The sequence below is a fragment of the Enterococcus sp. PF1-24 genome (assembly GCF_029893325.1).
Classification (GTDB): domain Bacteria; phylum Bacillota; class Bacilli; order Lactobacillales; family Enterococcaceae; genus HY326.
In genome coordinates this window covers 1-57,671 of record NZ_JARXWL010000014.1, presented here as the reverse complement: position 1 = coordinate 57,671, position 57,671 = coordinate 1, and the positions used below count along the sequence as shown (strand labels likewise).

Annotated in this window: 54 protein-coding genes (1 of these 54 running past the window's edge); 29 read left to right on the top strand and 25 right to left on the bottom strand. The window is 36.3% G+C overall.

Annotated elements, in window-relative coordinates; genetic code table 11:
• From ilvB to ilvA, 4 genes are all read left to right on the top strand, one after another.
• A protein-coding gene (gene ilvB / locus M2139_RS07870) for a biosynthetic-type acetolactate synthase large subunit (protein ID WP_280738279.1) crosses the window boundary here: on the top strand, positions 1 to 369 show its 3' portion. The gene continues 1,323 nt to the left of window position 1, outside the view; 369 of the gene's 1,692 nt are visible here — the last part of the coding sequence; the start codon falls outside the window, past its left edge; the stop codon is at positions 367 to 369.
• 4 nt (positions 370 to 373) lie between these two features.
• Positions 374 to 856 (top strand): acetolactate synthase small subunit, encoded by a 483-nt coding sequence (ilvN, locus tag M2139_RS07865; protein WP_280738291.1) that lies wholly within the window; start codon positions 374 to 376, stop codon positions 854 to 856.
• Positions 857 to 935: 79 nt separating this feature from the next.
• A complete protein-coding gene (ilvC, locus tag M2139_RS07860) occupies positions 936 to 1,931 on the top strand; it encodes a ketol-acid reductoisomerase (protein ID WP_280738278.1) in 996 nt (331 codons plus the stop codon).
• Positions 1,932 to 2,043: 112 nt separating this feature from the next.
• Complete coding sequence (ilvA, locus tag M2139_RS07855) at positions 2,044 to 3,300, top strand: threonine ammonia-lyase IlvA (protein WP_280738277.1); 1,257 nt, start codon at positions 2,044 to 2,046, stop codon at positions 3,298 to 3,300.
• 62 nt (positions 3,301 to 3,362) lie between these two features.
• Here the strand turns inward: ilvA and M2139_RS07850 are convergent, their stop codons facing one another.
• From M2139_RS07850 to M2139_RS07835, 4 genes are read right to left on the bottom strand one after another with little or no spacing between them, the layout of a single operon-like run.
• Positions 3,363 to 3,806 (bottom strand): hypothetical protein, encoded by a 444-nt coding sequence (locus M2139_RS07850; protein ID WP_280738276.1) that lies wholly within the window; start codon positions 3,804 to 3,806, stop codon positions 3,363 to 3,365.
• Between the two features lie 32 nt (positions 3,807 to 3,838).
• The gene (locus M2139_RS07845) at positions 3,839 to 4,012 is read right to left on the bottom strand and encodes a hypothetical protein (protein WP_280738275.1); all 174 of its coding nucleotides are present in this window, start codon (positions 4,010 to 4,012) and stop codon (positions 3,839 to 3,841) included.
• Positions 3,951 to 5,348, bottom strand: coding sequence for an N-acetylmuramoyl-L-alanine amidase (locus M2139_RS07840; RefSeq protein WP_280738274.1), 1,398 nt, complete (start codon positions 5,346 to 5,348; stop codon positions 3,951 to 3,953). The genes M2139_RS07845 and M2139_RS07840 overlap by 62 nt, the downstream gene beginning before the upstream one ends.
• A 39-nt stretch (positions 5,349 to 5,387) precedes the next feature.
• Complete coding sequence (locus M2139_RS07835; RefSeq protein ID WP_280738273.1) at positions 5,388 to 5,843, bottom strand: methylated-DNA--[protein]-cysteine S-methyltransferase; 456 nt, start codon at positions 5,841 to 5,843, stop codon at positions 5,388 to 5,390.
• Positions 5,844 to 5,984: 141 nt separating this feature from the next.
• Here M2139_RS07835 and M2139_RS07830 point away from each other — a divergent pair, with 141 nt between their 5' ends.
• On the top strand, positions 5,985 to 6,824 hold the full coding sequence (locus M2139_RS07830; RefSeq protein WP_280738272.1) for a J domain-containing protein: 840 nt from the start codon (positions 5,985 to 5,987) through the stop codon (positions 6,822 to 6,824).
• Positions 6,824 to 7,222 (top strand): HIRAN domain-containing protein, encoded by a 399-nt coding sequence (locus tag M2139_RS07825; protein WP_280738271.1) that lies wholly within the window; start codon positions 6,824 to 6,826, stop codon positions 7,220 to 7,222. Before M2139_RS07830 ends, M2139_RS07825 begins: the two co-directional genes overlap by 1 nt.
• An 83-nt stretch (positions 7,223 to 7,305) precedes the next feature.
• Here the strand turns inward: M2139_RS07825 and M2139_RS07820 are convergent, their stop codons facing one another.
• Genes M2139_RS07820 through M2139_RS07810 form a run of 3 tightly spaced genes read right to left on the bottom strand, consistent with a single transcriptional unit; the run spans position 7,306 to position 10,940 of the window.
• Positions 7,306 to 8,148, bottom strand: a complete 843-nt coding sequence (locus M2139_RS07820; RefSeq protein WP_280738270.1) for a M55 family metallopeptidase — start codon at positions 8,146 to 8,148, stop codon at positions 7,306 to 7,308.
• Positions 8,149 to 8,151: 3 nt separating this feature from the next.
• A complete protein-coding gene (locus M2139_RS07815; protein ID WP_280738269.1) occupies positions 8,152 to 9,249 on the bottom strand; it encodes a M20/M25/M40 family metallo-hydrolase in 1,098 nt (365 codons plus the stop codon).
• A 56-nt stretch (positions 9,250 to 9,305) separates the two neighbouring features.
• A complete protein-coding gene (locus tag M2139_RS07810; protein ID WP_348522605.1) occupies positions 9,306 to 10,940 on the bottom strand; it encodes a peptide ABC transporter substrate-binding protein in 1,635 nt (544 codons plus the stop codon).
• A gap of 109 nt (positions 10,941 to 11,049) precedes the next feature.
• Here M2139_RS07810 and M2139_RS07805 point away from each other — a divergent pair, with 109 nt between their 5' ends.
• Both M2139_RS07805 and M2139_RS07800 read left to right on the top strand, forming a co-directional pair.
• On the top strand, positions 11,050 to 11,745 hold the full coding sequence (locus M2139_RS07805; RefSeq protein WP_280738267.1) for an SIS domain-containing protein: 696 nt from the start codon (positions 11,050 to 11,052) through the stop codon (positions 11,743 to 11,745).
• A gap of 238 nt (positions 11,746 to 11,983) precedes the next feature.
• Entirely contained in the window at positions 11,984 to 12,334 is a 351-nt protein-coding gene (locus tag M2139_RS07800; protein WP_280738266.1) for an antibiotic biosynthesis monooxygenase, read from the top strand.
• Here M2139_RS07800 and fosX read toward each other — a convergent pair.
• On the bottom strand, positions 12,284 to 12,697 hold the full coding sequence (gene fosX, locus M2139_RS07795) for a FosX/FosE/FosI family fosfomycin resistance hydrolase (RefSeq protein WP_280738265.1): 414 nt from the start codon (positions 12,695 to 12,697) through the stop codon (positions 12,284 to 12,286). The two genes, M2139_RS07800 and fosX, sit on opposite strands and share 51 nt — an antisense overlap.
• 26 nt (positions 12,698 to 12,723) lie before the next feature.
• Positions 12,724 to 13,800, bottom strand: coding sequence for a DUF4947 domain-containing protein (locus tag M2139_RS07790; protein ID WP_280738264.1), 1,077 nt, complete (start codon positions 13,798 to 13,800; stop codon positions 12,724 to 12,726).
• A 251-nt stretch (positions 13,801 to 14,051) separates the two neighbouring features.
• On the opposite strand from M2139_RS07790, the gene M2139_RS07785 reads away from it, so the two are divergent.
• The gene (locus M2139_RS07785) at positions 14,052 to 14,762 is read left to right on the top strand and encodes a glucosamine-6-phosphate deaminase (RefSeq protein WP_280738263.1); all 711 of its coding nucleotides are present in this window, start codon (positions 14,052 to 14,054) and stop codon (positions 14,760 to 14,762) included.
• A gap of 72 nt (positions 14,763 to 14,834) precedes the next feature.
• Here the strand turns inward: M2139_RS07785 and nrdG are convergent, their stop codons facing one another.
• A complete protein-coding gene (nrdG, locus tag M2139_RS07780; protein ID WP_280738262.1) occupies positions 14,835 to 15,416 on the bottom strand; it encodes an anaerobic ribonucleoside-triphosphate reductase activating protein in 582 nt (193 codons plus the stop codon).
• A 118-nt stretch (positions 15,417 to 15,534) separates the two neighbouring features.
• Positions 15,535 to 17,727 carry an anaerobic ribonucleoside-triphosphate reductase gene (gene nrdD / locus M2139_RS07775; protein WP_280738261.1) on the bottom strand — a complete coding sequence of 731 codons (2,193 nt, stop codon included), beginning with the start codon at positions 17,725 to 17,727 and terminating at the stop codon, positions 15,535 to 15,537.
• A gap of 361 nt (positions 17,728 to 18,088) precedes the next feature.
• Between nrdD and M2139_RS07770 the strand changes: the two genes are divergently transcribed.
• The 4 genes from M2139_RS07770 to M2139_RS07755 all read left to right on the top strand — a co-directional run bounded on the left by M2139_RS07770 (position 18,089) and on the right by M2139_RS07755 (position 21,951).
• Complete coding sequence (locus tag M2139_RS07770; RefSeq protein ID WP_280738260.1) at positions 18,089 to 19,171, top strand: M42 family metallopeptidase; 1,083 nt, start codon at positions 18,089 to 18,091, stop codon at positions 19,169 to 19,171.
• Between the two features lie 158 nt (positions 19,172 to 19,329).
• On the top strand, positions 19,330 to 20,070 hold the full coding sequence (locus M2139_RS07765) for an MBL fold metallo-hydrolase (RefSeq protein ID WP_280738259.1): 741 nt from the start codon (positions 19,330 to 19,332) through the stop codon (positions 20,068 to 20,070).
• A 30-nt stretch (positions 20,071 to 20,100) separates the two neighbouring features.
• Entirely contained in the window at positions 20,101 to 21,105 is a 1,005-nt protein-coding gene (locus M2139_RS07760; RefSeq protein WP_280738258.1) for a lipoate--protein ligase, read from the top strand.
• A 162-nt stretch (positions 21,106 to 21,267) separates the two neighbouring features.
• Positions 21,268 to 21,951, top strand: a complete 684-nt coding sequence (locus tag M2139_RS07755; RefSeq protein WP_280738257.1) for an O-methyltransferase — start codon at positions 21,268 to 21,270, stop codon at positions 21,949 to 21,951.
• A gap of 35 nt (positions 21,952 to 21,986) precedes the next feature.
• Here the strand turns inward: M2139_RS07755 and M2139_RS07750 are convergent, their stop codons facing one another.
• Both M2139_RS07750 and M2139_RS07745 read right to left on the bottom strand, forming a co-directional pair.
• Complete coding sequence (locus tag M2139_RS07750; RefSeq protein WP_280738256.1) at positions 21,987 to 22,913, bottom strand: GIY-YIG nuclease family protein; 927 nt, start codon at positions 22,911 to 22,913, stop codon at positions 21,987 to 21,989.
• 81 nt (positions 22,914 to 22,994) lie between these two features.
• Complete coding sequence (locus M2139_RS07745) at positions 22,995 to 23,906, bottom strand: hypothetical protein (protein WP_280738255.1); 912 nt, start codon at positions 23,904 to 23,906, stop codon at positions 22,995 to 22,997.
• A 187-nt stretch (positions 23,907 to 24,093) separates the two neighbouring features.
• Between M2139_RS07745 and M2139_RS07740 the strand changes: the two genes are divergently transcribed.
• From M2139_RS07740 to M2139_RS07725, 4 genes are all read left to right on the top strand, one after another.
• Positions 24,094 to 24,387 carry a nucleotide pyrophosphohydrolase gene (locus M2139_RS07740; protein ID WP_280738290.1) on the top strand — a complete coding sequence of 98 codons (294 nt, stop codon included), beginning with the start codon at positions 24,094 to 24,096 and terminating at the stop codon, positions 24,385 to 24,387.
• Positions 24,388 to 24,412: 25 nt separating this feature from the next.
• Complete coding sequence (locus M2139_RS07735; protein ID WP_280738254.1) at positions 24,413 to 25,375, top strand: D-2-hydroxyacid dehydrogenase; 963 nt, start codon at positions 24,413 to 24,415, stop codon at positions 25,373 to 25,375.
• A 150-nt stretch (positions 25,376 to 25,525) separates the two neighbouring features.
• Positions 25,526 to 26,341, top strand: a complete 816-nt coding sequence (locus M2139_RS07730) for a VOC family protein (RefSeq protein WP_280738253.1) — start codon at positions 25,526 to 25,528, stop codon at positions 26,339 to 26,341.
• 34 nt (positions 26,342 to 26,375) lie between these two features.
• A complete protein-coding gene (locus M2139_RS07725) occupies positions 26,376 to 26,636 on the top strand; it encodes a TfoX/Sxy family DNA transformation protein (RefSeq protein ID WP_280738252.1) in 261 nt (86 codons plus the stop codon).
• 52 nt (positions 26,637 to 26,688) lie between these two features.
• Here M2139_RS07725 and rnhC read toward each other — a convergent pair whose 3' ends face one another.
• The gene (gene rnhC / locus M2139_RS07720) at positions 26,689 to 27,612 is read right to left on the bottom strand and encodes a ribonuclease HIII (RefSeq protein WP_280738251.1); all 924 of its coding nucleotides are present in this window, start codon (positions 27,610 to 27,612) and stop codon (positions 26,689 to 26,691) included.
• Between the two features lie 255 nt (positions 27,613 to 27,867).
• Here rnhC and zapA point away from each other — a divergent pair, with 255 nt between their 5' ends.
• The 5 genes from zapA to M2139_RS07695 all read left to right on the top strand — a co-directional run bounded on the left by zapA (position 27,868) and on the right by M2139_RS07695 (position 34,043).
• Complete coding sequence (zapA, locus tag M2139_RS07715) at positions 27,868 to 28,308, top strand: cell division protein ZapA (RefSeq protein ID WP_280738250.1); 441 nt, start codon at positions 27,868 to 27,870, stop codon at positions 28,306 to 28,308.
• A 68-nt stretch (positions 28,309 to 28,376) separates the two neighbouring features.
• A complete protein-coding gene (locus M2139_RS07710) occupies positions 28,377 to 28,922 on the top strand; it encodes a CvpA family protein (protein WP_280738249.1) in 546 nt (181 codons plus the stop codon).
• A gap of 230 nt (positions 28,923 to 29,152) precedes the next feature.
• A complete protein-coding gene (locus M2139_RS07705; protein ID WP_280738248.1) occupies positions 29,153 to 31,516 on the top strand; it encodes an endonuclease MutS2 in 2,364 nt (787 codons plus the stop codon).
• 25 nt (positions 31,517 to 31,541) lie between these two features.
• Complete coding sequence (locus M2139_RS07700; RefSeq protein ID WP_280738247.1) at positions 31,542 to 32,915, top strand: DUF6056 family protein; 1,374 nt, start codon at positions 31,542 to 31,544, stop codon at positions 32,913 to 32,915.
• A 105-nt stretch (positions 32,916 to 33,020) separates the two neighbouring features.
• Positions 33,021 to 34,043 (top strand): NlpC/P60 family protein, encoded by a 1,023-nt coding sequence (locus tag M2139_RS07695; RefSeq protein ID WP_280738246.1) that lies wholly within the window; start codon positions 33,021 to 33,023, stop codon positions 34,041 to 34,043.
• Between the two features lie 53 nt (positions 34,044 to 34,096).
• Here the strand turns inward: M2139_RS07695 and M2139_RS07690 are convergent, their stop codons facing one another.
• From M2139_RS07690 to M2139_RS07680, 3 genes are all read right to left on the bottom strand, one after another.
• Entirely contained in the window at positions 34,097 to 34,876 is a 780-nt protein-coding gene (locus M2139_RS07690) for a hypothetical protein (RefSeq protein ID WP_280738245.1), read from the bottom strand.
• Between the two features lie 198 nt (positions 34,877 to 35,074).
• Positions 35,075 to 35,515 carry a flavodoxin gene (locus tag M2139_RS07685; protein ID WP_280738244.1) on the bottom strand — a complete coding sequence of 147 codons (441 nt, stop codon included), beginning with the start codon at positions 35,513 to 35,515 and terminating at the stop codon, positions 35,075 to 35,077.
• A gap of 161 nt (positions 35,516 to 35,676) precedes the next feature.
• Complete coding sequence (locus M2139_RS07680; RefSeq protein WP_280738243.1) at positions 35,677 to 37,920, bottom strand: LTA synthase family protein; 2,244 nt, start codon at positions 37,918 to 37,920, stop codon at positions 35,677 to 35,679.
• Positions 37,921 to 38,072: 152 nt separating this feature from the next.
• On the opposite strand from M2139_RS07680, the gene map reads away from it, so the two are divergent.
• Both map and M2139_RS07670 read left to right on the top strand, forming a co-directional pair.
• On the top strand, positions 38,073 to 38,837 hold the full coding sequence (map, locus tag M2139_RS07675; protein ID WP_280738242.1) for a type I methionyl aminopeptidase: 765 nt from the start codon (positions 38,073 to 38,075) through the stop codon (positions 38,835 to 38,837).
• Positions 38,838 to 38,903: 66 nt separating this feature from the next.
• Positions 38,904 to 39,803, top strand: coding sequence for a YihY/virulence factor BrkB family protein (locus M2139_RS07670; protein WP_280738241.1), 900 nt, complete (start codon positions 38,904 to 38,906; stop codon positions 39,801 to 39,803).
• Between the two features lie 2 nt (positions 39,804 to 39,805).
• Here M2139_RS07670 and M2139_RS07665 read toward each other — a convergent pair whose 3' ends face one another.
• The 8 genes from M2139_RS07665 to M2139_RS07630 all read right to left on the bottom strand — a co-directional run bounded on the left by M2139_RS07665 (position 39,806) and on the right by M2139_RS07630 (position 52,114).
• Positions 39,806 to 41,692: an LTA synthase family protein gene (locus M2139_RS07665; RefSeq protein ID WP_280738240.1), complete on the bottom strand. Its 1,887-nt coding sequence runs from the start codon at positions 41,690 to 41,692 to the stop codon at positions 39,806 to 39,808.
• Between the two features lie 206 nt (positions 41,693 to 41,898).
• Entirely contained in the window at positions 41,899 to 44,034 is a 2,136-nt protein-coding gene (locus M2139_RS07660; RefSeq protein ID WP_280738239.1) for a glycosyltransferase family 2 protein, read from the bottom strand.
• 128 nt (positions 44,035 to 44,162) lie between these two features.
• On the bottom strand, positions 44,163 to 47,432 hold the full coding sequence (locus M2139_RS07655) for a glycosyltransferase (RefSeq protein ID WP_280738238.1): 3,270 nt from the start codon (positions 47,430 to 47,432) through the stop codon (positions 44,163 to 44,165).
• A gap of 2 nt (positions 47,433 to 47,434) precedes the next feature.
• Complete coding sequence (locus tag M2139_RS07650) at positions 47,435 to 48,643, bottom strand: ABC transporter ATP-binding protein (protein ID WP_280738237.1); 1,209 nt, start codon at positions 48,641 to 48,643, stop codon at positions 47,435 to 47,437.
• An 83-nt stretch (positions 48,644 to 48,726) separates the two neighbouring features.
• Entirely contained in the window at positions 48,727 to 49,533 is an 807-nt protein-coding gene (locus M2139_RS07645; RefSeq protein WP_280738236.1) for an ABC transporter permease, read from the bottom strand.
• A gap of 212 nt (positions 49,534 to 49,745) precedes the next feature.
• Positions 49,746 to 50,483, bottom strand: a complete 738-nt coding sequence (locus M2139_RS07640; protein ID WP_280738235.1) for a glycosyltransferase family 2 protein — start codon at positions 50,481 to 50,483, stop codon at positions 49,746 to 49,748.
• 13 nt (positions 50,484 to 50,496) lie between these two features.
• Positions 50,497 to 51,315, bottom strand: coding sequence for a glycosyltransferase (locus M2139_RS07635; protein ID WP_280738234.1), 819 nt, complete (start codon positions 51,313 to 51,315; stop codon positions 50,497 to 50,499).
• Between the two features lie 34 nt (positions 51,316 to 51,349).
• Entirely contained in the window at positions 51,350 to 52,114 is a 765-nt protein-coding gene (locus M2139_RS07630) for a glycosyltransferase (RefSeq protein WP_280738289.1), read from the bottom strand.
• A gap of 464 nt (positions 52,115 to 52,578) precedes the next feature.
• On the opposite strand from M2139_RS07630, the gene M2139_RS07625 reads away from it, so the two are divergent.
• The 5 genes from M2139_RS07625 (at position 52,579) to rfbD (ending at position 57,556) form a co-directional block, all read left to right on the top strand.
• The gene (locus M2139_RS07625) at positions 52,579 to 53,703 is read left to right on the top strand and encodes an MraY family glycosyltransferase (RefSeq protein WP_280738233.1); all 1,125 of its coding nucleotides are present in this window, start codon (positions 52,579 to 52,581) and stop codon (positions 53,701 to 53,703) included.
• A 280-nt stretch (positions 53,704 to 53,983) separates the two neighbouring features.
• On the top strand, positions 53,984 to 54,853 hold the full coding sequence (gene rfbA, locus M2139_RS07620) for a glucose-1-phosphate thymidylyltransferase RfbA (RefSeq protein ID WP_280738232.1): 870 nt from the start codon (positions 53,984 to 53,986) through the stop codon (positions 54,851 to 54,853).
• An 11-nt stretch (positions 54,854 to 54,864) separates the two neighbouring features.
• Positions 54,865 to 55,437 (top strand): dTDP-4-dehydrorhamnose 3,5-epimerase, encoded by a 573-nt coding sequence (gene rfbC / locus M2139_RS07615; RefSeq protein ID WP_280738288.1) that lies wholly within the window; start codon positions 54,865 to 54,867, stop codon positions 55,435 to 55,437.
• A gap of 40 nt (positions 55,438 to 55,477) precedes the next feature.
• Positions 55,478 to 56,506, top strand: coding sequence for a dTDP-glucose 4,6-dehydratase (gene rfbB, locus M2139_RS07610; RefSeq protein ID WP_280738231.1), 1,029 nt, complete (start codon positions 55,478 to 55,480; stop codon positions 56,504 to 56,506).
• A 216-nt stretch (positions 56,507 to 56,722) separates the two neighbouring features.
• Positions 56,723 to 57,556 (top strand): dTDP-4-dehydrorhamnose reductase, encoded by an 834-nt coding sequence (gene rfbD / locus M2139_RS07605; protein ID WP_280738230.1) that lies wholly within the window; start codon positions 56,723 to 56,725, stop codon positions 57,554 to 57,556.
• Positions 57,557 to 57,671 lie beyond the last annotated feature (115 nt).

Here is a 57,671-nt window from a genome sequence, read left to right as displayed (position 1 = left end):
GTCGGCGATGGTGGTTTCCAAATGACCAATCAAGAATTAGCGATTTTAAATGACTATAACATTGATTTAAAAGTAATCTTAATGAATAACCGTTCGCTAGGCATGGTGCGCCAATGGCAAGAAAGCTTCTTTGGTGGTCGTCGTTCCGAGTCAGTTTTTGAAAATCAACCAGATTTTATCAAGCTGGCAGAAGCTTATCATATTAATGGTTTTAAAGTGGATAAACCAGCAACTTTTGAAGCAGATTTTACTAAAGCCTTTAAGAGTCAAGGCCCTGCAGTAATTGAAGTGTTAGTTTCCACAACAGAACATGTTTTACCAATGGTGCCAGCTGGCAAGCCAAATGACCAAATGTTGGGGGTGGACTAAGATGATGAGAAGAATTATTACCGCAACAGTGAACAACACTTCTGGGGTACTGAATCGCTTTAGTGGCGTGCTTAGTCGCCGGCAAGTAAATATTGATAGCATTTCGGTAGGGGCAACAGAAACCGCTGGCATTTCGCGAATTACCATCGTGATTCAAGTTGAAGATTTAGCGGAAAGTGAACAAGTTACCAAGCAAATTAATAAGCAAATTGATGTGATTAAAGTTTCGGACATTACCGATGATTCACCGTTAGAGCGGGAATTGGTCCTTGTTAAAATCAATGCTCCTGTCAATTTGCGTTCAGAAATCAATTCTGTCATTGAACCATTTCGTGGCAATGTGATTGATGTCGCCAGTAAAACAATTGTCATTCAAGTGGCAGGCACGAGCGAAAAAATCAATGCCTTTATTGATGTGATTGCGCCTTATGGTATTAAACAATTAGCCAGAACAGGTGTTACCGGTTTTAGTCGCGGCAATCGTTAAAATAAGATTCAACAAGCAAAATTTGCTTTTGAAAAATATTCTACAAAATAAAAAATGAAAAAATAATGGAGGTTCTATCATGGCAACAGTTTATTATGATGATGCAGTAGCAACAAATCAATTGGAAGGGAAAATCGTGGCGATTGTCGGTTATGGCTCACAAGGTCACGCTCATGCCCAAAATTTAAGAGATAATGGCAACCAAGTGATTATCGGGATTCGCGAAGGTAAATCTGCCGAAGCAGCTCGTAATGATGGTTTTGAAGTTTTACCAGTAGCTGAAGCTGCTAAAAAAGCTGATTTAATTATGATTTTGGCACCTGATGAAATTCAAGGAGCTTTATATGAAGCTGAAATTGCACCGAATTTAGAAGCGGGAAATTCATTAGTTTTCGCTCATGGCTTCAATATTCACTTTGATGTAATTCAGCCACCGGCCGATGTGGATGTCTTTTTAGTGGCACCTAAAGGCCCAGGCCATTTGGTTCGTCGGACATTTACAGAAGGCTTTGCGGTACCTGCCTTGTTTGCGGTTTACCAAGATGCTACAGGTTCAGCTCGTGAAAAAGCTTTATCTTACGCTAAAGGAATTGGTGCTACTCGTGTCGGCGTCTTAGAAACAACCTTTAAAGAAGAAACTGAAACAGATTTATTTGGCGAACAAGCGGTTTTATGTGGCGGTTTAACAAGTTTAATCGAAGCTGGTTTTGAAACCTTAACGGAAGCAGGCTACCAACCTGAATTAGCTTACTTTGAAGTTTGTCATGAAATGAAATTGATTATCGACTTGATTTATGAGGGTGGATTTGCGAAAATGCGTAATTCAATCTCTAACACTGCTGAATATGGGGATTATGTATCTGGCCCACGAGTAATTACTGCCGCTGCCAAAGAAAACATGAAAGCTGTTTTAACTGATATTCAAAATGGCAATTTTGCGAAAGGCTTTATTGATGATAATAAAAATGGCTTTAAAGAATTCCATCAAATGCGGGAAGATAATGCCGGCCATCCAATTGAAAAAGTGGGGGCTGAGCTACGTAAAATGATGCCTTTTGTATCACAAAAAGACTAGGCTTAACTAAAACCGGGCAAGTTTTTTAAAGGAAAAGCTTTGAAAAACTTGCCTGTTGCTTTTAGCTTTGCAAGTCAATTACATACTATCGGGAAAGAAAGTAGAGAAGAAAATGGATTTAGTGACTAAGCAAGATATTTTAACGGCTTATGAAGCAATTAAAGAGGGCGTCAGCCAAACACCATTGCAATTTGACCGCTATTTATCAGAAAAATACCAATGCCAAGTCTATTTGAAACGGGAAGACTTGCAAAAAGTTCGCTCATTTAAACTGCGTGGGGCCTATTATGCAATTAAAAGCCGTCCTTATCAGCAAGTGAAAAATGGCGTAGTCTGTGCCAGTGCTGGCAATCATGCCCAAGGGGTCGCTTATACTTGTCGGGAAATTGAAGTACCAGCGGTGATTTTTATGCCAACAACAACGCCCAATCAAAAAATTTCCCAAGTAGAATTTTTCGGTGGGGAGTTTGTTGAAGTTAAATTAATCGGTGATACTTTTGATGCTTCAGCCGAAGCGGCGAAAAACTACGCGGAAGCTAATCAGTTAGTTTTTATTGATCCTTTTGATGATCCGAAAATTATTGCGGGTCAAGGAACTTTAGCGGTGGAACTTTTTCAACAAGCAGCTGAAAATGAAGTTGCGGTGGATTATATTTTAACGGCAATTGGCGGTGGCGGTTTAATCAGTGGCGTTTCGACTTATAGCAAAGGTGTTTCACCAGAAACGCAAGTGATTGGCGTTGAGCCGCAAGGGGCGATGTCAATGGAAGCAGCGTTTAACGCTGGCAAACCAGTTGTTTTAGAAACCATTGATAAATTCGTCGATGGCGCAGCTGTAAAAGAAGTTGGCCAATTAACTTATCAGCACGCAAAAACTTATGTGGATCGCTTGTTATCGGTTCCTGAAGGGGAAGTCTGCAGTACAATTCTTGATTTATACAGTAAACAAGCGATTGTCGCTGAACCAGCAGGCGCATTAAGTATTGCTGCCTTAAATCAGTTAAAAGCTGAAATTAAAGGAAAAACCGTTGTTTGTGTTGTCAGTGGCGGCAATAATGATAGTAATCGCATGGCGGAAATCGAAGAGCGTTCTTTAATGTTTGAAGGTTTAAAACATTACTTCTTAATTAATTTCCCGCAGCGACCAGGAGCTTTGCGAGAATTTGTAACTGATATTTTAGGACCTAACGATGATATTACCCGTTTTGAATATACGAAAAAAGTCAATCGTGGTACAGGTCCGGTAATTTTAGGAGTCTTATTGAAAAATAAAGCTGATTTGCCAGCTTTGTTAGATCGGATGGCAACTTTCGATCCGAAATTTATTGATTTACAAGAAAATCAATCCTTATATACTTTATTGGTTTAAATGAAAAAAAAAAGATTTCCCGCGCTAAAAAGGGAAATCTTTTTTTTTTAGATTATTAATAATTACTGTGCAGCAATTAATTGTAAGAGTAGTTGCACATCTTTTTTGATTAAAGGAGCCATTGTATCTTTAAATTGACTAAAATCAATTGTGGAAAGGGCATCTTTAATTTCAGGATGCAATTCTGGCTTATAATAGACCAGCTCCTGCAGATAAAGCAAAGCTTGACGAATAGCAGTGGGTTTTGGATCATGAACCATTGCTAAAATTTCGTTAATGGCAAGATTGATTTGTTTTTCATCATCCCACTGGGCTTGTTTACAAGCCAATCGGAAACCGCGAACTCGCATAACATATTTATCACTCTTTAACATGGAAATAAATTCGTTTAAGTAAGGATACAATTGATTGCTGGTTTCGGAAATTTTTTCCAATTCTTGTAAATTCTTATAAGCTAGATTGTTATCCTTTTCATAAAGACTTTGAATTTTAGTGTTTAATTCCAAAATGAACAGCTCCTTATTTGAATAAATTTCTTTTAATTGCCGTACCAACCGATATTTTCTGATGACCAACCAGCTGCTAATAAAGCTTGAACTTCAGTTTGACTCGCTGTGTAATGGTGAGAACCGGCGTCGCGAGCATTAGGGTTAAACAAGCGATAAATCGCTTGTTTTTTTGCTATCAGCTGAATACCAGCTAACCGCTTCATATTGCCAGCCGCTACCAACTAAAGAGTCCCGTTCATTTGTATTTAATGTATAGTGATGTTCACCACTATTGGGATTGTAAAGACGATAAACTTCGCTACCGGCATTTGGTGCATGCCAGCTAACGCCTTCATCTTGCCAACCGTTAGCCACTAGATTTTGCGCTTCTCCTTGGCTTTTCGTATAGAAATGCTCGCCATTGTTAGGATTATAAACCCGATAAATCGGATTATTAGTGCCACCAATCGTTAATTGTTGGCCAAAAGTCACGGCTGATTGCAGATTTGCTTCATAACCAATTTTCACTTGTAAATTTTTATTGTAGAATTTTTCATTCATTGGGAAACTTGCTTCAAAACCTGACCAATGTGCCGTTGGATATTGTGGGTAAAGTGCACCAACATCAGCCCGAGCTTGATTTTTTACCGCTACTCGTTGAACTTCTTGACCAGTTGCTGAGTCGATTAAAACCAACCAACGTTGTTGTTGAAGCGTGTTAGCTTCTGAAAAGTACCAACCTTTTAATTGAATCTGACCATTGTTTTCTGCAAAAGTTTCTAAATTACAAAGAGTTAAAGTGGTGTGGTTGATTTTTTCACCAGTGATTCCTTCAATTATTCTTTTAGCGATGCCATCTAAATTGTTGCGAATCGCTGCTAAATCTTTTGCGTTAGAGATAAAACCAATTTCTACTAAACGATAAGGAATACCACGGTCTTTAAAAATCTGTAAATTATATAAATCAGTTCGATAATTTAAACCTTGATTGCCGGCGTATTTTGGATTCCAACCAACATATTCTTTTAAAGTGTTGGCAATTGCGTAATCTTGCGGATTATTTGTGCCAGGAGCAACAATCACGTGGCCACCAGTTTCATCACCAATTGAACCATCTAAGTGGAGTTCAGTCACCGATTGATAAGAAGTGCTGACTGTAAAAGCACCAGCTTTTTTTTGTGATTCAGTATACATATTTTTGTTTGGATCATAAAAATCAATTTGAGCATTTGAGATTTCCGCATATTTCCGTAAATAAGGAAGTAATTCATTACGAGTGAAATCTTTTTCGTTGGTGCCATTTCCTTGAGCCCCTAATTCATTATCACCATGACCTAAAACGATTAGATACTTGTTCCCGCTACGAGCAAAGGTACGAGCTTTTGGTAATGCCTCTTGGAAATCTGCTAAAGTTGCTTCTTGTTCTTCGGTAATCAATTGACCTTCTGCTGTTAATGAATCATAATTTGAGCTGATTTCCTCAGCATTTGCAACTAAGGAAGTAGAACTTAAGCCTAAGATGCATAAAATAAGAGTTGCAAAGTTAAACAATTTTTTCACGATATTTCTCCTTAATTTTGATAAAACAATCTTTTTTGATTAGTAAAACCCTTCTAAAGTTAAGAGTTGCTCTTTAATTGTAATGCCTTCTGTACCCATATAACCAGTCATTTTTCCATTTTTCCCAATTACCCGATGACATGGAATAATGATTGGTAGTGGATTGCGACGATTGGCTTGACCGATTGCACGAATGGCTTTTGGTCGTTGGATTTTTTCTGCAATTTCTTGATAGCAGCAAGTTTCTCCATAAGGAATTGCCAATAGTGCATGCCAAACTTCTTTTTGAAAAAGCGTGCCAACTTGGATATCTAAAGGAACAGTGAACTCTTTTAACTGCTGGTTAAAGTAGGCTAAGAGTTCGTTTTTTGCTAGTTGGAGATGGGGATTATCTTTTTCGTTTTCTTCAGCAACTAACGGCTTAAAAGAAATTTCCGTAAGACCTTGAGCGCTAGCTTTAAGCCAAATGGGACCGACAGTGGTACGTATTTCCATTTTATTTATCCTCCGTGGATTTTTTCTGAATTCTACAGATTTTATGTTACACTAGTTTTATCAAAAAAGAAATATAAGATAAGCTTGAAAAAATGTAGATTTCTTGTTTATACTAGTTGAAATAACAGGTGGAGGGGTAAAATGATTGACAATGTTGAGGCACTACAAGTTCACTATAAGCAACTGGAAAATGAATTTACGGCACTTTTTGAACGGAAAAATTATTTAGAAGGTCATAAAATTCCTGAACTTACAAAGCGTTATTATGCTGTTTTAGGTGTTTTTGAGTATCGTAATAATGAGCTGACGCTAGCAATCATGCAAATGCAACACCTTTTACAGCTTGCGCAAAAATATGTTAATCGCGATGGGATAATTGATTTTGAAGAAATCGAAGAAATCACTAAAAAGAAATTTAGTGAGTATCAACGAAATTTGAAGAGTCAATTAGATGAAATTAAGTTGGCACAAATGAAAGTGCGCCAAGAAACAAAAGTTTTATCAGATGATGATGCCAAAGAGTTGAAAGCCATTTATCGTTTTTTAATTAAATCATTACATCCGGATTTAACTAAAGATGATAGCTCAGAGCGCAAAGAATTTTTTGAACAAGTGATGGCAGCTTATAAAAATGGCGACCTGCAATTGATGATGGCTTTGAAAGCTATGTTTGAAATTCAATTTCCAGATGATGAGGAACAAGCAACTGAAACGAAAGATGAGCAGGATTATCGAAATGAAATTGCTCGTTTTGAAGAGTTAATTAAACAGCAAAAATTTGAAATTAAGATGATGGAATCGGCTTTTCCTTATACGATGAAAGAATTGTTGATGGATGATGAGCTCTTGACCAAGAAGCGTGCAGAATTAGAAGATAAACAAGTGGTTTTAGAAGCAACTTTGGCAAAAATGGAAAAAGAATATCAAGACTTAAAACTGTGGCAGGCAGAAAGTCAAGATACTAGTTGGAGTGAATTTTAATGGGTTTTGAGATATCCAGAATAGAACGCAACGAACTGGAGTTATTACAACAATTTAATTTGGAATTGCCTGATTTTTCGATGGAGCCGATTTATTTAGATACGTACACGGTTGCTGGTACCAGTCATTTACAAGATGTAGTGGCAGTAGCAGAACTATTATATAAAGAAATGCCCGTCCGTTTAATTCGTGAAGATAATCGTTATGATGATTTAGCAATTTTAATTCGCACCGATGATGAAAAGAAAATCAAAATCGGTTATATTCCCCGCAAACAAAATACTATTTTAGCGCATCTTCTAGATGGGGGTAAAAAAATTTCTGCTAAAGTGACTGAGTATGATATTGAAAGTCGCGATTACTTGAAAATACTGGTGGCAGTGTATTTGGATGATTGATAAAAAAGCGTTTAAGCCCTAATTAAAGACTGGACTTAAACGCTTTTTATCTCCTTTGCTGAGTGAGCTAGCTCGTTTCGCTTTTAATAAGTCGTTCCACCTAAACCAACAATTGCAACAATATCATTCATGGTTGCTTTCATAGTTTCTGCTGTAAAAGTGACAGTTCGCCCATCTAAGCGAGTGATTTGCGAAAGCATCTCAATGCGATCAGCTTGAGCGGTTGAAGCGCATTGTAACGTTACTGTTGCTGGCATTGCTAATTGATATAAAGGTAATTCGCTAAAATTACTTTCCATAACAGCCATTGTTTTTGTTAAAATTTCTTGACGAACTTGTTTAATTGGATAAGTTTTAATAGCATAGCGTCCTAAAGATTCTTTTGTAGAGACATAAGCTACTTCAGGATGCATTCCTTCATCAAAAAGCTGTTCCTTTAAGCCTGACTCACCAATAATCAAGCCAACTGGAATCCCTAATTCACCAGCATAAGCGGCGTTAATAGTTGATTCATTCATATAAGTGTCGTTGATTTTTAAATCATAAGCCACACGAGCACTGTAGCCATGATCCATGTTACCATATTTTTTGCCAATGCCTGCATGATAGCCTAAAAAGATGACTAAATCGTAGCTTTCATCTAAGCCACTCATCATATAATCCATTCTTGGAAAGCCGTTAATTAAAGAAATTCGCTCATCCATTTTAGATAATTTTTCATAAGAGAGATGAACCCCTAAACTATGGGAGTCAGAAATTGTAATTTCGCTAACTTCAGCATTTTTTGAACTTTTCTGGATTCCTTCAATCACCCAAGCAACATGCTGGTGATAAAGGGAACGGAAATTTTCACGATCGTCTTTTTCCATATCGAAATTAGCTACGCCGGCTAACCCTTCAATATCACAAGAAATATAAATTTTCATCGTTTATTGCCCACTTTCTGCTGGATGCGTTAATTGTTGAATGACACTTGGTGTTAAAGAACGAACTAATTCAAGCACTAATTGTTTTGCATGTTGATAATCTTCATAAGCTACAAAACAGTGGGGGGTATGCGCATAGCGAACAGGGATGCCAACGACAATGGCTGGTGCACCTTTCACTTGATTAATGACTGAAGCATTCGTGCCACCACCGCTGCGAACGGAAGCTTGCACAGGGATGTTAAATTTTTTAGCTAGATCAAGAGTGTATTGCTGAAATTCTGGATTAGTAATCATGGAAACATCAAAATTACGCAACATTGGACCTTTCCCCATAGCTGATTGAATCATATAATCAGCTACACCAGTATCATCAGCTGGGCAACCTTCGAAAACAATCGCTAAATCAGCACAGACTTTTTGAGCTGCGACAATCGCACCGCGTTCACCAACTTCTTCTTGAGCGCTTAAAGTCGCTGTTAAATCAAAGGCTAAATCATCATTGGCAAGTTCATCTAAAACATCCACCATACAAGCACAGCCAATCCGACAATCGAAAGCTTTTCCGAAGAGACGATCAGTCATTGGATCGTATTCAGTTTGAACGGCTGGAACGACCGGGGCACCAATGTCAATTTTGTAAATTTCAACAATCTCTTGTTGTGATGTTGCACCAACGTCAATGAATAAGTCGTTGACAGTTATCGGTTTATTTCTTTCTTCTGGTGTCATAAAATGAGGCGGTTTACTACTAACCACACCATTAATATAATGCCCTTCACGATTGCGTACACGAACTTTTTGAGCAGTAATATTATTAGGAATCCATCCCCCTAAAGTCAGGAATTGCAGCATACCATTTGGTTTAATTGCTTGAACAATAAAACCAACTTCATCACTATGAGCATCAAATTGTAGTAGGGGACGCTTGCTAGTATTTTGCTGTCGCTGAATATATAAATTTTTAATGCCATCTGTTTCTTGGGGACCGATATGGTGAGTATATTTTTTTACCAAATGAAGAACTTCTTCCTCAAAACCAGAGACCCCATTAGCATCTGCCAATTCTTGAATTATTTGTAGGGATTTTTCTTTTTTCATAGTCTGCCTCATCTTTCTCAACTGATTAACGTTTAATTTAACTTTGCTGTGAAACTTTATTTTATACTAACATTTTTATAACAAATAGAGCCTAGTGGACCAAAAGTCAAACCATCAACTTTTTCATTTACTAAATAAGCTTCGGTGATTTGATATAAAGGAATTAGTGGTGCTTCCTCAGCAACTAATTGATCAGCTTCTTGCATTACTTGCCAACGTTTTTGATAGTCATTGGCATAAGTTTTGTTGGCATCAGCTAGCAAGCCATCGAATTTTTGATTGTTCCAGCGACCAAAGTTGTTAGAGTTTTCTGATTGTAACAAGTTTAAAAAGTCAATTGGATCAGCGTAAACGGGTGTCCAACCACCTAAAACAATATCAAATTCACCACTGCGACTTTTTTCTAAACGATTGTTAAATGGAACTGCTGAAATGGTTACTTTTAAACCAGAGAGAGTTTCCATAAGTGAACCTTGCATAAATTCACTGATTTTTTTAGCATTGTCGCTATCAGAGCAAAGAATATTAACTTCGGCTTCACTAAGACCAACTTCTTTTTTCGCTTCTTCCCACAGACTAGCTGCTTCAGTTAAATCAACTGGGTTAATATCACCAATTTCTTCAGCAAAGTCTTTACCAGAATCTTGACTAACAAAACCGGTGGGTACAAAACCTAATGCTTTCTTAGAGCCATCATTTAAAACATTGTTGGCTAATTTTTCAGAATCCAAAGCCAAAGCGACTGCCTGGCGAGCTTTTTTATTAGCAAAAAGCGTTGTTTCTGTGTTTAATTGAATATAATAAGTTCCTGGTAATTCCCGAATGGTTAGTGCTGGATTTTCTTTTTCTTGAGCAACGATATCACCAGTGATTTTAACAAAATCTAATTGCTCAGCATCAAATAGGTTTTTACCAGTGTTAATTTCTTTAATGACTTCAACTTCAACCTTATCAAGGGCTACATTTTCTTTATCCCAATAAGCGGTATTTTTTTCGTAAGTCCAAGAGTTATTTAAACCATCCCAGCCAACCATGACAAAAGGACCGTTAAATAAAGTTGTTTCAGCAGTTGTGCCGTAACTATCAGCGTGTTCTTCTACAAAAGTTTGGTTTAATGGATAGAAGGCTGGTACTGCTAATAATTGTTGGAAATAACTCATCGGATATGCTAATTCAACTTCTAAAGTATGTTCATCAAGAGCTTTTACACCTAATTCATCAGGATCTTTTTCCCCAGCTGAAATTGCTTTGGCATTTTTAATGCCTTCAAAATAGTAAGCTTGAGGTGAAGCAGTATCAGGTGCTACAGTGCGTTTCCATGAATATTCAAAATCTTGTGCAGTAATTGGATCGCCATTGCTCCACGTTGCGCCTTCTCGCAAGGTGAAAGTATAGGTCATGCCGTCGTTAGTTGGTTCCACTTTTTCTTGTGCTAAGGCAGCTTTCGCTTCACCGTTGACATCAAAAGAAAATAGACCTTCCCCAACTTGACTCATAACACTACAAGCGGTGTTATCCATTGCCAGTGAAACATCTGCAGTAGAAAGTTCTGATTCAATTCCAACTTTTAAAACTTGTTCTTCAGTTACTGTTGAGTTTGCTGTGTTTTTGTTTGCTTCTTTACCAGTAGAACAGCCAGCCATTAAAACTAAAGCCGCTCCAAAAGCAATTATCCCTGTTTTTCTTTTAATCATACGAACCCCTCTTTCATTTTTTTGATTTTCTGCTAAAATGGCGTTAACTAACAAGGGAAAAATTTTTCCTTGTTGGCACTATTCTAAATTTTGGAGGCGAAGGTAAGTGAACATCAACTATTTAAAAGACGTTTATCAGCTAAAACAAACTGAAATTCAAATTTTGTTGTATTTGGAAGAACATTTACAAGAATTAAATGATTTAAGCATTCGCTTTGTAGCGAAAAATTGTTTCACTTCACCAGCGACCATTATTCGTCTTGCCAAAAAATTGAATCTTTCAGGTTATAGTGAACTGATTTACAAAATCAAAGAATCTCATTTAGCACCTAATACCATAGCAGACTTGGCTTTAGAGGAAAAAAGTATTCAAAGTTTTTGTCAGCTGATGAATCAAAATCAAGATTGCCTGATTTCAGTTATTAGTTTAGGCTTTGCAAGCCATATTGCCAATTATATGAGCGAGGTTTTTAATTTTCACGGAATTCCTAGTATTACTACTGCTCATACTCAATTAATAAACCGTCGCAATAATCAGAAAATTTTGCTGATTGTTGTTTCTCATTCCGGAGAAGAAGAACAGTTGAAAGCGACTGTTGCTTTAGCTAAAGCAGCAGAGCAGCCAATTATTGCTTTTTTAGGAACACAGCAATCAACCATTGCTAAACAGGCGGATTTAGTCTTTTCATCAGAGTCTTTTAGTCCTTTTTCAACAAGTGTTGCTCGACCACAATTTTTCTTTGGACGCACATTAATCACGTTTGAATCATTGATTTGTACTTACATTAATGCCATAAAATAAAGAATTGTTACTATTATAGCTGATTTTTCAGCTGAAACTAGCTTCTCTGATTGATAATGGTACAAGTTGAGAAAAAAATGAAACATGTTTCGTATTTGATGAATATAACGATATGTTCATTGGAAAAAATAATAGTTTAAGAAAAAATTCTTTATTATCAGGAAATAGAAAATATGCTATAATTAAAAATGATAATCAATATCAATTGTGTGTTTATCAAAGAGAAAGAGGGGACTAAATGATTGTACAGACAGTTACTTTTATTGTGAAAAAAGAAGGGAAAGAACTTTTTGAAAATAAAATTAAACAAGATACTACTTCAATGCTAGAGCGGGAAGCTTGTTTATCAAGTGAATGTTGGTATGCCGAGACCAAGGAGCATTGTGAATTTACGCTTGTTTCAAAATGGCAGAGTAAACAAGATTTTCAAGGGTGGTTAAAGAGACCCGAACATTTACAGCATCATCGAGAAGCTCATAAAAATAAAGAAAGTCGGCCACAGCTTGTTTTAGAAAAAAAGCAAAAGACTTATTTTATTTTATATACGATGATATTCTTTCAGCCGTTCTTCCAATGTGCCAGTGTGTAGTTCAAACAAATGATTATCATAATCATAAAAATAAATTGATTTACTTTCACCGCTAATCCGACTTCTAGTTTTTCTTATTTCTAAGTTCAAATCTTGAATTTTAGATAAATAATTTTCATAGTATTGCTCGTCAATTTTGAAAGCAATGTGATTATAATTTTTAGGTAAATCAACTGAACCTTCCATTATGGCAAACCAAATATTATTGATTAAGAAAAATTTTTCTCTGGAATATGAAAAATTTTTAACTTTACTATCATATATTTCTTTTCCGTTAAATAGATTTTTGAAAAGAAGAGCAGTTTTTTCGATATCTTTAACAATAAGCGTAATATGGCTAATTCCTTGCAGATTGTTGCTCATAATGCTAATCTCCTGAAACTATATTTTTATGGATGATACAATCCGTCTTCGCCGTAATTTTTGGGGAAATCATCAGGATAAGTACCTAAACCTTCATAAGGATGTTGCTCTGTTTGGCGTGCATAGCAAAGATAATTGCTAATCAGGGAAACAAATTCGGCTCGGTTTTCTCTAAAATAGACATTAGGTTTTCCTTGTGATTCATAAATTAAAGCTTTATCAAAAGGAACATATTGTTGATCATAAACAACAATCATGGCTGCTCGAGCTTCTCGCCAAGTTAAATTCCCAGTAAAAAATTCATTGCGAATAATCTCAATTTCCCCAGTTGATGCAATGCTACCATCTTCTTCTTTATTAATGCCAATTTTCGCCATAATATCTTCGCTAGTAGTTAAGGTAGCGTCGGGTTGACCCCAAATGGCAATAATATCCGCTTCAGAATATTGATCAAAGGAAGGATAACTTGCAACAAAACCACCACTTGCATAACGGCAATAACTTAATACAGCAAATTCAGAATCTGGATTTTCAATTAAGGCGTCAGCTCTAGGGGCGGTTTCTGGCCGCGTTTTTATCATGGTAGTATAGCTCTCTTTAGCTTTGGTGATGCGTTTAGTAAAGCTTTTGCGTTCTTCAGCCGTGCCAGCAAAATTTGCTAAAGAGGTTTCGGCTTTTTGAATATAGTCTTCACTAAGAAAGAGCTCAGCAAGTAAAACCGTTTCTTCCAAATCTTCAGCCGAAATCATTTCACTACTTTCCGTTGTTTTTTTAGGTGCGGGTAGTTTGACTTTTTCATCGCTTTCGCTGCTAGAACTTTCACTACTCGCTATTGTTGAAGCAGTAGTTTCTGAAGTGGTATTTCTGGTCATTTTTAGCGTCTTACCAGAGTGCGTTTTTTTAATCGGCGTTGGTGTAGCGCTACTAGTTGACCAGTAAATCCCGACAGTAATCACGATAACACCCAATGCTACTAATCCCACCAAAAGTAGCGGCAAGTGATTTTTTTTCTTTTCTTTATCGTGGAAAGTTCCACAGTGCTTACAAACATGACCAGTTGCTGTTTTACTAAATTTATTGTCCCCACAATTTTTACAATGCATTATAAACTCCTTTAAAACTTATTTTTCATTCCTTATTCTAAAGTAATTTTTTTTAAAAGGCTATAAAAATTATTGTAGACTGATTGCTTGTAACCATTTATTAACACTTTTTTTACAAAATATATAGGGATTTAGCGAATTTTTGTGAATGGAAAATCATTTCAGTTAATTATTGACACCGCTTTCCTTAATTAGTGTATGATAAAGAGGTAACAGTTAAGGGATAAAAATTTTAGGAGGAATTAATTATTATGAAAATTATTAAAGTCGGTAGTTCAGAAGAATTTAATCAAGTAGGTGCCAGCTTACTGTTAGCAGAAATGTTTAAAAATGATTTGCGGGTGAATTTAGCGATTACTGCTGGAAATAGTCCTAAAGGTGTTTATCAAGAATTAATTAATAAAGTCAAAGAAAAAGACTATTTAAAGCATGTTCATTATTATAATTTTGATGAAATTCCATATAAAGTTACTCAAAGAGAAGGCATCACGATTTCTGATTTACGAGAATTGTATTTTAATCCAGCGAAAATTGCTGCTGAACAAATTCATAAAATGGATATGACAAACTTCAAAGAACAAGATGCAAAAATTGCCGCAGCAGGTGGCTTAGATGCTATCTTGATGGGAATTGGAGCAGATGGTCATTTCTGTGGTAATTTACCAGGGACAACTAAATTTGGCGATTGGACAACGGAAGTGATTTGCGATGAGCCAATGAAAAATTTATTAAGCCGCATGTACGAAGATAAAGCTGATACGCCAGATAGTTATATTACTATGGGGCCAAGAAGTGTAATGGCGGCTAAACATTTAATTATGATTGCCAATGGCGAAAGCAAAGCAGAAATTATTAAGAAATTTGTTGAAGGCCCAGTTACCGAAGAGGTGCCATCAACGATTTTAACTATGCATCCTAATTTAACTTTATTAGTTGATGCTGAAGCTGGTAAATATATTTAAAAATAGATGAAAAAGGCCCTGTAGAAATAATTTTTCTACAGGGCCTTTTTGTGTTGAAATTGCTGCTAAAATTTATTTTTGCTCATAAGCGTCGCTATCCTGACATTTCTCCCAAATCACCACTTCACCAGCAGCTAGGGATTTTTTGACATCAATAATTCGTTGGTTGCTACTACCGCGAAATTGGAGATTTAAATTGCGGCGGGCTAGCTCAAAGCGACCATCTACTAAAATGTCGATTTTTTTTAATAGGGCTAATTTATCTTCGGAATCTAGCAATAATTCTTCAAAAGTATAGCCGCTCCAACTCCAAATATCCTTTGTATTGCCAAATTCTTTGTGGATTCTGTCCACCACTTGTAAACAAACATCAGTATTTAAAAAAGGTTCACCGCCTAAAAGAGTTAAACCTTGAACGTGGTCAGGTTGTAAATCAGTAATTATTTGCTCTAACAATTCTTCTGTAAAAGGTTGCCCATATTGAAAGTTTTGTAAAGCTTTATTAAAACAACCTTCGCAGGCGAATAAGCAGCCACTGACATAGAGGCTATTACGAACGCCTTCACCATCAACGAAATTGAAAGGCTTGTAGTCACCGTAAAAATTTTGACTATAATCAGCTGCCAACCATTCTTTAGGTTGCGGATTTCTCATTAAAATGCCTCCAATAAAAGCAGTAAAACTTAAAATCAAGTGATTTCCTGCTAAAATTATTTTGGAAAAGGTGAGTCAAAAAGTTATTTGAACTTTTGGCTCACCTTTTAAATTTCTTTTATTTCATGTGTTTTACGCGGGCTGAAATTTCTTTATGACGACCGTGAACCATAGGGCGCGCTTGCGGGTTACCTAAGTAGCCACAAGTTCTTTTTACCACATCACAAGATTTCGGATCGTGATTGCCACATTGTGGACACTCAAAACCGCGAGCTGTTGGATTGAAATCTCCTTCATAGCCACAAGCGTAACAGTGATCAATTGGTGTATTTGTTCCTAGATAACCAACACGATCATAAGAGTAATCCCAAACAGCTTCTAAAGCGACTGGATTTTGTTGTAAAACTGGATATTCACAATAGTGAATGAAACCACCAGAACAATATTTAGGATAATCTTTTTCAAAGTCTAATTTTTCAAATGGTGTTGGATTTTTACGAACATCATAATGGAAACTATTTGTATAGTAATCTTTATCAGTAATATTTTCCACAACGCCAAATTTTTCAGTATCAAGACGGCAGAAGCGGTCAGTTAAACTTTCACTTGGTGTTGAGTAAACGCTGAAATGATAACCATATTCGTTGCCCCAATCATCTGCATGAGCTTTTAATTCTTTGACAATGCTTAAAGTAAATTCTTTGGCTTCAGGATTATTTTCCCATTCGCCACCGTAGAAAGCTGATGCCACTTCATATAAGCCGATGTAGCCCATAGAAACAGTTGCCCGTTTATTTTTGAATAATTCATTAACTGAATCTTGACGATTTAATCGTTTGCCGAAAGCACCGTACATATACAAAATAGGTGCGTTAGCAGGTGAAGCTTCTTTACAGCGTTCTACGCGATAAACTAAAGCATCTTTCAAAATACCTAAGCGTTCTTCTAAAATTGCCCAGAAGCGCTCAATATCGCCATTCGCTTCTAAAGCGATTCGTGGTAAGTTTAAAGTTACCACCCCAAGGTTCATCCGGCCAACGTTGACTTCTTCGCCGTTTTCATCTTTCCAACCTTGCAAGAATGAGCGACATCCCATTGGCACTTTAAAGCTACCTGTTAGTTCTACTAATTTGTCATAGTTTAAAATATCAGGATACATCCGTTTTGTAGCACATTCTAAAGCTAACGTTTTAATGTCGTAGTTAGGGTCATTTTTCTCTAAGTTAACGCCACGTTTCATTGAAAAAATTAATTTAGGGAAAATTGCTGTCCGTTTTTCGCTGCCTAAACCGTTGATGCGGATTTGTAAAATTGCTTTTTGAATTTCTCTTTCAAACCAGCTAGTACCTAAACCAAAACCTAAAGAAGTGAATGGTGTTTGACCGTTAGAAGTAAATAAAGTATTGATTTCATACTCTAAACTTTGCATTGCATCGTAAATGTCTTTGCGAGTTTTAGAAAATGCGTAGTCTTCACGACGTTTTTCGTCTTCAATCCATTCTTCAGCATCTTTTAAATGTTTTTGGTAGTTCAATTCAGCAAAAGGAGCTAACAATTCATCCACTCGGTCGGCAGAACAACCGCCGTATTGACTAGAAGCCACGTTAGCGATGATTTGTGAAATTTGTGCGGTTGCTGTTTGAATTGATTTTGGTGATTCAACTTCAGCGTTACCAATTTTAAAGCCGTCATTTAACATGCCTTTAAAGTCAATTAAACAACAGTTAGTCATTGGTGTATATGGATGATAATCTAAATCATGATAATGAATATCGCCTTTTTGATGGGCGTTAGCAACATGGGGTGGTAACATTTTTAAACCAATTGATTTGCCGACGATACCTGCCGTTAAATCCCGTTGAGTATTGAAAACATCGCTATCTTTATTGGCATTTTCATTTACGACTGTTTGGTCCTTATTTATTAATTTAGCAATGGTAAAATTAATATCTGTGGATTTGCTACGTTCAAAATCACGACGTGTGCGGTAGTTAATATATTCTTCCGCTAAATCATACTCGTTATTTTCCAATAAAGTATGTTCAACAATATTTTGAATTTCATAGATTTTGACGTTTTTCGCAAAACGTTCACTGATTTCTTGGTCCACTCGATAAACAATTTCTTGAATTCGTTCGTGAACCAAAGGGGTGATTTCACCATGAATATTTTCTTCAGCTTTGATTAAAGCATCATAAATTTTTTGGTCATCAAAATCAACTAAACGACCATCTCGTTTAACAACTTTTACGTTTGAAATATTCGTATTTGAAAAGTTGATTTTCCCCGCTGTTTGTTTCATTTCCATCATGATTATCACTCCTAAATATTAAAAAACACAGGGCCCAAAATAGCCCACGCTTCAATTTGTCCTCTACTATCATAAAACATTTTGCCAACTATATCTAGTGCTTTTTTTCTTATTTTTTTAATTATAACCCTATATCTAGTGATGACGTTTTCTCATCCCCTAACAAACCCTTGATATTATTGACCTTTAAATGACTAAAAAAAACTAATAATAACATAAAAAATTTTTTGCTATTTTTCCGAGCAAAAACATTGACAAAAAATATAACTTGCGGTAATTTGCAGGGAAAAAGATAAAGGACTAAAAATTTCAAAACTTATGCTATAATTTATAAGATATTAAAATGAGAGGCGGAATTTTTGTGAATGCAAAAGAAGAAAAATTATTAATCGCGTTAACTAGCGCTAATGGTGTTCCCGGCAACGAAGGGGAAGTTCGTGAAATTTTTAAAGAATACGCAAAAGAATATGCAGATGAAATTTTATTTGACGGTTTAGGTAGCGTAATTGCCAAACATCAAGGGCAAGAGGCTGGGCCAAAAGTTTTCATTTCTGGTCATATGGATGAAGTTGGATTTATGGTAACTAAAATTACTGACAAGGGTTTTATCGAGTTTCAAACGTTAGGTGGTTGGTGGGCCCAAGTGATGTTAGCGCAACAAGTGCAAATTACTACTAATGAAGGTAAAAAAATTCATGGTGTGATTGGTTGTAAACCACCCCATGTTTTAACAGTCGAAGCGCGTAATAAAGTTTACGATATTAAGGAAATGTTTATTGATGTCGGTGCTAGTAGTGCTGATGAAGTGAAGAACTGGGGCGTGCGACCTGGCGATATGGTAACACCATATATTGATTATCAACGTATGAACGGCACTAAGTTTTTATTAGCGAAAGCTTGGGATAACCGCATCGGAACCGCCGTGGCTTTGCGCGTTTTGGAAGATTTAGCAGCTGAAGGCCATCCTAATACTTTGTTTGCTGGTAGTGATGTGATGGAAGAAGTTGGTTTGCGGGGCGCCCGCACCAGCACTTATTTCGTTAATCCAGATATTGCGATCGCTTTAGATACTGGTACCGCTGGTGATACCCCAGGGATGACACCGAAAGAAGCCGATTCAGTTTTAGGTCAAGGACCCCAAGTTTTAATTTTTGACGCTTCAATGGTTCCCCATAAAAAATTATTGAATTTTGTAACAGAAACCGCAGAAGAGTTGGAAATTCCTTTCCAATATACAGTAATCGCTGGTGGCGGCACAGATGCGGGTCAAATGCACTTAACCCGCAGTGGGATTCCATCAATTGCGATTACTGTGCCTGTCCGTTATTTACATTCACATACTTCAATGATTCATGAAGATGATTATTTAAATACCGTTAAATTAGTTAAAGCCTTAGTGCAACGCTTAGATGCAGCAACAGTAGCTGAAATTAGAAGCTATTAATTTTCATCATTTTAAAAAGCATTTAGTTGAGAAGATTTCTTGCGACTAAATGCTTTTTTCTATTTAAAACATCATGATAAAAGCTAAGATTAGCCAAAAATGACGGAATTATGATAGGATAAATATAAGAATAAAATTAATAGTCAGGTGGGAGCAGAATGAAGTTAACCGTTTTAGGCTGTTTAGGGGCGTATCCTTATCAAAATCAAGGAACCACAAGCTTTTTACTACAATCTGGGGATTATAATCTATTATTAGATGCGGGCAGTGCAACTTTAGTTCAGTTAGAGCAAGTTTTAGATCCATTGGCGTTAGATGCCGTAATTTTAAGTCATTATCATCACGATCATATTGCTGATTTAGGTGTCCTGCAATATTATTGGCAGCTACATCCAAAACGTAATCCTGAAAAAATACTACCTATTTACGGACATACAGAAGATTTACAACATTTTGAAGCATTAACTTTAGCGGGTGTGACAGCAGGTCAAGAATATTTTGAAGCAGAAGAATTGCTTTTAGGACCGTTTTTAGTTACTTTTATGAAGACGATTCACCCAGTCCCTTGCTTTGCGATGCGTTTTGTGGAAAGGGGAACTGGCAAAGTTTTTGTTTTTACTGGCGATTCAGGTTACTTGGAAAGCTTTGTTCCGTTTGCCAAAGAAGCCGATTTGTTTTTAGCAGACACGTATTTATTTGCCGGTAATGAAAGGCACCATGCTCACTTTACTTCAAAAGAAGCTGGTGAAATTGCTTTGGCAGCTAAGGTGAAAAAATTAGTGTTAACTCATTTGCCGCAATTTGGTGATTTAACTCAGCTTCAAGCTGAAGCGCAATTAGCAGCCGGAACTAAAATTCCCGTTGAATTAGCAGCTGTGAATCACAGTTATAACATTTAAATTAAAAATGAATAACAGGAGCTGAATGTGATGATTTTTGTGCCTAATGAAATAACGGACCCACGGCTTAATTTAGCTATTGAGACTTATTTATTAAGAGAAATGCCGTTAACTGAGCCGATTTTACTTTTCTATATTAATGAACCGGCAATTATTATTGGCCGCAATCAAAATACATTGGAAGAAATTAATTTAGACTATGTAAAAGCCAAAGGGATTCAGGTGGTGCGTCGTTTAAGCGGTGGCGGTGCGGTTTATCACGATTTAGGGAACTTAAATTACAGTTTTATTATGCCTGATGATGGCAATTCATTTCGAGATTTTGCTAAATTTACCCAACCAGTGATTGATGCTTTGCAAGAGTTAGGGATTGAAGGGGCGGAGTTAAAAGGCCGCAACGATTTAGTGATTAATGATTTGAAATTTTCTGGCAACGCTATGTATGCAACTGCTGGCAGAATGTTTGCTCACGGCACAATCATGTTTGATAGCGATATTGATGAAGTAGTCAAGGCGCTAAAAGTTTCCCCCGATAAAATTGCATCAAAAGGCATTAAGTCCATTCGTTCACGAGTAACCAATATCAAACCATTTTTACCAAAAGATAAACAGACAATGACGACCCATGAATTTCGTCAAAATATTTTATTAAAAATCTTTGGCGTTACAAAGCTTGAAGAAGTTAAAACTTATCAACTAACCACCAGCGATTGGCAAAAAATCAATAAAATCGCTGATGAATTATATCGCAATTGGGATTGGAACTACGGTAAATCCCCAGCTTTTGACATTGAAAAACGGCGAAAGTTAGCGATTGGAATTGTTGATATCCGCTTAAACGTTGTGGCGGGTCAGATTAAAGATATAAAAATTTACGGGGATTTCTTTGGCTTAGGGGAAATCGCGGATGTGGAACAGCATTTAGTAGGTGTCAAATATCAGCCCGCTGCTTTACAAAGTTCTTTAGCAGCCATTGATTTGCAAAAATATTTTGGTAAAGTAACTGTGGCAGAACTGGTTGATTTACTTTACTAATTTCCTGAAAACAAGCAAATGGCGTTGTAATTTTCTGCCTGTTGCTTGTTTTTTTTGTTAGCGACTCTGTGTTATAATCATTGAGGATTTAAATCGTAGAATAAAACTAATTTTTCAAAGGAAAATTAGTACATTAATATGAACTAGGGGACTCAATCAAATATGCGAAATGAAATGATGCATCGACCAGTTGTTAAAAAAGAATTGGTTGAATTTATGCGGGAGCAACAAAAACAATTGCCAGGAGAATTAGGTGCAGTGGAATCGGAATCTCGCCAAGCGGAAGTGCCGATTATCCCTCATGAAACGGTAGTCTTTTTACAATTTTTCTTAGGTCAACTGAAGCCAAAAGAAATTTTAGAGATTGGTACAGCTGTAGGTTTTTCTTCAAGTTTGATGGCGGAATATTTGGTTGATGGGGGACATGTGACGACGATTGACCGTTTTGATGTGATGATTCGTAAAGCCAAAGCCACTTATCAACGTTTAGGAAACGAAGAAAAAATCAACTTATTAGAAGGACAGGCGGCTGATATTTTGCCTAAATTAACAGGCCCTTATGATTTTATCTTTATGGATAGTGCGAAATCGAAATATATTGAGTTTTTACCTGAATGTTTACGCTTATTGCGTAATGGTGGAGTTTTAATGGTGGATGATGTTTTCCAAGCCGGCACGATTTTAGAGCCGATTGCAGAAATCCCTCGCAGTCAGCGGGCGATTCATCGTAAGTTAAACGAATTTTTACAAGTGGTGATGGCCCATCCAGATTTAACATCAACGCTGCTACCTTTAGGCGATGGCGTGATTTTAATGACTAAAGAAGCTGATGAAATTATCTTATAATAAAAAATCGTCTGGAATTTTTTTCAGACGATTTTTCATTTTGGAAAAGCTCGCTGAAAGTAGCGAGCGACAATCAGACGACTATCCAATTCATTTAAAGGAATAAACTTTTCGACAGGTGGTAAGGGCGTTTTTTCTAAAGCAGTTGTTACAGCCTTCAAATCAACCGCGTCTTGCAAGACAACTTTTTGCTGATTGATAATTTTTCCTTGAAAAGTTTGAAAAACTTTAATTTCTTGTGGTGTAATATAATCCCAAATAATTTGTGGAAGAGGTTGTAAAATTTTTCGCAATGTTAAGGCATTTTTTTGAAAAGTTAACAATATTTTTTTATCTTCCTCTAAGCGTTGGGCCCATTCAAAAGCCTGTTCTTGAATGGCAAAAGCTTGTTGTAGTTGCAGGCGCGTTAAAGCTTGAGCGCCACCTTGCAAAATGGCGCTTATTTCTGTTTGCAGCTGACTTTCGGATAATTGAGCTAAGGGAGCTTGCCGCTTTTCTTGCAGGGCTAAAGCAGCAGGCGACGACCAGGCTTTATCAGGTAAATGGTATAAAATCGTCAAAACTTGGATGACTTCTGGCAATTTTTTATATTGTGCAAAAGGACCCACTGCGGTAGCGCTAGGTCGATGACTAAGTTTGAAATGGTCTTGAAAAGCTAGGTAGCCATAATTTTCGCTGTAATTCATTAAGCGATTATAAGGCGGATGATAGCTAGCGATTAATTTTTGCTCCAACAATAAAGCTTCTAACTCAGTATCTACTAATTGATAATCAAAATCGGCAATATGAAAAATCAGTTGTTGATTTTTACGAGATTGAGGGGTGCCTGGTAAAAAATAACTGATGACTCGTTGATTTAAAGCTTTGGCTTTGCCGATATATAAGATTTGTCCGCGAGAATCTTTCATTAAATAAATGCCTGGTAAAGCAGGCAGTTGGCGCGCTTTTTCTCGTAAATTCATAAAGGCGTACTCCTTTTTTTATAAAATAGTAGAAAAAGAGGCAGAGACTAAAAATCTCCTGCCTCTTAATCGACGGTTATTTTATTTTGCTTGGGCAACAAAGTTATTAAAATTAGCTGCAGTCAGGTTTTCATTGATTTTAACCTGCTCCAAAGCAGAATCATAATCTTTTTTGCTATTTAAATATTGACGATAAAGGCTATATTTTGGTGTTGCAACTTCAGGAATAGCTACCGTTTCATAGCCGTATGCTGCACCCATCCAGGCCACACCACCATTTGCCATAATATTCATGGATTGAGTAGTCATTTTAAAAATAGGATGACCCGAACCAGCGCCTGAATGAACCTGCAGGTATAGTTTTCCTTGATTAAAGTTGTAGCCAAGGACATAACCTAATAACCCTGGGGTTTCTGCACGCTCATCAACCGTTGTTGCTATTAATAAAACTTGTAGTTTTTCAGATAATTGATCAAATTTTGCAGCATCCACTTTTTCTTGTTCATTCGGTTCAATAATGGTTTCAGAAATGCCATACCAACCAACTTGCTCATCTCGCCAACCATTTTTCACTAAATTATTTTGTTCGTTTTTGTTTTTAGTGTAGTTATGGCTACCAGTTGTGGCGTTAGGATTGTAGGCGCGATAAATTGGTACTTGCTTTTCAGGACTAGAGTACCAACCGATATTTTCATAGTGCCAGCCAACTTTGACTAAATTATCTTTTTCAGCTTGATTTAAAGTATAATGATGATCGCCAGAATTTGGATTGTAAAGGCGATAAACTGGATCGCCAGTTTCAGGGGCTACCCAACCGATTCCTTCATATTCCCAACCAAGTTCCACCAAATGTTTTCTTTCATAGCGATCAGCAGTATAGAAGTGTTCACTATTGTTACGGTTGTATAAGCGGTACATTTCGGCAGCATCCGCTTTTTCGGTAAAAGCTAGTAAGCTTAACGCCGCAATCGGTAGTAGTAAAAATTTTTTCATCACTTTTTCCTCCTAAATAAAAAATATAAAGCTCTTAACAAGTTAATTATAGCAAAATAATTTTTAAGATAGTAGCAGAGAATGCTTTGGTTTTAACTTGTTGTTAAGTTAGGAAAAGCATATAATAATTGAGGAGATTCAGTAAAATAAAAAATGAATACGATAAGACGAATGAGGAGTGCTTATGATGGATTCTATGACAAAAATTAATCAATTTCGCGATGAACGCAATTGGCGTCCCTTTCATAATGAAAAAGATTTGGCGATTTCGCTAACTTTAGAGGCCAGCGAGCTATTAGAATTATTTCAATGGGTTTCGGCAGAAGAAGCTATAAAAAATACTGAACGTTTAAAAGAAGAATTGGCAGATGTTTTGATCTATTCTTATATGCTAGCTGATAATTTAAATTTTGATATTGATGAAATTATTGCTGAGAAATTAGTCAAAAATGCCATTAAATATCCAGCACCAGCAAAATAATTTGTAAAAAAGGGAGTTATAAAAAATGAAAATTGTTGTTTTAGATGGTTATGTTTTAAATCCCGGTGATTTATCTTGGGAAGGTTTTAGTGATTTAGCTGAGTTAACAGTCTATGATCGGACTTCATACACTGATAAAGACGAGATTATCTCACGAATTGGCGATGCGGAAATCATTTTAACAAACAAAACACCGATTGATGCTGAAGTGGTGGCGGCTTGTCCGAATTTGCAATATGTCGGGGTTTTAGCTACCGGTTATAACGTGGTGGATTTAGCTGCTTGTAGCGAGCGCAAGATTGTGGTTACTAACGTGCCGGCTTACAGTACCGAGTCGGTTGCTCAAGCGACCTTTGCTTTATTGTTAGAAATTTGCAGCCAAGTGGGCTTGCATCAGCAAGCGGTGCAAGCAGGTGAGTGGCAAAATTGTATTGATTTTTCTTTTACAAAGCATCCTTTAATGGAATTAAATGGTAAGGTTTTTGGGATGGTTGGCTTTGGTCAGATTGCGCAAGCAACAGCTAAAATCGCTCATGCTTTTGGCATGAAAGTTATTTTTTATAATCATCAACCAAAAACTTTTTCGGAAGAGTGGTTAACGCAAGTGAGTTTAGCTGAATTATATCAACAAGCCGATATTATCAGTTTGCATGTGCCACAGACCCCTGAAACAACACAGATGATTAATCAAACGGCTTTACAAGCAATGAAAAAAAGCGCGATTTTACTGAATACCGCTCGTGGTGGTTTAGTGGAGGAAGCGGCTTTAGCGGAAGCTTTAAACAGTGGTAAATTGCGGGCAGCTGGTTTAGATGTGGTTTCGGTAGAACCGATTGCCGCTGACAACCCGTTGTTGACGGCTAAAAATTGTTATATCACTCCTCATATTGCATGGGCGCCAACTGAAGCTCGGCAACGTTTGATGGCGATTGCTGTAAGTAATGTGCAAGCTTTCATAGATAGCCAGACGCAAAATCAAGTAAATTAGAAGCAACAGAGTTAACTTTTTTTAGATTTTTTCATAAAAATTCTTAAATATTTAGTTTTTTTGAAAAATTTTAACGATTCAAAGGGTTATTACTTGTCGAAGTTTAGGTGCTTAGGGTAAAATTAACTTGAGGAAGAGGGGTAGAAAATAATGAGGACTTTTCGATTGGATCCGACTGCTCAATTAGAGTTAATGGCAATTCGTGTTAAAGACCGTGATAAAATGATTCAATTTTATCAAATGTTGGGCTTTCATTTAAAACGAGAAGAAAATGAATTAGCAATTTTTGGCACTGGGGAAAAAAATAGTGAAATGCTGTGGCTAGAAGAAAGTCCCCGGGCAAAAGCCCATGAAGGCGAAACCCGCAAAATGGCCCGTTTTTCAATTGTCGTACCAACTGAAGAAGAAATGCAAGCTATTTTTTTGCGGATTAAAGCACAAAATTACCCATTAAAAAAAGTTGTCGATAATGATGAATGTCTAGGTTTTTTATTAGAAGATCCAGAAACCAATGAAATTGAAGTTTATTATAAAAAAGAAGCCAAGCAAGAAACAACCAATCCAGAAAAAGCTGTTGCAACTGAAGTTGCTAACTTTTTCTCTGATGGCGTTCACTTTGGCAGTGCTTGCTTAAATGTAGCTGATCATGCTGAACAGCTGACTTTTTTGAAAGATGTTTTAGGGATGAGCGTGATTGATAAAAGGCAACAAATCGTGGCAGCCACGCAAAAACCATTTTCTCTTTGTTTAGCAGAAGCTTTAAGTTGTGTCATTACTGCAACTACTGATAAAGTTCACGGTTTAGATTTCTTGAAATTAAGTATTGAGGAAGAAAATTTTGATTTACTACAACAACATTTAGATGAATTGCAACAAGCCTATTTCGTTGATGGGAAGCAACAGATTTTAACAGTCTATGATACAGTTGGCATTGAATGGTGGTTTATTAAAAGAATAAAAGATTAAAATAATTTTTACTTTGTGAAGAAAGGGTTGTTTTATGGGGAAATTGATTGATTTACCAAATGTTGGGAAAGTTTTAGAAGGCAATTTAATAAAAGTTGGCATTGAAACGTCTGAAGACTTACGAGCAACTGGGGCGGAAGCAACTTTTATTAAAATTCGCAGCTTAGTTGATGATGAAGCCTGTTTGCATATGTTATACGGCATTCAAGGGGCAATCGAAGGAATTCCTGATAAAAATTTATCAGAAGCAACCAAGCTAAAATTAAAAAATTTTTATAACTCATTGCAAGCTTAAAAATACGCAAAAAACTAGTGTCCCCAGACAACTTTCTGGGGACACTAGTTTTTTATTTTTGATTTGCTAAAATTTTCCGGGCTTTTTCTGTATTGGCAAAATGCAATTTAACGTGTTGTTGTAATAATTCTTGACCACCGATTTTTAAAACTTTAGCGGCAACTTGGTCAGCGGTAGCGCCAGCGCCGGAAGGAACAGTAAAGCCTAGTTCTTTTGAGGCCTTTGCTAATTCATTTAAAAAGGCTGCTCGGCATAAAATCGAAGCCGCCGCAACGGCTAAATGATATTGCTCCCCTTTAGTAGCAAAATAAATTTTCCCCGGCACTTGATTTTTTTCCTGAGCGATATATTTACGATAATTTTTTTCAGGGGTAAATTGGTCAATCAAGATTGCTTCCGGTTTTTCAGGCTGAATTGCTTGCAATAGTAGAAAAATCGCTTGGTTATGCAAAACAGCTTTCATATGCACAGCATTATATTTAGGCTGAATTTGGTTGTATTTCGCTGGTGTTACTGTTAAAAGTTTATAAGAAATTTCTTTTTCTAAAACAACAGCGATTTCCTTGATTTGTTTATCAGTTAATTCTTTAGAGTCTCTAACGCCTAATTTTTTTAAAGTTGCTAGTTTTTCCCGTGGGGCATAAGCGGCACAAACAATTAAAGGGCCGAAATAACTGCCATTGCCAACTTCATCACTGCCAACCACCGATAGATTGGCAAAATTTGCCGGCAAGGCTGCACTTTGTTTAGTGGACTTTGCAGCTGAACTTGTAGCAGCTTGCCATTTTTCAGCTTCTGTTTCAGCTTGATTGCCTTGAAACATTACTTTGCCAGAAGTGTAAATGGCAATATTAACATTATTTTTTTTAGCCACTAAGGCGGTGTAAGGTACCGATTTATTTAAACGAAATTTTTGATAGTAGTTTAAAATTTCTTGATAAGTCTTTTGATTAGGTTTTAAAACAATATTTGTCATCAAAATCTCCCTATTTTATAAAAATATTAGTTTCAGTATAGCATATTTCCTTAAAATGCTTAGAAAATAGTAGCTAAAAATTAAATTTCAATGTTTTTTAAGAGAAATTTAGCAGAAATTAGTGTTATCCTAAAGGTTCTCGTGATAAAATGGTAAATGATACTTTTGTATAATTGTGAAAATACTTCGGTTGAAGTTTATATAGTCAGGCAGTTCATACGACAACTGAATGAGTTAGGAAGGAAATGAAAAAGCATGTCAGGAAATAAAAATCGTTATAAAGCGATCATTGATAATAAAGCTTATACAATTATTGGCAGCCAAAGCAAAAATCATATGGATTTAGTGACTGGCTTAGTTAATGAACAATTGAATGAAATCCGTCATATGTCACCACAAATTACTAGCGAGCAATCAGCTATTTTATTAGCGATTAATGCGGTTTCTGAACAATTAAATAAACAAACCCAAATTTTAAAATTAGAAAAAGAAAATAATAAGTTGAAACAAGACGCAATTCGTTTAGCTGAGTTGGAAAACCGTGTGAAACGCATGGAAGCGATTGAAAATGAAGCGAAAGAAGTCTTAAAACAAAACGGTCAAGAAGATATCGAAATTACTGACCATGTGGTTGCGCAACAAGTTTTAAATGAAAACCGCAAAAAACAAATTCAAGAGAAAACATCACAAAACTAAGTAATTTAGCTGTAGCTACTAATGGAGTGAAGGTTAGTAGGCAGTTTTATAAATGAGAGGACAGGTCCATGTTAACAGTTGGGATTTTAATTTTATTAGCCATTGCCTTTTATTCAGGTGCCCGTCGTGGTTTGGTTTTACAAGCAACTTACACGCTGGGGTATTTCATATCTTATATCGTGGCCCGTATGAATTATCGAGAATTAGGAGAAAAACTGGAATTATTGATTCCTTATCCTTCAGCGACCCAAGATTCCCAAATGGTCTTTTTTTCGCAAGAGCAGGCGTTGGATTTAGCAGGAGCTTTTTATGCTGGCGTTGCCTTTCTATTGATTTTAGGGATTGGTTGGCTAGCAACCCGCTTTATTGCGATTTTTTTCAGGGAATTGTTATTTGTATCAGTTGCTAAGAAACTAGACGGTTTACTTGGTGGGATTTTATGCGCGGTGGTTGTTTATTTAGGAATCTTTTTCATTTTAACCATTGCTTCTTATATTCCCATACCAATGATTCAAAGCCAGTTTGAATCAGGCTTAGCCCGCACAATCGTAGAACATACACCAATTTTTTCAAAACAAATTCTGCAATTGTGGGTAACAGATATTATCGGATAAAAAAAGGGCATGGTGCAAAAGTCAGTTTGATTTTTGTACCATGCCTTAACTACAGCTATGCCAGAATTTATTAGCTGAATGATAGGCGTAGAGAGAATTAATACATTGACACGAAAGAGCTTGCCAGTCCCACTTACCGTATATCAAGCTAGTGAGATGGTATGCGTAAAGAAAATAGAACTAAATTTTAAAAGAAAATTTAATACATTAATACGAAAGAGCTGAAAAAAATGAATCTACGAATTTTAGAGACATTAGAGTTTACCAAAGTAAAAAAAGCTGTCCAGCAGTATTTAGTGACTGAACAAGGGCAGGATGAATTAGATAAATTAGTTCCTTTAAGCGACTCAGAAAAAATTCAAACCCAATTAGATGAAACCGAAGATGGGTTAAAAGTCCAACGTTTACGTGGCGGAATTCCGATTCCTAAGTTAATTTCGATTCGTCCCCATATGAAACGGATTGAAATTGGTGCTAATTTAAACGGGCTGGAATTAGCGCAAGTCGCCCGTGTACTAAGCACAACTAGTGAAGTGCTGCGCTTTTTTAACGATTTAGAAGATAGTGAAATTGAATTTCACCGTTTATATTTCTGGGCAAAACAGTTAGTGACGATTCCTGAATTAAATCAACGTTTGAAAATAGTGATTGATGAAGACGGTCGAGTAACTGATGAGGCTTCGCTTGAGTTGAAACAACTGCGGCAAAATATTCGCCGCAGTGAACAAAGTATTCGCGAACAGTTAGACGGCATTGTTCGGGGAAAAAATGCCAAATATCTAAGCGATGCCATTGTAACCATGCGGAACGAACGCTTTGTAATTCCCGTGAAACAAGAATATCGCGGCGTTTTTGGTGGTGTAGTTCATGATCAAAGTGCTTCCGGCCAAACACTATTTATTGAACCGAAACAAATTGTTGATTTAAATAATCGTTTGCGGCAACAACAAATTGCTGAAAGAAGAGAAATCGAACGGATTTTGGCGGAATTATCCGCTGAACTAGTTCCTTTTCGTCATGAAATTTTACAAAATGCTTATATTATTGCCCAGTTTGATTTTATTAATGCTAAAGCCCGCTATGGTAAAGAAATCAAAGCTATCGTGCCAGCAATTAGCGCTGAAAATCATGTGAACTTCAAAAAAGCCCGCCATCCTTTAATTTCCGCTGAAATGGTGGTTGCCAACGATATCTCGATTGGCAAAGACTATCAAGCCGTAGTGATTACCGGACCGAATACCGGTGGGAAAACCATCACTTTAAAAACATTAGGCTTATTGCAACTAATGGGGCAAGCCGGCTTAGCAATTCCGGTTGCCGAAGAAAGTATGATGGGGATTTTTGAAGAAATTTTTGCAGATATTGGTGATGAACAATCAATTGAGCAAAGTTTATCAACATTTTCATCACATATGACTAATATTGTTAGTATTTTAGATAAAGTTGATGAAAATAGTTTAGTGTTATTTGATGAATTAGGGGCGGGGACTGATCCCCAAGAAGGTGCAGCGTTAGCGATTGCGATTTTGGACGATTTAGGAGCAAAATCAAGTTATGTGATGGCAACCACCCATTATCCTGAATTAAAAGTTTATGGTTATAATCGCCAAAATACAATTAACGCCAGTATGGAATTTGATGTAGATACTTTAAGTCCGACTTATCGCTTATTAATTGGCGTGCCTGGACGAAGCAATGCTTTTGAAATATCTAAACGACTAGGTTTATCTGCCAGCGTGATTGATGAAGCCAAGCAAATCATGGATGGCGAAAGCCAGGATTTAAATGAAATGATTGCTGACTTAGAAAATCGTCGTAAAATGGCGGAAACTGAATATTTAGAAGTCCGTTATCATGTGGAAGAAGCAGAAAAACTACATCAAGAATTACAGTCGGCGTATACTTATTTCTTTGAAGAACGAGAAAAAGAAATCGCCAAAGCTAAAAAGCAAGCCAATCAAATTATCGAGGATTCACAAACCGAAGCGGAAAAAATTATTTCAGATATTCGCAAAATGCAGTTATTAGCTGGTCAAAGTGGGGTGAAAGAGCATCAATTAATTGATGCCAAATCCCAATTGGCTAATTTAAAACAAGAAGAAGAGCACTTAAAGAAAAATAAAGTTTTACAAAAAGCGAAAGCGCAAAAACGCTTAAAAGCTGGCGATGAAGTGATGGTAGATACTTATGGTCAACGGGGCACCTTGCTGAAAAAAATCGGTGAGGATTGGCAAGTGCAATTAGGTATTTTGAAAATGACCGTAGCAGAAGCCGACATGACCCCCTTAAATCCGCAAAAAGAAATCGAAAAACGGGTAGTGCATACCGTGCGTTCAGGTAGCGCTAGCCATGTAGCAACTCAGTTGGATTTACGTGGAAAACGCTATGAAGAAGCTTTAAATGAAGTCGATCAATATTTAGATGCGGCAATTTTAGCGGGTTATCCGCAAGTTACTATCGTTCACGGTAAAGGAACCGGGGCGTTACGCCAAGGAATTACCGAATATTTAAAAAATCATCGCAGTGTTGGCAGCTATGAATTTGCACCAGGAAATCAAGGTGGAAATGGCGCGACAATTGTCAAATTCAAATAATCTATTTTAGAAATTGGAGTGAAAGATGAAAACGACAAATGAAAAAATCAGAAATAGTAGTGGGATAATTCTTTTATGCTTATTATTAGCTTATTTAATCTATTTTAATTTTTCGATTAAATTGACGGGCTATGGGGATGATAACAGCCTTTTTTTAGAGCCGTTAATGAAAAATTTTTCTGGTGATATCGGGGCGTTTTTAGCTAATCGTTATCAAACTTGGAGCGCCCGCTTAGTGATTGAGTTTTTTGTTTTAATCAGTGTGCAACACTACACTTTTTGGCGCATTGGCAATACGCTGGCGATGTTTATCATTATTGCGATGCCAGCGCTTATGGTAAGGAAGAAATTACCACTGGCAATTGGCTTGATTTTTTCGGTAACGCTCTTTAATCAAATGCCACTAGGAATGTTTAGTGAAACGGGTTGGATATCCACTTCTGTTAACTATTTATGGGTCTTAGCAGCTGGTTGGTTAGTGGTTTATCCACTGCTACAATTGGCAAATGGAAAAAATGTTTTTATCTTAACTTATCTGCTTTCTTTGTTAGCGCTAGTTTTCGCTAGTAACAGTGAACAAATGGCAGCAATCTTATTAGCTTTTACTGCTGGTTGCTTGTTTTATAGCCTTTTTCAGAAAAAAGTTAATGTATTTAAATTTATCCCGTATTTTATTATCAATATCGGCAATTTATTATTGATTCTTTTAGCACCTGGTAATCGGGTGCGTTTAGCGGAAGAAGTGCCCCGCTGGTTTCCTGATTTTAATAAATTAAGTCTTTTTAGAAAAATTGAATTAGGTTACTCATCAACCGTCAGAAATCTTTTCTTTGATGGCAATCGCCTAACCTTAGTGTTAATCGTCGTGTTAATTATCGTTGCTCTTAAGAAAAAAGCCGCTATTTGGCAACAAATTTGGCTATGGTTGTCCTTAGCTTTATGGCTGGTGTTTGGTCCTTTACAACAAACTTTAGCTGCTAGAGTGCCTTATATCGCCAATATTTTAAGTAGTTTTAATAATTACGGCACCACTTTTCAATTGAGCGAGCTAGCGACTTGGCAGGCGGAAATTTGGTTAACGCTTGCTTTAGCTTGCTTTATTTTAGGCGTCGTAATGGTAATGGAAAGTGGTTGGCTGAAACTAACCGCTGCGTATCTGCTACTCATCGCAATCGCTGCCAGAATGGCGTTAGGTTTTTCACCAACGATTTGGGCTTCAGGAATGCGCACCTACACTTTTACTTATCAACTGTTTATTACAACAGTATTACTTGCTTTAGCAGATAATCATAAATTTTTATTAAAAGACTTGAAAAAGAGCAAGCTAATGCTACTTTGTGCGTTTGTCTTCGTTTGTTTCGGAATTTATCTAATACTACAAAATCTTTACACTTTGTAAACAAAAGTCATTTTTGTGAAGAATTATAGTATAATTAATTTCTGAAGTATGAATTGATAACCAATATTTTTTAAAATTATGAAAAAGAAGGGTTTGGAAATTTGAATGAAGCGTAAATTATTAGTATGCTCGTTTTTACTAACGTTAGCATTAGGCTTTTCTATGGAAGCAAATGCTGAAGAGCCGAATGAAGAATTGTCTGTCGAAGCTTATGAAGCTAGTGGCGCAGCAGAAGCTGGCTATAGCTATGAACAATATGTTAACTTTATCAATATGCCTGAAATGGAAGAAACTGCCGTGGCACCATTTACGATGCGGGCTGGTTTATCAGATCAACAATCAAAAGTCTTATCATTATTACAACAACAACTAGGAAAACCTTATGATTGGGGTGGTAACGGTCCAGATCGTTTTGATTGCTCTGGTTTAGTGGTTTATGTTTTCCAAAATGCAGTAGGTATTAAAATGGATCGCATTACTTATCAACAAGAAGTACAAGGGGTTGAAGTTGGCTTGGATAATTTACAAGTCGGCGACTTAGTTTTCTTTGGTCCCCGGGGGGCAACGTATCACGTAGGGGTTTATATTGGTAATAATCAATATATTCACGCTTCTGAAACAAGTGTGATTACAACTGATATGCAATACTATAAACCTGATTTTGCAAGAAGAGTGTTAAATACTAGCGGGGGTGAAGTAACACCAACACCGCCAGCAACAGGTGATAAAGTTGCGATGCACCGTTTCCAAAATATTAACACAGGTGAACATTTCTATACGAGTAGCGAAGCTGAAAAAAATCAGTTAGCTGCTGCGGGTTGGAACTATGAAGGTATTGGTTGGTATGCACCAACTTCTGGCAATAAAGTTTACCGTGTTTATAATCCTAATTCAGGTGATCACCATTACACTTTAAGTAGCTCAGAAAAAAACTACTTAGTAAGTATTGGTTGGCAAGATGAAGGTGTGGGTTGGTACTCTGATGTTAATCAAGGCGTAGCATTATATCGTGCTTACAATCCTTACGTAGCAGTGGGGAGTCATCACTACACAGCTTCTCAAGCTGAATTCCAAAACTTGTTAGCTTCTGGCTGGCAAAATGAAGGTATCGCTTGGTATGGCCGCTAATTAAAAAAATAGAAACTGCAGGAATCTTAAAAATTCCTGCAGTTTTTTTATTACTATTTAATAATGACGCTAATAAGGCCTAATTGTAATTCATAGTGATTTTTATCTTTTTTGAATACAAATGGCACATTGCGGTGAGCATCAGGATCTTTTTCATCAGAATCAATGTGATCCCAGAATAATTCAATTTGTGTATCTGTCTGCTTTGCTTCATAAACAGAATACAAATGACCACCGTAAAGGACGCTATTGGCAGTGATTGCCACTGGATGAGTTACTTTTTCATTTTCAACAACACCTGTGCCGATAAAATTACCTCTTAGTTCTTCAGGAATGACATTTTTACTTATTTCGGAAACTTCGGCATACCAACCAATGCCTTCTTCTTTCCATCCTAGCGCTACTAATTCTTTGATTTCAGCTTGTGAAGCTGTGTAATGATGACTGCCCGTTTTGGCATTAGGGTTGTAAGCCCGATAAATCGGCACCGCTTTGCTTTCAGCAGAATACCAAGCGGTTTCTTCTTGTAACCAACCATGTTTGACTAAACCATCGGCTTCACCTTTGTCAGTGGTGTAATGATGATCACCAGAATTTGGATTATACAGGCGATAAACAGCTGCACCTTTTTCTGGTGTGGTCCATGCTAAATCTTCATAGTGCCATCCAAGATCGAAAAGCTGATTTCTTTCTGCATCCTTTTCTGTGTAAAAATGCTCGCTGCTGTTAGGATTGTACAAGCGATAAGCAGTAGCCGCATCTGCTTGTTGACTTAAAAATAAGCCACCACCAAGAGTTAATGCTGCTCCAACATAAAATAATGATTTTTTCATAGTACTTCTTTGCCTACCTTTCTTATTTAATAAACATCAAAGTTAATTTCTTTGACTAAACGAATTGTAACACCTTAGAAAACATTCTGCAATCTTTTTGTAATGTTAGTAATAATTTCTTTGGAATTAAAAAAAGCTTTACCATGAGTTTTTCCGAAAAAATCAGAAAGCATCATGATAAAGCATTTGATTTAAGTTTTATAAAGCCGCTACTAAACTTTTAGCGAAAGCTTCTAAATTTTGAATATCTTCTTCTTCGGCTGCTAGTTCAACTTTAACACTATCAGCGCCTTTGGTAGCACCAGTTTTAGCGAAAGCTGCTTCGAAATCATCAACTGATTTGCAATACCATTCATAAAAAGTATCCCCCGAGCCACAAACACCAAAAATTTTACCCTTTAAATCAAGTTCTTGTAAATCTTCGTAAAAATCAACAATCTCGTCAGGCAGCTCGCCGTCACCATAAGTATAAGTTGCAACGATACAAATATCAGCATCAGCAAAATCACTGGCATCAACGGAAGTACATTCATTAATCTCAACCGTGATATCCATATTTTCTAAAGTTTCTGCTACTGTATCAGCAATTTCTTCCGTATTACCAGTCATGCTGGCAAAAACAATTTTAGCTAAAGTCATTTCGTTTTTCCCCTTATTCATTATAATCTGCTAAATAATAAAAATATCAGCAGTACTAAGCATATCATTGATAGGATAGAGAAATCAACCTTATTGATTGGCTTAATTTTAAAAGAAAAAACTACCAGAATTTACCGATGAAATTCTGGTAGTCATTAAGTTTATGGTTCCGGTGTCGGCTCAGGCGTGGGTTCTGGCGTAGGTTCCGGACTTGGACTGGGCTCTGGATTTTGTTCAGGCTCAGGCGTGGGTTCCGGTGTCGGCTCAGGAGTTGGCACTGGGTCAGGCTCCGGCGTAGGTTCTGGTGTCGGAACAGCCGGAGGTGTATTCGTTGTATTGCCGGAAGAACCAGGCGTCACGTTGTTGACTGGTGGTGAATAGTTCTGAGTCGGACTTTCATCAGGCACAAACGGCTTAAGCGGATTAGTAAAATCAGGTAAAGGTGCTTCTGACTGAACGGTACTTGTATCGCTCGTTGTTGAAGTTTGTGAGCTACTAGTCGTCGTTGTTTCAGTAGTACTACTTGTTGTAGTTTTTCCTTTTTGCATAATCACATCATCATAGAATAAAGATTTTTTCTGTAATTCTCGATAGATATCTTTATAACCTAATTCTTCTATTAAAGTTGGCAAATCAGAAAATAGATTTGTGCCTAAACCTAAGCGATTACCTTCAATTTTAGCTCCTAAAGCAGCTAAAGTCGTCGGGAAGAGATCCAACGTTGAAAATTGACGATTTTTCGTGTTCTTAGTTGAAACAGGGCTGTTAATAATAATATCAAAAACAGTTCTTTGATAATTATCAGAAATATCTTCAAAGAATTTTTGATCCATACTAAGATGATCGCCAGAAATGACAATCGTCGTATTTTCATAAAAAGGTTGCTCTTGGATAAAAGCGATAAAGTCAGCAATCATGGCATCAGAGCCATAAATGACATTGCTGTATTGATCATCAAACAAGTTAGGGGTATTACTATTTTTATAACCGTCAGGGAAATGAGTATCGGCCGTTAACATAGTGAAGTTAAACGGTTGATCAGATTCGGCTAAAGCCAAAACGTGTTCTTTAGCAAATTCAAAGAGTTTAGCATCTTCATAACCCCACCAAACATAATAGTTTTCAGGGATTTCTTTAAATTGTACCGCATAGTTGTAATCATAAATTTCATAATTACCATGCTCGGTAAAGTATTTTCTTCGACCACCAAAAACGGCGTTTGAGCCTAATAATAGCTGTTGGCGATAACCTTCTTCTTCTAAAATTTCACCTAGCGAAGTTACGCCTGGAAGAAAGCGGTCGGTTTTTTCACCGTAAGAATTTCCGGCATCCCCTTCGTTAGCTCCTTGCGTAAGACTGGTTTTAATTGGAGTAGCGGCGGTTTGCGAAACCATGCCGGCCGCGGTAAAGTTTGTACCAGGTAGATTTAAAGCGCCACCTAATTTATTGGTATTTGAAAAATTAATATTTTCTTCAGCTAGTGAAGTTAAGTTTGGTAATAAATTATCTTCTTGTGTACCACCTAGGCCAGTTGATAAATAAGTAGTTTCTAACGATTCCACATAAATGTAAATCAGATTGCGTTTTTCTTTCGGAAAAGTAATTTCAACATCTTCAGGCATTACATAGTATTGCTCATAAAAAATGGTTTCATCAAAGAAAGCTGTTTTGATTTCATCTAAACCAAAAGCGGAAACCCCAAAGTAAAGGTTAGTTAATAAAATCAGTAGCGAACTAGGTAATAATAAGTAACGCCAAAATTTAATTGATATTTTTTCAGGTCGCTTGCGTTCGGCTAATTTGGTACGACGTAAAAGATTTAATGCTAACCAAACTAATAAGCTGCAAAAAAGGCTAGTAAGTAAAGGTGTACTTAAAAAGCTTTCGATTTGCTCATTACCTGTTCCTGATAAAGGTGCTTGTAGCGTATATAAAATTTGATTGATATCAACTTCACCGAAATAATCCAATGCCCAATGACAAGCAAAGAGGAAGAGGAAGCCAATAAAAATAATTAGGAAAGCTATAAAGTTTGAAAAATGTTGCAGTAAGACTTTAATTTGTAACTTTCGTAATTTATTTTCGGCTTTTTGCGCAGGTTTTTCAGTAGTAAATCTAGAGGTTAGAACTTTTTTATCAAATAAATAGTTATAAAGATACATTCCTAAAAAGATGAGTAAGCCTGTTAAAATAACAACTATAAAGCCGGATAAATCAATTGCTAAAATCGTTGGCAACCACTCGTCTAAAGTTGGTGTTGTAACGAACCACGTGTAGCAGCGCAATGAAATAATAAAATTAAACAAGCTGACATGGGGAACTAATTTATATGACTGCTCTCGATGAAAAACGAGATTTAAAATATGACAGACTAAAAATGAAATAACAATACTAGCAATTAGCAATTTAGCAAGACCTTTCCAGACAGTATTTTAATAATACATAATATAGCACAAATTTGTTGTTTTTTAAAGCTTACTTTGATGACGAAACCCTAACATAGTGTTACAATTAGATGATATGATAAGATTTATAAAAGTAAGGGGAAATTTATTATATGATTACATTAAAATCAAAACGTGAAATTGAAGAAATGGCAAAATCTGGGGAACTTTTAGCGGATGTTCATCGTAATTTGCGAACTTTTATTAAACCTGGCGTAACTAGCTGGGATATTGAAGTTTTTGTGCGGAATTTTATTGAAAGCCATGGTGGCATTGCCGCGCAAATTGGCTTTGAAGGTTATGAATATGCTACTTGCATTAGTATCAACGATGAAATTTGTCATGGTTTTCCACGTAAAACGCCTTTAAAATCTGGTGATTTAGTTAAAGTTGATATGTGTATTGACTTAAATGGTGCGATTTCCGATTCTTGTTGGGCTTATGTAGTGGGAGAATCAACACCCGAAATTGATAAATTAATGGCTGTCAGTAAAGAAGCTTTATACTTAGGGATTGAACAAGCGGTGGTAGGCAATCGCATTGGTGATATTGGTTATGCCATTGAAACTTATGTGGAAGGTGAAGGTTACGGTTTAGTGCGTGATTTTATCGGTCATGGCGTAGGTCCGACAATTCATGAAGACCCAGCGGTACCTCATTATGGCATGAAAGGCAAAGGCTTACGTTTAAAAGAAGGTATGGTAATTACCATCGAACCAATGGTTAACACGGGGACTTGGAAAATGAAGATGGATGATAATGGTTGGACGGCTTACACTAGAGATGGTGGCTTAAGTTGCCAATTTGAACATACAATTGCGATTACTAAAGAAGGACCAATCCTTTTAACTTCTCAAGGGGAAGAAAAAAATTATTAATTGCTATTTGAAATAAAAAATCTTCATCTCATACAGTTTAGAGAGAAGTAATCTTGGAGAAGTTTAATGATTGAAAAATGGAAACAAAGGTTGAAGCTCTCGACTTTTATCCGAGTGGTTTATAAACGCATGACGGAAGCAGACATTATTAATCATGCGGCGATTGTTGCTTATTATTTGATGCTTTCGTTATTTCCTTTATTGATTGCGGTAGGGAATATTTTACCTTTCTTAAAAATTGAAGTTTCAACGGTGCTTGTTTACGTGCAAGAGATGATGCCAGCTGAAATTTTTGATTTTTTGAAACCGGCGATTGAAGGGTTGCTGACGCAACGTTCTGGTAGTTTATTGTCCGTTTCGGCGCTTACGGTTTTATGGTCTGCTAGCCAAAGTATTAACGCTTTGCAGACGGCTATGAATAAAGCGTATGGTGTGGAACAACGGGGCAATATTATCTGGGTACGCATCGTATCAATTTTTATGATTGTCTTTTTATTAGCAGCATTAGGTTTAGTAACAGTCGTTTTAGGTTATGGAAAAATGATATTAGATTATTTAACGCCGATTTTACAGCTGCCTAACAGTTGGTTGGTAACTTTTCAAACCTTAAAATGGCCAGTGACTTTAATTGGCTTGTTTGTGATTATGATGTTAGTTTATTTCTTAGTGCCCAACGCTAAAGCTTCTTTTCGCTCAATCGTTCCAGGAGTGTGTTTTGCCACAGCGGGTTGGTTATTGCTTTCGCAAGCTTTTAGTCTTTACTCAAGTTTTTTTGTGACTACGTTAAGTGGTTATCAAATTATTGGGAGCTTCATCGTCTTGATGTTGTGGTTGAATTTTGCTTCGGTGGTGATGATTCTCGGCGGTGTAATTAATGCTGTGGTGGCGGAATATACTACAGGGGAAAAAGTTCAAGAGCGAGTAGGGATGTTAACACGCTTAAAAGAATTAAGAAAAGCAGACTGAGTTTATTTCTCAGCCTGCTTTTTTTCGTCTGTTGGTTCTTCACGTTTTTTCCCTAATAAGACATCATCATAAAAGGTTGATTTTTTTTGTAGCTCTAAATCTAAGGTGTCATAGCCTAATTGTTCGATTAAAGTTGGTTGCTTAGAAAAAAGATTGGTTCCTAAGCCTAAGCGTTCTCCTTCGATTTGCGCTCCTAAAGCTGCTAAAGTTGTCGGATATAAATCTAAGGCTGAAAATTGCCGATTTTGTGTTTTGCTAGCTTCAACTGGACTATTAATAATGCAATTATAAACAGTTCGTTGATAATCATCTGGTACGCTAGCGGCAAACGTTTGGTCCATAGTAATATGGTCGCCACAAATAATAATCGTGGTATTTTCATAAAAAGGTTGTGCTTGTAAAAACGTTATAAAATCAGCCACCATTTCATCGGCATAGTGAATGACGTTTGAATATTGGTCATCAAAAATTTCTGGCGTGTTTTCTGTCATATAACCATCAGGAAAGTGGGTATCCGCGGTTAACAAAGTAAAGTTAAACGGCTCACCACTTGCTGCGGTTTTGACGATTTGCTCTTTTGCTAGTTCAAAGAGAATTTCATCTTCATAACCCCACCAAACATAGTGGTCTGAAGGAATCCACTGATTAGCATGAGCGTAAGGATAATCCATAATTTGATATTCCCCGTGCTGCTTAAAGTATTTATCACGACTGGCAAAGCGGGCATAAGAGCCAATAAACAGCTGCTGTTGATAGCCTTCTTCAGCTAAAACTTCTCCTAGTGAATAAACGCCCGGTAAAAAGGCTTCAATATTTTCCCCGTAATTATTACCAGCTTTTTGTTCCGGCACATCTTGATTTAAACTAGTTTTTAAAGGAATTCCTGAAGTTTGTGCCACCATTGCCCCCACCGTATAGTTGACGCCTGAAAGGGGTAAAGCGCCACCTAATTTCTCAGTATTAGAAAAATGAGTGTTCTCCTGTGCCAATTCCGCTAAGTTAGGCAGCAGATTTTCTTTTTTTACGCCACCTAAATCTTGTGAGAGATAAGAAGATTCCATAGATTCTAAGTAAATATAAACCAGATTGCGTTTCTTTTCGGGAAAAGTAATTTCGACTTCTGCGGGATTTTTATAATAGCTTTCATAAAATTCCGTATTTTCAAACAGAGCTGCCCGAATTTCTTTAATGCCAAAAACAGAAAGACCTAAGTATAAATTGGTAGCAAAAATCACAATTGAAGCCGGAAATAAAAGGTATTTCCAAATTTTCAACGATGGCTTTTCTTCGCTATTTTTCCATTTAATTTTAAATTGAATCAAATGATTGACTACTAGCCAAACTAGAACACTACACAAAATACTGTTTAATAAAGGTGAGAAGACAAAATTTTCAATTTGTTCACTACCAGAGCCTTCTAAGGGCTGACTTAAAGTGAACAATATTTGGTTAATATCAACTTTCCCGAAATAGCTAATCGCCCAATTACAAGCAAATAAAAAGAGAAAACTCAGAGTAATTAAAAACGCCGCCACACCACTAATGAATTTTTTCAAAATTATTTGGATGCGTAAGGTATTTAATTTTAAATTTTCTTGATAGCGAGGCACGAAAACTTTCTTTTCTCGTAAACGATAATAGAGATAAAATAGAAAGTAAATTTGTGCGGCCGCAACGAGGGAGGCGATTAGTAATTTTTCGTCAGCTCCAAAAAGTAAATGAGGTAGCTGCTTAAATGTCGGGATGCCCACGAACATCGTATAGTATTTAAATGAAATAATTAAGTTGAGGGTTGCGATTTTAAACAGCGTAAATAGCTGTTTCTTCTCAAATGATTGAAAAAACTGATAGTTAAATAAAATGATTAATAATAAAGTTGTATATACCATAAAGCAAACCCTTCCGAATTTTTTCCCAAAGATAAATATAACACAGATAGCAGGAAAAAAGAAGATAAGAAAGGCGTTACACTAGAGTATCAGGGGGATTTAAAAGATTTTTAATTTGTTGTGTTATACAAAAAGTAAAGTATCAAACTAAAAAAATCCCCAGAGAATAAAATCACTTCACTTGATTTTGTTCCCTGGGGTTCATTTTATGCTTTTACACGAATTGAAAAATCGCCGGAAGTTCTTGATAAGTTAGGATTGTAGTAAGGGTCATTATCAATATATTTCTGCCAACGAGTTTCCATCGTAGCCGTTTCTTTTTGGAAACGAGCTTGTTTTTCGGGTGTGTTTTCATAACCACGAGATTGTGATTCAAAGTGGAATAATTCTACACCGTGAAGCCAAATATTATTTCTACCTAATTCATAAATTTTCAAACATAAATCAACGTCATTAAAGGCGACGGTTAATTCTTCATCAAAGCCACCGACTTGGTCGAAATCAGCTTTTTTCACCATTAAACAAGCAGCAGTAATCGCTAAATAATCAACATTGATTTCTAACTTGCCATAATAACCGAAGTCGCCTTGGGGGAAAGTATGGTGCCCATGACCAGCAGCACCGCCTAAACCTAAAATAACGCCGGCATGTTGAATTGTGTGGTTAGGATAATATAATTTAGCTCCCACACAACCAATTCGTTCTAACTGAGCAAAAGAAACCATCTTCGTTAACCAATCAGGCGAAATGACTTCCGTATCATTATTTAAAAATAGCAAATAGTTGCCTTTGGCAGTTGCAGCAGCGATGTTATTAATTTTAGAGAAATTAAAAGGAATATCAATCGTTTGATAAGAGAAGTTTTCTCCTAATTCACGGCCGAATTGTTGATAAAGCTCAAACATCCGCTCTTCGGTACTGCCATTATCAGCAACAATAATTTCATAGTTATCATAATCCGTTTTATCAACAATCGAAGTCAGACAGCGTTTCATGTCTTCGTAACCATTTTTAGTGGGAATAATAATGCTGACTTTTTCTTTTTTCAAGATTTCATAATGAACATCATATAAACCATTGCCAGCAGCGTGAGTAGCATAACCAGAAATTTTCCGTCGTTGCAAAGCTTCACTAACTGCTTTTAAACCAGCTTCAAAAGCATAGCCTTTGGTAGATTGGTCAGCAGCGGTAGAAGTCGGTAACACTCGCCAATGATATAAAACTTTTGGAATATGAGCAATTCGTTGACTGCTAGTTGCTTCAGTGAAACGTAAAACTAAATCGTAATCTTGCGCCCCTTCATAACCAACCCGGAAACCGCCAATTTCGTCCATTAAAGATTTACGATAAACCCCTAAGTGAGAAATATAATTGGTACCAAGTAATAAATCTGGCGACCAATCAGGTTTGAATGCTGGTTCAAAACGCTGACCTTCTAAATCAATTTTATCTTCATCACTGTAAATTAAATCTAGCTCGGGATTTTGATTTAAACATTTAACCACTTCATACAAAGCAACTGCTGGTAATTCATCATCGTTATCTAATAGCGCGACAAATTCTCCAGTGGCAATCGCTAAAGCTGAATTAGTTGCTTTGGAAATATGACCATTTTCTGGACGATAATAAACTTTCACACGGTCATCACGATTAGCAAAGCCGTCTAAAACTCTCCGGACTTCTGGGTCTGTTGAAGCATCATCGGCAATACATAATTCCCAATTGCTATAATATTGATTTTCAATTGACTCAATACATTTATCTAACCAAACTTTTTCCACGTTATAAACAGGCACCAAAATTGAAATTTTCGGTTGGTACGCAAATTTTTCAATTTCTGCTAAAATTGCTTCACTTTGCCAGTTTTCATTTTCGGCAATCCACTGTTGATAATTTTCGTTGGTATTTTTCGTTTGTTCCAATTGCACCCGTTGTAAAGTACGTTTTAAACCATTGCGTTTTAAATAGCCTAAGCCTTTGCGGGTTTTTCGTAAAAGCTTCGTTAAGTCTGATTCACTTTCAGGGGTGAAGGTGAATTTTTGTTTGGTATCTAACTGATAAATTTCACTTTCACCAAAAGTAATTGGCAAAGTAGCGACATTTTTAGGAGTCAAGCGAATTTCAAAGCCAACTTCTTCTTTGGCGCTTAATTTATGCACCATAATCACGTCACTACGATAAAGGTTGGTAACTGAAAAATTGCTAACTTGCTCTTCAGGAACAGAAATAGTAGTGGCCGTTTTGTTAGCTTCGTCAAAAGCCCAACCACTGATAATAAGTTCGTTGGTTTTGCGATTTTTTTCAATTTTATCAATGTTATAGATTGTTTTCGTTGCGTTCATAAGGAAAGTCCTTTCATAAAAAAATGAGGTTGAGAGCCATTAATTATTCTAGCTGTCTATTTTTAGTAGCTTTAGGCAGGAGAATTAATTAATAGCTTTTATTTCCTCAACCTCAGGCTAGCAATCAATTAAAGTAGAAAAATATTTTCGTTGGTATAAGGGTCATTTAATTCAGCGGCGCTATATTTTCCTTGTAAATCAGCGATTGGTAGCGGGGTATCAAAGAGTGTTTGATCAGCACTTACCATTTCACTATAAGGTTGGAAAATAATTTTGCCTTTTTGATTACGCAATTGCATCGTTAAATCAACACCCCATAAGTTTTGGGCTAAGTTTAAATCAAAGCCACCAACTGCAAGGAAATCAGCTTTGCTAACCAATAAGAAATCAGCTGTAGCAGCGTAAATTTCTCTTGGTAAAACAGGTCGGAAATAAGAACCAATCGTTTTGCTAGAAGCACCCCGTTGTTCAAATTCCAACTGTTCTTTTTCTTGGTTTAAAGCGACACCGACATTTAAAACGACTTCGTGTTCAGAATTAATTTTACCAGTAGCGGCAGCAATTGTTGCTCTTTGCCCGCTGCTGACTAACTCTGATAACCATTGACGACTTTTGGGCGTTAATAGTTCATTTAAGAAAACTAGATATTCTCCCTTAGCGTTAGCGGCCATTTCATTAATGTTAGCACCAGCTACAAAGCGAATCCGTTTATCTAAATCGCCAATTGCTGTGGTGAAGCGTGCCGACATTAAAATTTCATAGTTAGGATAAACCGTTTGTTTTAAAATGCCATCTAACCAAGTACCGACATTTTTTTCTTCACCAATCGCTAAAATTGAAACGAAAGGTGCTTTTTCCATTGTATATTTTGGCTTATAAGCCCCGTAGTTTTTAGTCATAACTACTTCAGCCGGGATATTGCGGCGATTTAAAGCAGCTTGTACTGAGTTTTTACCAGCTGTGTAAGCATATTCTTTACTTTGTGGATCTAAGGCCGTTGACGTTTCGATGGTGCGCCAATGGTATAAAATTTTTGGAATATGATGAACAATTTCAGCTACTTCCGTTGCTCGTAAAACAAAGTCGTAATCTTGGCTGCCGTTAAATTCATGGCGTAAGCCACCGGCACGAGTCGTTACGATATCTTTTTTCACCACTACAAAGTGGGTGATATAGTTATGACCTAATAATAGTTCTTCATTCCAATCAGGTTTAAAGAAAGGATCGAAGCGTTGACCACGAACGGTAATCTTATCTTCATCTGTATAAATAAAATCAATTGCCGGATTTTGATTTAAAGCCGCGACTACTTCAAATAAAGCATTAGGCGCTAGCTCATCATCGTTATCCATAAAGCCAATATATTCTCCAGTTACTAACTCAATCGCTGAATTAGTAGCTTCTGAAATATGACCATTTTTTTCACGGAAAGTGATTTTTATGCGATTATCTTCTTTAGCTAAGTTTTCCAATAAGGGTTTAATATAGCTTTCAGTAGAAGCGTCATCGGCTAAACAAAGTTCCCAATTTGAATAAACTTGCTTTTTCAAAGAGTTGACACAAGCCATTAACCATTTTTCTTCAACATTATAAACAGGCACGACAATTGAGATTTTCGGCTGATAAGTAAAAGCTTGAGCTTGTTGTTTCAAAGCATCCCAATCATAGTTTTCATATTCAGCAATCCATAAATCATAAGCACTTTGATTATTTTTGCGGGCTTGCCAATTTTTCAAGCTAGTTCCTAAGCCGTTTCTTTTAATCGAACCTAACACTCGGCGTAAGCGAGCAGTCGAAGAAGCGTTGCTTAAGTTAAAACGGTTAAATTTCAGCTTCCATTCTTTACCAGTATGGTCAGCCACGATTAATTTCAAAGTTTTATTAGCGATAAAATGATCAATTTCTAAAATAAAACCATATTTTTCTTTTTCAACTAAATCAAAAGAATCAATGACATCAGGTCTTAAAGTAGTGGTTACTCTAAAGTAAGCCCCTTGGGTAGCTGGGGAAGCATAAATTAAAGGTAATTTATCATGTTTGCTGTAGCCCCAACCATGAATCACGGTTTTTCCTTCATCAGGAATTAAATCGATCATCTCAATATTTAAATGAATTTCTGTTTCTAAGTCTTTTGAATAAGGACGATAAGTTGAATTATCTTTTAAAATGGCAAGTTTCATCAAAGTACTGTCATCAACTAATTGATTCAATTGCTGACAACGTTGAATTAACTGCTCTTGGTCGTTTTCCAAGGCTTTTTGATGCGATTCCATCCGTTTGATTTTTTCTTGGCTGGTTTTCTTAGTTTCAACTAATTGATAAAAAGCTGTTTCTTCAATATCATAAAATTGATTTTCACTGAGAATATCCAAAGATAGGACTAATTCTTTGCCAGCAATGTCTGCACCATCAAATAAAAAGTAAGGACGGGTTTCTTTGTTAGAGAACAAATATAGCTCATCTTCATTGGTAATAAAGTTTGTTTCTAAAGGTGTGACTTCTTCACCGTCAATAGTAGCGCTAAAAGCAATAATCCCAGAAGTTTTCAAAGGATAAATTTTTAAAGAACGCACATTTTCAGCAATTTGATGAGTGGAAACTTTATTTTCGCCAGTTGTATTATTAAATAAATACATGCCAGATTCTTTTTCATCAGTATATTGATAAGTTAAAACCACTTCTTTAATGAAATTAGAATTAATCGGTGTTTGACGAATCGGTTCAGCTACTGGTGTTTTGCTTAATGAATAAAAGTATTGATAAACTTCACCAAATAAGCGAGATTGAAAATCATAGCGACTAGGTAATGGTAATTGCTCGTAGCTCGTTTCAATTTCGTTTTGGCCCACTTGGGCGTAAGTGAAATCTTCAATAGCAATATGTAAATCTATCCGCTGAAAGACAGCTTCAAAACCATGTTGCGTGAAGAAAGTATTGTGAGTATGATCCAGTAAGCCATATTCTTTCCAATCCAACTCGTTGTTAAACAAGCCGATTAAAACGGAATTATGGGTTAAATTAGGAAATGTAATTAAAATACGACCGGCTTCTTTTAAAAAGTCGCGGCAAGTTTTTAAAACTTCTTCAGTATTGGTTAAATGCTCCAATACATCAGCGAAAATAATATAGTCAAATTGTTGATTAGCGAAATATTTCACCCATTCAAAAGTGTCAATATTTCCTAAAAAACCATCGTTAGCAAAAGTCATTACTTTTTGATAAAGCTCAGGGTCAAATTCCACAATGGCTACTTGACAGTTTTTTTCTTTCACTAAATACTCAGTCATGCGACCATTACCAGGACCAAACTCTAAAACAGAAGAACCAGCAGGAATTTGGGTAATAATTTTGCCGACACTGGTATGCTCTTCTAAAGATAAATCAAAATCATACTTCATGGCTATGCCTGCTCCTTCCAAACGTGATCTAACACAACAATTCCTTCACCAACATATTTCCCTGTAATAAACATTGTTAAAAATTTCGTTTTGTAAACAAATGGCACCGTGGCATTTTCTTCAAAAACCGCTACGTCAAAATAGTATTCGCCACCAAGTAACGCCATTTTACTATATTCAATGAAAAACTCATTTTCCCCAAGTTCCCAAGGAATTTCAACGTCATCTAATAAAGTATTTAACCCGCAAACATATTGATTATCCACTGTTCGAATGGCTACCCCTAAAACAGGGCGCTTCACATCAACTTTTTTAACAGTATATTTAACTTTTACAAAAACTTTGCTATCTTGAATTACGATATCTTGAATAGGTTGTTTGTTTTCATCTAACAGCTCAGCTTGATTGACTTCAACGATATCGTAAGCAGAATGTTCTTCCACCGAAGTGCTTTCACGGTCAACGGTTTTTAAAGATTTTTTCTTTAAGAAGTTTTCGTATTCTTCAGTGATTTCCATGGTGTCGCCTTCAGCTTCAACTACGCCATGTTTTAACCAATAAACCCGGTCACAGAAACGACGAACTGCATTGACATCATGAGAAACGAATAAAACGGTTTTACCAGCATTCCGAAATTCAGTGAATTTTTCCATACATTTTAATTGGAACTCTAAATCCCCAACAGCTAAAGCTTCATCGACGATTAAAATATCAGGATCAACATTAATTGCCACAGCAAAAGCTAAACGGACAGTCATCCCGCTTGAATAGGTTTTTAAAGGTTGATAAAGGTGGTCGCCGATATCAGCGAATTTAATAATATCATCTACCATGTTTTCCATTTCTTCACGGCTAAAGCCTAAAACCATGCCATTTAGGAAAATATTATCGTAGCCTGAGTATTCCGGATTAAAACCAGAACCTAATTCCAGTAAGGCCGCGATATTACCGTTGATTTTCATTTCCCCTTCAGTAGGGGTTAAAACGCCAGTAATAATCTTTAATAAAGTTGATTTACCAGAACCATTTTCACCGATAAAGCCAATCATTTCGCCAGGTTCCACTTTAATATTGACATCATTTAAAGCGTAAAAAACGTCATGATAGTTTTTCCGTTTCGGGCTTAAAGCTTCTTTGAAACGGTCAGAAGGTTTGGCGTACATATTATATTTTTTTGTTAAATGATTAATTTCAATTGCTAAATTTGACATAAAAAGCTCCTTGTTTATGCAAAGGAAGAACTATAAATTTTTAGTTTCAAGCCTTGCGTTCTTATATTAAGGTATTTATTTTTTTATAATACATCTGAGAAGTGTGGGCGCAGGCGTTTGAACATTAAGCTGCCTACTATTAATAAGATGAAAGTAACGCCCCAGAAATAAGCTGTTAATGCCCAATGCTCCCAGAACCAACCTTGATTTAAGAAAGCTGAGCGGTAACCTTGAACCACATAATATAGTGGATTAAATTTCAGTAAGAACAAAATCGTTGGGTGGTTAGCAAAGCTGCTAATATCCCATAAAACTGGCGTGCCCCACATTAAAGCTTGCATAATAATCGCAATAAATTGGTTAATATCTGGCAAGAAGGGTTGGATAGAAGAAGTAATCCAAGTTAAACCAGTTAAAAACATCATTAAACAAAATAGATAGTAGAAAATTTGTAAAATTTGTAACGTTGGCATAAAGCCTTGACTAATCGTTACGCCTAAAGCGATAACTACGAAAAAGCCATGAATATACAAATTAGAAATAAGTTTAGCCGTCGGTAATATCCGAATGTTAAAGACGACTTTTTTTACTAAATAGCTATACTCGCGGTAAACGCCAGTTCCTGAGCCAAGAACATCAGAAAAATAGAACCAAGGCACCAAACCAGTTAGTAACAAAACAATTTGCGGATATTCTTGATTGGGGTTTTTGAAAACCATACCGAAAACAAACCAGTAAGTAACTACCGTTACAACTGGGTTGGCAAAGGCCCAAAACATCCCTAAAGTTGAACCAGCATAACGAGATCTAAAATCATTAAATGAAAATTGTAACAGTAACCGTTTATTTTGATAAATTTCTTTAACAAACGTTTTTAATTCAGTAAACATAAATTGAGTTCCTTTCAAAAGCGATAACTTTTTTTCTTATTTATTAAAACATTTTCTATATAAAATAGATTAACACACCAATTTTACAGAAACAGCCATGTAAAAGCAAGAAAGGTTCTTATTAAGATTCAATAAGCTTTTTTTTAACTTTAAAAAGAGCTTGTCAGACAAGCTTTATGGATAAGTTTAAAAATTGGTAAAATTATTATAAATTAACCTAACTTGTTGTTTTTTTCTTTAGCTGAATAAAACAAGTAAGCTTTTAACATTTGTAGGCGGCCAAGGAGTTGTTGTGTTAGCGGGCGTTTGTGCATGCCCGTGACATTATTGCCGTGGCGCACATAGTTCATTAAAGCTTTTTCAGAGATAGTGATTTTAAAATTGCGTTTCTTAGCAACTAGGAAAAACCATTGATCGTGCATTTCAATTTTTGCCGGAAAAGGCAAACTGGCATCGGCTAATCGCCGAGAAATTGCCATCATCGCTCCTGTATAAGCATTTTTTTTAAGATTTCCTAAGAGTCCTTGCTGTACTTGATTATGGTGGTAGTGATTCCATGAAGCATCTAATTCTTCACCTTGTGGCCCAATGACCACACCATCGTGGAGAAATAAGTCGCTGTTATCTTTTTGAAAAGCCGCTAAAGCGCTGGCTACTTTTTCAGGAAACCACTGATCGTCTTGGTCGCTGAAAAAAATATAGTCACCTTTCGTTAAAGTTAAGGCTTTTTCAAAAGAAGCAATCGGGCCAAGATTTTTTTTATTTTGATAGATGTTAACACTGGCTGAATAATCTTGTTGCAACGCTTTGATAATCGTTAACGTTTGATCCGTTGAGTTGTCATCAACAATAATTACTTCATCTGTAGCAGTTAGCTGAGCTAAAATTGAGCGTAACTGTTTTTCAATAAATTGGGCGCCATTATAGGTCGCCAAACAAACAGAAATCATGGCAAAGCCAACCTCATTTCGTTTTTTTCGTTAATTCTTGCCAAGTAATTCGCCAAATTTTACGATTTTTAACTAATAAAAACTGTTTTAATAAGCGTAAAAATAATTGCTGGCGATGTCTTTTTTGCAGAGTTGTTTCGTATTCGCGATAGTATAAATTTTCAGCCATTACAATACTTAAATAGCGCTGTGGGGAAACTTGCTGATAATCTAAAACGGATAATTGATGTTGCAATTTTTCGTCTAAAATTTCCACAGCTAATTTTTCTTGATAAAGTCGCCAGAAAAACCAGTGGTCTAAAAAATCTAAAGGAAAAGCTTCATTAAAACCACCAATCTGATTCAAAACAGCAAGGGGAATACAAGCCCCCGAGTTAATCGCCATTAAACGCTGGCTAGTTTTACCCGCAGATAAATTTTGATGATTGCTGCTAATATAATCTTCAGCCGCAACTGGTGAAATTTGTGTTTCTTCGGCAAAAATCAACGGCACAATAGCACCTAAATCAGCAGTAAGCTCAATTTTCATTAATTTTTCCAAATAATTTAGCGAAATTTCCGTATCATCATCTAATAACAATAAAGCGTTGGAGTGATTTGCTTGGGCTTTATGCCACCCATAATTATAAGCTTTCGCTAAACCAGGATTGCTAGCATCGTGAAAATAAGTAATATTCTCTGCTGATAAAGGATTTTCCTGAGCCGTTGGGCTGTTATCATAAAGAATAACTTGAAATCGGTTTTGATTCGCAATCGCTGTTAATAAAGAAAAGATTGGCAGCTGAGCAATTTTCTCTTGGTAAATCACTAAAATCAAGGTGATTTTCTGCATATAAACAGTCCTTTTCTCCTTTTAGGTAGGTTGTTTAAAAAAGTTGCCAACCCCATTTGTTAAAATAAGTTTTCATTGATTTCATAAAAATGGTGAAAGCTGTTTTACTTTTATGAGAATCACGAGCATAAAAATGAACAATGCTGGCTTCTGGAAAATAAACGATTTTTTTGCCAGCTTGGCGGGTTTTTTGACAAATATCATTATCTTCAAAATACATAAAGAAATTCTCATCAAAGCCGTCAATTGCATCAAAATCACTTTTACGATAAAGCATAAAACAACCGGAAACAAAGGGAATTTCTTGAATCGTGTTTTGGTCCGTCAATTCTCGACATTCAAAACGAGTCAAACGCCGATTAAATAGTTTTTTCACAAAACCAAAAGGTACAAAGCGCAAAGCATAATCGAAAACCGTTAAGCGTTGGCGCAATAAATATTGGGTTTCCCCGTCAGGATAAAGCACTTTTGGTGCCACTAAAGCGGTATCTGACTGACTTTCTAAATAAGTCAATAGCTGTTGAAACGCTTGTTTTTCTACTAAAATATCAGGATTACAAATCAAAAAATAAGTGCTTTTAGTTAATTGGGCATTGTAATTATGGCCAAAACCAAAGCCTTTATTTTCTGAATGATAAGTCACATGAATCTGCTCAGTGGCTATTTCTGCTAATTGTCTTTGAAAATCTGGACTAGAGTGATTATCAAAGATGAAAAGTTCAGCCGGAAAGTTCGGCAGAATTTCCTGTTTCAAATTCTCTATAGTTTGAATTGCCTCACTACTGTTGTGAGTAACAATACTAATCGCGATGGATTTAATAATAGGTCGCCCCTTAATTTATATATAAATTCAATGAATTTTAAATTTTTTGAATATCAGTATAATACTACTGAAAAACCAGTGAAAAATCAATCTCCCAAGATTATTTATCCCTTTCTTAATAAAAAAGGAATGAGAGTTTTGGATTTGTTAATCTTACTGGAAAAATAATAAATGAAATTCACGGCAGAAAACGCCACTACAATTTATTCTTGCACTTTACTCGGGGGCTGACCAGCTTGTTCCACTTTTTAGGTAATCCAGCTGCAGGCGTTAACTCCGTTCGATAAAATGATAAACAAATCCGCGGTATAGAACACCGCTAATATTTTTTTATGCATTTTACTCGGGAGTTGAGCAAACGCCTTCCGCTTTTTAGTCTTGTAGAAATGTGTTATTGATGATATGCTTTACTTGATTTTGAATGAAAGAGAGATGCCTTTATGCATACTATGGTTACTGTGATTGTGCGGTTGATTATTACCGTGTTTATTTCACTGATATTAACGCCCTTAGTTAAACTATTAGCTTTTAGAATTGGGGCGGTTGATGTACCGGGTCCTAGAAGAATTAATAAAAAAATTATGCCAACGATGGGTGGTTTGGCAATTTTTTGTGCTTTTGCTTTTTCGACTTTAATTTTATTTGATGATTTAATTCCTAAAAGTAAATTACTACCTTTATTATTAGGGGCGTTGATTATCGTTATTACTGGGATAATTGATGATGTCAAAGAACTATCTCCACTGAAAAAAATGGCTGGGATTTTAATTGCAGCTTGTGAGATTTATTTTGTGGCAGGGGTGCATTTTGATAGTATCACTTTACCAATTGTCGGTTTTCTTGATTTGCGTTTTCTATCATTTCCCTTAACTATTTTGTGGATTGTGGCGATTACTAATTCTCTGAATTTTATTGATGGCTTGGATGGCTTAGCTTCTGGGGTTTCAATTATTGCCTTATTTACGATTGGCGTGATAGGTTATTTCTTTCTAACTGCCGCTAATTTTTATGTGGCAATTATTATTTTCGTTTTAATTGCGGCAATTATTGGCTTTTTTCCTTATAATTTCCATCCTGCCAAGATCTATTTGGGGGATACTGGAGCGCTATTTTTAGGTTTTATGATTTCGGTTTTATCATTACAAGGTTTAAAAAATGCCACAATTATCAGTTTGATTACGCCAATGTTAATTATGGGCGTACCGATTACTGATACCGTTTATGCGATTATTCGTCGTTTTTTAAGCAATCGGCCAATTTATTCTGCTGATAAAATGCATTTGCATCATCGCTTAATTTCCCTAGGTTTTACTCATAAAGGGGCGGTTTTAACGATTTACGGCTTAGCTTTAATCTTTTCTTTCGTCGCTTTGATTTTAAGTTATAATCATTCAGTTTGGTCAACAGTGTTGCTCTTTGTTTTAGTCTTAGTCGGTTTAGAGCTTTTTGTAGAGTTAATTGGCTTAATGGGGCCTAATCGACAGCCGTTAATGTATGTTTTCAAAGTTTTTGGTAATAAAGAATTCCGTGAAGAACAGAAGAAACGCTGGTTGAAGAAAAAATAAATTTTTAGCTCAATGCCACTGCTATTGGTGGCGGCGAGCTATTTTTTTGTCATAATAAGCCTGCTTATAATTAAAAACAGTTGTTATTTTCAGCGTTAAATCGGCTTTCTTACTAATGACTAATCATTAAAGCTATGTTAAGTCTTTGTAACATAGCTTTTTATCTTTTTGAAGGTATGCTATAATTTATTGTCGATAATCACTTTAAGTTTTTATCTTTATCATGAAATAAATAAGCAAATAAAATTTGCGAAAAAATAAATGAATTGAGGTTTCTTATATGAAGGGAATTATTCTTGCAGGTGGATCAGGAACGCGTTTATATCCACTAACGAAAGCAACATCTAAACAATTAATGCCGGTTTATGACAAACCAATGATTTATTATCCAATGTCAACTTTAATGTTGGCGGGAATTAAAGACATTTTGATTATTTCAACACCAGAAGATACGCCAAGATTCGAACAATTATTTGGTGATGGTCATGAATTAGGGATTCATATTGAATATGCTGTGCAAGCAAGCCCTGATGGATTGGCGCAAGCCTTTATTATCGGTGAAGAATTTATCGGTTCTGACAGCGTCTGCTTAGTGTTGGGAGATAATATTTATTACGGTGGGGGCTTATCAAAAATGTTACAACGCGCAGCTAGTAAATCGACTGGCGCAACTGTTTTTGGTTACCACGTTAACGATCCAGAACGTTTTGGTGTAGTTGAATTTGACGAAAATATGCAAGCTTTATCTATTGAAGAAAAACCAGCCCAACCAAAATCTAGCTATGCTGTAACGGGTTTATATTTCTACGATAATGATGTCGTGGAAATCGCTAAAAATATCAAACCTTCTGATCGTGGCGAATTAGAAATCACTGACGTTAATAAAGTTTATTTAGAACGTGGCGATTTATCAGTTGAAGTGATGGGCCGTGGCTTTGCTTGGTTAGATACCGGCACCCATGAATCATTATTAGAAGCGTCAACTTTTATTGAAACGATTGAAAAGCGTCAAAACTTAAAAGTCGCTTGTTTAGAAGAAATTGCTTATCGCATGGGCTACATTGGCAAAGAAGAAGTGCTAACTTTAGCTGAGCCTTTGAAGAAAAATGCCTATGGCCAATATTTAATTCACTTAGTAGGAGAAGCATAAACATGGGAAAAATTAAAGTAACTGAAACCAAACTAACTGATGTAAAAATTATCGAACCAGCCGTTTTTGGCGATCACCGTGGTTTCTTCACTGAAAGCTATTCAGCTGAAGATTTTAAAGCAGCAGGTATTGATTTTAACTTTATTCAAGATAATCATTCTTTATCAGCCGAAGCTGGTGTTTTACGTGGTTTACATTTCCAAAAAGGCCAAGCTGCGCAAACGAAATTAATTCGCGTAGTAACGGGCGCTGTTTTAGATGTGATTGTTGATATCCGTAAAGGTAGCCCAACTTATGGTCAATGGGAAGGTTATATTCTTTCAGAGCATAATCACCGTCAATTATTGGTGCCAAAAGGCTATGCTCACGGCTTTATGACTTTAACCCCTAACGTTAATTTCTTATACAAATGTGATAACTATTACAACGCTGAAGCGGATGGCGGCATTGCTTTTGACGATCCAGATTTGCAAATTGATTGGCCAATTGCCATTGATAAAGCGATCACTTCTGAAAAAGACCGCAAACATCCAACTTTAAAAGAATTTGCAGCAGAAAATGATTTTGTTTATGGCGAAATTTAAAGCGTAGCTAGCCATTTAGAATAGGAGCGTAATTTAACTTATGAAAAATATTATTGTAACTGGTGGAGCCGGTTTTATCGGTTCAAATTTTGTACATTATGTTGTCAATAACCACCCAGAAATCCATGTCACTGTTTTAGATAAACTAACTTATGCCGGTAATGAAAAAAATATTGCTGGCTTACCTAAAGACCGTGTGGAATTAGTCGTTGGCGATATCGCTGACGCTGAATTAGTTGAGCGTTTGGTCCAAAAGACGGATGCTGTCGTGCATTATGCCGCAGAATCTCATAACGATAATTCCTTAAAAGATCCATTTCCTTTCGTACAAACCAATATTATTGGTACATACACTTTAATTGAAGCTTGTCGCAAACATAATGTGCGCTACCATCACGTTTCAACTGATGAAGTTTATGGAGATTTACCATTAAGAGAAGATTTACCAGGTCATGGGGAAGGTGTCGGTGAAAAATTCACTGCCGAAACAGCTTATAACCCATCAAGCCCGTATTCTTCAACTAAAGCTGGTTCAGATTTATTGGTGAAAGCTTGGGTGCGTTCGTTTGGTTTACAAGCGACCATTTCTAACTGCTCTAATAACTATGGACCTTACCAACATATCGAGAAATTTATTCCCCGCCAAATTACTAACGTTTTAAGTGGCATTAAGCCAAAATTATACGGCGCGGGTAAAAACGTTCGTGACTGGATTCATACCAATGACCATTCATCAGCGGTTTGGACTATTTTAACTAAAGGTAAAATTGGCGAAACTTACTTAATCGGTGCTGATGGTGAAGAAGATAATAAAATGGTGATTGAATTAATTTTAGAATTAATGGGTCAACCAAAAGATGCTTACGACCATGTTAATGATCGTCCTGGTCATGATTTACGCTACGCCATCGATTCTCAAAAATTAAGAGAAGAATTAGGCTGGCAACCAGAATTTACTAATTTCCGCGATGGTTTAGCTGATACCATTCAATGGTACACTGATAACAAAGATTGGTGGCAGGCTGAAAAAGAAGCTGTCGAAAATAACTACGCGAAAAACGGACAATAATTTTAACTGTTAAAAGAGTGGACATTAAGCCCTTAACTTCCGTCAAATCTCAATATCGCTAAACATTCTGTCAAAGGCAAGAATCCGCTTGCGACGAGGACCTACGGGACCGCAGGAGCAAGGTCTTAGTGTGTCGGGATTTATATAACGGAAGTCGGCTATGTCCAACTCTTTTTTGCTAGAAGATTTTTAAATGAAAAGAAGGATGTGGCATAAATGATTTTACTAACTGGTGGTAATGGACAATTAGGTACAGAATTACGACATCTTTTAGATGAAAAAAAACTAGACTATATTTCAACTGATGCAGGAGAAATGGATATCACCGATGCGGAAGCAACCATGGCGCTGATTCAAGAAATCAAACCGACTTTAATCTATCACTGTGCAGCTTACACGGCTGTTGATAAAGCTGAAGATGAAGGCAAAGAGCTTGATGAAAAAATCAACGTAACTGGCACCCGCAACGTGGCTTTAGCAGCTAAAGCTGTCGGGGCAAAATTAGTTTATATTTCAACTGACTACGTTTTTGATGGCACTTTAAAAGAAGGCATGTACGCAACCGATGCGGCAACCAACCCACAAAGTGAATATGGTCGTACTAAATTATTAGGAGAACAAGTGGTTCAAGAAATTTTAGAGGATTACTATATTATCCGCACGTCTTGGGTCTTTGGTAATTACGGTCATAATTTTGTCTTTACTATGCAAAAATTAGCAGAAACAAGAGATACATTAACAGTGGTTAACGATCAATTTGGTCGTCCTACTTGGACCAGAACTTTAGCTGAATTTATGGTCTTTGTCATGGAAAAAGCCGCGCCATTTGGCATTTATCATTTATCTAACGAAAACAGCTGTACTTGGTTTGATTTCGCAAAAGAAATTTTAAAAGACACAAAGGTCAATGTCTTGCCAGTAACTTCTGAAGAATATCCGCAAAAAGCCAAACGCCCACAATATTCTGTGATGGATTTAAGCAAAGCCCGAGATTTAGGCTTTGAAATTCCTACATGGCAAACAGCGTTAGCTGAGATGTTGAAGAAATAATTTACCGGTTATAGAAACGAAAAAGGGGCTGTGACAAAAGTCTCTAACAAAAAACGCATGAAATAACGAAAAATCGTTCATTTCATGCGTTTTTTCTAGTAAAATAAAAAAGAAG

Bases quoted from the DNA above. Each gene is read 5' to 3' on its own strand.
- M2139_RS07650 (WP_280738237.1), bottom strand. From the start codon at position 48,643: ATGTCAAATTTAGCAATTGAAATTAATCATTTAACAAAAAAATATAAT.
- ilvA (WP_280738277.1), top strand. From the start codon at position 2,044: ATGGATTTAGTGACTAAGCAAGATATTTTAACGGCTTATGAAGCAATT.
- nrdD (WP_280738261.1), bottom strand. From the start codon at position 17,727: ATGATGGAAATGAAACAAACAGCGGGGAAAATCAACTTTTCAAATACG.
- M2139_RS07800 (WP_280738266.1), top strand. From the start codon at position 11,984: ATGATTGTACAGACAGTTACTTTTATTGTGAAAAAAGAAGGGAAAGAA.
- M2139_RS07755 (WP_280738257.1), top strand. From the start codon at position 21,268: ATGCGAAATGAAATGATGCATCGACCAGTTGTTAAAAAAGAATTGGTT.
- M2139_RS07820 (WP_280738270.1), bottom strand. From the start codon at position 8,148: ATGAAAATTTATATTTCTTGTGATATTGAAGGGTTAGCCGGCGTAGCT.
- M2139_RS07660 (WP_280738239.1), bottom strand. From the start codon at position 44,034: ATGAACGCAACGAAAACAATCTATAACATTGATAAAATTGAAAAAAAT.
- rfbA (WP_280738232.1), top strand. From the start codon at position 53,984: ATGAAGGGAATTATTCTTGCAGGTGGATCAGGAACGCGTTTATATCCA.
- M2139_RS07710 (WP_280738249.1), top strand. From the start codon at position 28,377: ATGTTAACAGTTGGGATTTTAATTTTATTAGCCATTGCCTTTTATTCA.
- M2139_RS07635 (WP_280738234.1), bottom strand. From the start codon at position 51,315: ATGCAGAAAATCACCTTGATTTTAGTGATTTACCAAGAGAAAATTGCT.
- M2139_RS07740 (WP_280738290.1), top strand. From the start codon at position 24,094: ATGGATTCTATGACAAAAATTAATCAATTTCGCGATGAACGCAATTGG.
- map (WP_280738242.1), top strand. From the start codon at position 38,073: ATGATTACATTAAAATCAAAACGTGAAATTGAAGAAATGGCAAAATCT.
- zapA (WP_280738250.1), top strand. From the start codon at position 27,868: ATGTCAGGAAATAAAAATCGTTATAAAGCGATCATTGATAATAAAGCT.
- M2139_RS07815 (WP_280738269.1), bottom strand. From the start codon at position 9,249: ATGAAAAAAGAAAAATCCCTACAAATAATTCAAGAATTGGCAGATGCT.
- M2139_RS07730 (WP_280738253.1), top strand. From the start codon at position 25,526: ATGAGGACTTTTCGATTGGATCCGACTGCTCAATTAGAGTTAATGGCA.
- M2139_RS07700 (WP_280738247.1), top strand. From the start codon at position 31,542: ATGAAAACGACAAATGAAAAAATCAGAAATAGTAGTGGGATAATTCTT.
- M2139_RS07725 (WP_280738252.1), top strand. From the start codon at position 26,376: ATGGGGAAATTGATTGATTTACCAAATGTTGGGAAAGTTTTAGAAGGC.
- M2139_RS07750 (WP_280738256.1), bottom strand. From the start codon at position 22,913: ATGAATTTACGAGAAAAAGCGCGCCAACTGCCTGCTTTACCAGGCATT.
- M2139_RS07830 (WP_280738272.1), top strand. From the start codon at position 5,985: ATGATTGACAATGTTGAGGCACTACAAGTTCACTATAAGCAACTGGAA.
- M2139_RS07670 (WP_280738241.1), top strand. From the start codon at position 38,904: ATGATTGAAAAATGGAAACAAAGGTTGAAGCTCTCGACTTTTATCCGA.
- M2139_RS07690 (WP_280738245.1), bottom strand. From the start codon at position 34,876: ATGAAAAAATCATTATTTTATGTTGGAGCAGCATTAACTCTTGGTGGT.
- ilvN (WP_280738291.1), top strand. From the start codon at position 374: ATGAGAAGAATTATTACCGCAACAGTGAACAACACTTCTGGGGTACTG.
- M2139_RS07625 (WP_280738233.1), top strand. From the start codon at position 52,579: ATGCATACTATGGTTACTGTGATTGTGCGGTTGATTATTACCGTGTTT.
- M2139_RS07825 (WP_280738271.1), top strand. From the start codon at position 6,824: ATGGGTTTTGAGATATCCAGAATAGAACGCAACGAACTGGAGTTATTA.
- M2139_RS07640 (WP_280738235.1), bottom strand. From the start codon at position 50,483: ATGATTTCTGTTTGTTTGGCGACCTATAATGGCGCCCAATTTATTGAA.
- M2139_RS07785 (WP_280738263.1), top strand. From the start codon at position 14,052: ATGAAAATTATTAAAGTCGGTAGTTCAGAAGAATTTAATCAAGTAGGT.
- M2139_RS07760 (WP_280738258.1), top strand. From the start codon at position 20,101: ATGATTTTTGTGCCTAATGAAATAACGGACCCACGGCTTAATTTAGCT.
- M2139_RS07790 (WP_280738264.1), bottom strand. From the start codon at position 13,800: ATGCATTGTAAAAATTGTGGGGACAATAAATTTAGTAAAACAGCAACT.
- M2139_RS07765 (WP_280738259.1), top strand. From the start codon at position 19,330: ATGAAGTTAACCGTTTTAGGCTGTTTAGGGGCGTATCCTTATCAAAAT.
- rfbD (WP_280738230.1), top strand. From the start codon at position 56,723: ATGATTTTACTAACTGGTGGTAATGGACAATTAGGTACAGAATTACGA.
- ilvC (WP_280738278.1), top strand. From the start codon at position 936: ATGGCAACAGTTTATTATGATGATGCAGTAGCAACAAATCAATTGGAA.
- M2139_RS07695 (WP_280738246.1), top strand. From the start codon at position 33,021: ATGAAGCGTAAATTATTAGTATGCTCGTTTTTACTAACGTTAGCATTA.
- nrdG (WP_280738262.1), bottom strand. From the start codon at position 15,416: ATGAGAAATCCGCAACCTAAAGAATGGTTGGCAGCTGATTATAGTCAA.
- M2139_RS07655 (WP_280738238.1), bottom strand. From the start codon at position 47,432: ATGAAGTATGATTTTGATTTATCTTTAGAAGAGCATACCAGTGTCGGC.
- fosX (WP_280738265.1), bottom strand. From the start codon at position 12,697: ATGAGCAACAATCTGCAAGGAATTAGCCATATTACGCTTATTGTTAAA.
- M2139_RS07705 (WP_280738248.1), top strand. From the start codon at position 29,153: ATGAATCTACGAATTTTAGAGACATTAGAGTTTACCAAAGTAAAAAAA.
- M2139_RS07665 (WP_280738240.1), bottom strand. From the start codon at position 41,692: ATGGTATATACAACTTTATTATTAATCATTTTATTTAACTATCAGTTT.
- M2139_RS07645 (WP_280738236.1), bottom strand. From the start codon at position 49,533: ATGTTTACTGAATTAAAAACGTTTGTTAAAGAAATTTATCAAAATAAA.
- M2139_RS07835 (WP_280738273.1), bottom strand. From the start codon at position 5,843: ATGGAAATACGTACCACTGTCGGTCCCATTTGGCTTAAAGCTAGCGCT.
- rnhC (WP_280738251.1), bottom strand. From the start codon at position 27,612: ATGACAAATATTGTTTTAAAACCTAATCAAAAGACTTATCAAGAAATT.
- M2139_RS07845 (WP_280738275.1), bottom strand. From the start codon at position 4,012: ATGAAGCGGTTAGCTGGTATTCAGCTGATAGCAAAAAAACAAGCGATT.
- M2139_RS07735 (WP_280738254.1), top strand. From the start codon at position 24,413: ATGAAAATTGTTGTTTTAGATGGTTATGTTTTAAATCCCGGTGATTTA.
- M2139_RS07685 (WP_280738244.1), bottom strand. From the start codon at position 35,515: ATGACTTTAGCTAAAATTGTTTTTGCCAGCATGACTGGTAATACGGAA.
- M2139_RS07745 (WP_280738255.1), bottom strand. From the start codon at position 23,906: ATGAAAAAATTTTTACTACTACCGATTGCGGCGTTAAGCTTACTAGCT.
- rfbB (WP_280738231.1), top strand. From the start codon at position 55,478: ATGAAAAATATTATTGTAACTGGTGGAGCCGGTTTTATCGGTTCAAAT.